This is a genomic window from Mesorhizobium sp. HAY1-8B, from assembly GCF_056868045.1.
This window is the reverse complement of sequence record NZ_CP200321.1, coordinates 7,501-63,520: the sequence shown is the minus strand read 5'-3', so window position 1 is coordinate 63,520 and position 56,020 is coordinate 7,501. Positions and strand designations below refer to the sequence as shown.

The window sequence follows — 56,020 nt, the reverse complement described above, 5'->3', positions numbered from 1 at the left end:
CGGTGACCTTCTTGGAGTTCAGCGTCGCGGCGTCGACCTTCGGTGCCTGCAGATCGGCCAACGGCACCAGTTTCGGATTGGATTCCGCGCCCTTGCCGACCGCGTATTCGAAGGAGGTTCCGTTCTTCAGCACTTCCTGGCCGCCCTTGCCCGTCACCCACTTCAGGAAAGCCTGGGCTTCCTTCGGATGCTTGCTCGAGGCGAGCACGCCGCCACCGGAGACCGAGACGAAAGCGCCCGGATCCTGGTTCTTGAAATAGTGCAGCGCGACGTTCTTGCTGTTCTCGCCGGTCTTGGCCTGATCGCCAAAGTAGTAATAGTGGTAGATCACGCCGCCTTCGATCTCGCCGGCGTTGACCGCCTTCATCACGGTGCTGTTGCCCTTGTAGGCAGTGAAGTTCTCCTTCATCGCCTTCAGCCAGTCCGCCGTCGCGGCCTCACCCTTGAGCTGCAGCAGCGCACTGACGATGGCCTGGAAATCGGCGCCCGAGGGCGAGGCCGCCCAGCGGCCCTTCCAGCTCGGGTCGGCAAGGTCGAGCAGCGACTTGGGCAACTGGTCGGCCTTGAGCTTGGTGGTGTTGTAGGCAAAGACAGTGCTGCGCGCGGCCACGCCCACCCATTTGCCGCTGGCCGCCTGATAGTCCTGCGGCACCTGAGCCAGCGTGTCGGCGTCGACCGGCGCGAACAGGCCGGCATTCTCGACCAGCACCATGGCCGGCGAGTTTTCGGTGAGGAACACATCGGCGGGCGAGGCGGCACCCTCGGCGACGATCTGGTTGGAGAAGTCGCTGTCGCCGCCATTGCGCAGCGTGACCTTGATGCCGGTTTCCTTGGTGAAACCTTCGGCCCATTCCTTGGCCAGACTTTCGTGCTGGGCGTTGTAGACGATGATGCCCGCATCCTCGGCCATCGCCGGACCGGCAGCCAGGCTGATTGCAAATGCGGCGACACCGGCAAGGGCAAGAAGGGGGGATTTCATAAGGTCTCCTCGGGTTGTCCGCGCTGCGGATGCGACCGAGTATCAATTCATGAATGCACTAGTCAAGATTGAATTCCGTTCATTACGGTTTTGCGCTTCGCGGCATTGATGGCGACATGTCACCCGATATGTGGGCCCGGCGGCCGTGGCTCCGGGATACAGCCGTCGATCATGGGATGAATCGTCCAGCGCTGGTCCAGCCCCTGCTGTGTCCGCTTGGTCTCGGGATCGAACGCGTCATTCAGCATGGCGCACCAGGTTCTGCGCAAATTCTCACAGCGTGTCTTGAACGCCGCGCTGCCGAGTCCGTCGCGCATATCCTGAGCGGTGAGGTCGGTGGCTTCGCCCGGAGGTTTGGGCGGGACCGTGCCCGTATCGGGAAAGTCCGGATTCCATTGAAGATAGTGCTTTGCGTCGACACCGGGCGCGGCATCGAATTTGACCACCGCCATCAGGGGATGAAACTCATGCCACCCCTTGTGGTAGCCGTCATAGACATGTTCGCCAAGGACGGCGACATGATCGCCCATCCTTATGGGCCCGAGCGCCTTGTCGCCGACATTGGCGTCCTCGACATTGCCGGGGTTCCAGTTGAACAGCCCATCCAGGACCGGTTTGACTGCACCGAAGTAGGATGCCGCTCCGCCGATGGCGCCACCAATGGCCCCTCCGAGCAATCCCCCAAGGAACGAGCCGATGGCGCACCCCACCGCACCCAGGAAGAACGATCCTATGGCGCAACCGACAGCCGCGCCGACACTTGCGCCGGCGGCCGCCGCAGCCGCGGTCACGACCAGGGCCGCCGTCAGCAGGATGACGATGGCCGGCGCCCATTGGCGCATCTTGATCCAGAAGTCGCCCTCGGCCTCGCAGTGCAGGCCCCAGCGTGCATGGTCGTCGGCGGGCGCATAGCCCAGATCCGTCTTCAGGTCATCGCGTGGGAGCAGCAATTCATGGCCCTGGAAGCCGTCATTGAGAATGTCGTTTGCCGGATGGGCCGTGACCTTGGCGGCAAATTCCGACACGACAGTGCCATTGGCATCGTAGCGATTGGCGGCGGCAAGAGCCGTCTGGTTCGTTTCGGCGTTGAGGATTTCGGCCGTCGGATGCGGCATGAGGATGACGTCGAAATACTGGTCATTGTCGAAGGCGCCGAGATCGCTGCGGAACGGATTGTAGGACACGATCCCGACGGCGCATTTCGGATTGTCCTTGTCGAGGCAGACCAGGCGATGGTTGAGCCATTCCGCGGCGGCCTTGTCGATCGTTGCCGTGGCCGAAGAGAGGAATGCGATGGCTGCGGCAAGGGCCGCACCGACCGGCCCGAGCAGCAAGCCGAAGGCGGCCGCCAGCCCGGTGATGACGATGATCTGCAGCGCCTGGCCGGCGAGGAAGGCCAGCCGGTCGTCCTCATTGTAGGGCTTGCCTCCGGCGGGATAGAGAAAGCAGCTCGTATAGTGCTTGTAGGCCATCGGAGCGCCTCAGCCTTTCGTCGCCGTCAGCGTCACGCCGCCGGTCATGGTGCGCGATCCGCTCTCGCTGATCGTGAAGACGTGGACGTTGAAGGTCTTCGTGCCGCGGAAGGCGGCGTCCTTCGGTTCGATCTCGACAGCAACCTCGGCCTCCTGGCGCGGCTGCAGGGAAAGCGTGTCCGGAACGATCCTGACCGACCAGTCATCCGGGACGGGAAACCGGCCATAGGCCTGTTCTTCCAAAGCTCTCGCCCAGCGCGCCTTGCTCTCGGCCAGGCGTGGCAACGGCGTGTCGCCCCGACCTTGGCCGTGTGGCGCCTCCGGGACACATGGCCGCAGTTTCGGCAGGCCGTAGCAGTCCGCCTCGATCTGGAAGCGGCGGGCGGCCGAAGCTTCGTTGCGGACGGTGAAGGCGAACTTTGCCGGAGACTGCATCTGGGCGATGTTGACGTTCTTCTGGCCAAGATTGTTGTTGGGATTGGCGTCATCGCCCCAGGAGAGCTGTGCCTGGAGACAGTAATGGCCGCCAATGGCTGGCGTGGTCCAACTGAACTCCGCATAGGCAGGGCAATCGATCGTGCCCTTGGCGCCGAGATTGACGGCAGTGCTGGCGATCGGATGAGAAACCGTCTGTGCGCCGAAGGAGAGATAGGACAGCGCCACCCCCACTCCGACCGCCGGGGCGTCATAGGACCCGTTCCAGACGCGGACGCGGACGCGATATCGACGGGCGGGCTGAAGCGGCCCGGTGACCAGTGCGGCGCCGTCGAAAATGTCGATATCGGGATTGTCCCAGGTAACGGCGAGCCCCTGCGCCATAAGGTAGTATTGGGCATAAAGAAGCGGATCGGCGCGCTTGTAGATATCGGGCGGCAGCTGGATACAGCAATCGTTCTGTGCCGGCTTCGGCAGCGGCTGGCCCTTGACCAGCCGGCAAAGCAGCATGCGTATCGTGGCAAACAGCACCTTCAGTCCGGCCGCGAGACGCTTCCAGAAATCGGCGGCGAACAACAAAAGGACGGCAATTCGAATGTGGTTGACCAGAGATCCTGCCATATCGTGTTTCCCACGCTGAGAGGACGCAAAGGCGATGCTTTTCTGGCGGAGGTATCGCCGCCAGCTGTCTAGAATGCTACTTTTTCGGTGATCTCTGTCTTCTATAGAAGTAGATCGCGGCGATAAGGACTATGACCGCAATGACAATGCTGCCTTCGAAAGTTCCCGAGCCATTGTCGGGAGAAAATCCAAAAATGCGTTCTATGAAATCCATCTTGGCCTCCCTCCGATCCTTTCACGCTATAGTAGGGCTTACGTTGCGTCAACGAAGGGTTTGACCGCGCTGTTTCTCACCCAGGGCGGCCGGGAGCCTGGGAATCCCGCATGGAGTTTCGTGGGTTGCCTCGCAAACTTTCGTGACTTGCCCATAGTTTGGCTTGGACATTATTTCGCCGGCCACGTAACAAATCTGCGCCGAGGCGCGAAAACCGGGGAGTGAACTCTTGTGAGCGGCAAGGACGAGGCCGAGCTTTCCCGGCTGTTGCGGGCCGCGATCGCGGGAGATGAAAAGGCCTATGCCGACTTTCTCCACCGGATTGCCGCGCTGGTCCGCGGTTTTGTGAGGCGAAAGATCGTGCAGGGCGGGGTCGATCCCGAGGATGTCGTGCAGGAAACCTTGCTGGCCATTCATGTGAAACGGCATACCTGGCGCCAGGACGCATCGGTCCTGCCCTGGGTCTATGCGATCGCCCGCTTCAAGCTGATCGACGCGTTCCGGCGGCGCGGTCGGCGCATCGAGATCGATGTCGACGATATCGCCGAGACCTTCGCCGAGCCGGAAACCGAAACCGTCAGTGAGCGCGACATCAACCGGGCCCTGGACGGGTTGCCTCCGGCACAGCGTTCCGTGGTCGCGGCCGTATCCGTGGAAGGCCGCTCGATCGGCGAGACGGCTGCGAAATTCGGCATCAGCGAGACGGCGGTGCGTGTGTCGCTGCATCGCGGGCTTGCCGCCATAGCCAGGCGATTTGGGCAGGGGCGATTCGGGCGGGAATGACATGAGGACCGAAGATCTCATCAAGGCGCTCGACGCCGATGCAAGCAGCAAGGCGATGCCGTTGCGTTCGGCCTGGTGGCTGGCTGCCGGTGCGGCCATTGTCATCGCGGCAGTCGTTTTCCTGCTGACGATCGGCCCACGCCCCGACTTCATGGTGGCCGCGCATACGATGCGCTTCCTGTCGAAATTCGTTTTCACCATCGTGCTGGCGGTCAGTGCCTTCGCCCTGATCCGCGCTTTGTCGACGCCAGGTGCCCCGACAGGTCTGGCGATGGCGGGGATGGTTGCCGCGCCGCTGTTGGTGGCCGTGGCGGTGGTTCTGGAGCTCTTCATGGTGCCGGAAGCGTTGTGGGGCACGCGCATGATCGGTTCCAACATGATGATCTGCATGAGCTTCATTCCGCTGATCGGCATTGGCCCGCTGGCGATCTTCCTGTGGATGCTGCGCTACGGCGCGCCGACGCGGCCGGTGCTTGCCGGCGCCGTCGCGGGGCTACTCGCCGGCGGACTGGCGGCGACCTTCTACGCCGCGCACTGTTTCGACGATTCGCCGCTTTTCGTCGCCACGTGGTACACGATCGCGATCGCTGCGCTCGCCTTGCTTGGCGCGCTTGGCGGGCGGTTCTTCGTGCGCTGGTAACAGGATACCTGCGACCACCCTCGCGCATACCGATCCTTAATCATGCCGGCAATTGTTTGCCGGTTGGCATGTCGCCAGTGCCCCGGGGCAACCTTTCCTTAAAATCGATCCTTCAGGGTTTAACGGAAAAAAGCGATTGCCCACGGGGGTGGTACAGATCGTGACTTTGCGAGGAATGATCGGGCCGGGACCCTACAAGCATGCAGCGCTGGCGCTGCTTGTGGCCGGTTTTGGCGTGGTGTCGGCCTCGTTTGTGCTGTCCAGGCTGGATCTTGGCGCGGAAACGCTCAGACTTTGTCTCCAGGTATCGGTAGCTGTGACAGTCTGCGCGCTTTTCTTCGCCTACCTTTCCATCGGCCGCATCTCGGAAGATCGACGACAGATGGCGGAGACAGAGCAGCGCTTTCGCCGGGCCATGCAGGATTCGGCGATCGGCATCGCCATTGTCGGGCTGGATGGGCGCATTCTCGAAGCCAATCCGGCCTTCGCCACCATGCTTGGCTACAGCCGCGACGAGATCGAGGCGCTGACCTTTTTCCAGATCACGCATCCCGACGATCTGCAGATCGGACGCGAAACGATGGACCGTCTGAAAGCAGGGACCGCCCATGCGTTTCACTTCGAGAAGCGCTATCTGCGCAAGGACGGCACGCCGGTCTGGGCGCATCTTGCCGGCTCCGTCATTCGTGACGAGAAAAGCGGTCGCCCGCTCTATCTCGTCTCGCAGATCGAGGACATCGACGCGCGCAAGCAGGCCGAGGCGCGCATCGCCGAGGCTGAGACGCGCTGGAATTTCGCGCTCGCCGGCGCCGGTCAGGGCGTGTGGGACCTCGACATGCGCAAGGGCGGCACAACCTATTCCTCGACCTGGGTCAAGATGCTGGGTTTCGACGAGGGCGAGCTTGATGGCGATCCTGACCACTGGCTGACCATGATCCATCCCGACGACCGCGAGACCGTCGCCGAAGCGGATCGTGCCCACGTTGACGGCAAGACCCCATTCTTCGAAGCCGAATTCAGGATGCGCCACAAGGACGGCCGCTGGATCTGGATACTCGACCGCGGCAAGGCCATCGAGCGCGACGAGGATGGGCGTCTGATCAGGGCCATCGGCAGCTTGACCGACATCACCCGGCGCAAGGAGATCGAGGAGCGTCTGACCGTATCGGCGGCAATGCTGGCCGATGAGAAGGAGCGGCTGCGGGTGACGCTGCAGTCGATCGGCGATGCCGTCATCTGCACCGATGCGGCGAACCGCGTCACCTTCATGAACCCGGTTGCCGAGAAGCTGACCGGCGTTTCCGGCGAGGCGGCTCTCGGCAAGACGCTCGGCCATGTCTATTGGGCGGTCGACGAGGAGACGGGTCACAGGATCGGCGTGACGCGGCCGGCAATCAGCGGGGAGGTTCCCTCCGACCAGAACAGCCGCGCCGTGTTGATCCGCCGCGACAACACACGCTGCAGCATCCGCCAGGTCGTGTCGCCAATCATGAACGAGCGCAACGAATTCTGCGGGCTGGTCATCGTCTTCCAGGACTTCACCGATGCGCGCGCGCTGCAGCGTCAGCTTGCCCACGCCGCGGCGCATGACGCATTGACCGGCCTTGCCAACCGCTCGAAGCTTCATCCGAACGATGGAGGAACTGGTCGAGCAGGCGCGCAAGGACGGCACGACGGCTGGGAGCGGCCATCAGTTCATGTTCATCGACCTCGACCATTTCAAGCTGGTCAACGACACGGGCGGTCACGCCGCCGGAGACGCCTTGCTGAAGCAGGTCGCCGAGGCCGTACGCGGCGTGCTTGGTCCCGAGGACATCGTCGCACGCCTGGGGGGCGACGAATTCGCCGTCATCCTGAAATCTGGTTCGACCGCCGGTGCCAGGATCGCGGCGCGCTCCATCATCGATGCGATAGCCGGCCTGAACTTCACCTGGGATGGCCGGCCACACGCGATCGGCGCCAGTATCGGGCTGGCGGCGATCAATGCCGACTGCGGCGAAGCCGATGAGATCATCGCAAGGGCCGACGCCGCCTGCTATGCGGCCAAGGCCGCCGGCCGCGGATGCGTCTGCGTGGCGCCGGACGGCAGTATCATCGACCACGGGTCGGAAGCGCCCAAGCCTCTCGCCGCGGCGTCGTGAGCGGCGGCCGGCGGATACTCTAGCGCGTCGGAACGGGATGCTCGCCGCGATAATCGTAGAAGCCACGCCCGGTCTTACGGCCGAGCCAGCCGGCCTCGACATATTTGACCAGCAGCGGGCAGGGCCGGTACTTCGAATCCGACAGGCCATCATGCAGTACCTGCATGATCGACAGGCAGGTGTCGAGGCCGATGAAATCGGCCAGCTGCAGCGGCCCCATCGGATGGTTGGCGCCGAGCCGCATTGCGGTGTCGATGGCGTCGACCGAGCCGACACCCTCATAGAGCGTGTAGATCGCCTCGTTGATCATCGGCAGCAGGATGCGGTTGACGATGAAGGCCGGGAAGTCCTCCGAGACCGTGATCGTCTTGTCGAGCTGCTTCACATAGGCCTTCGCGGCCTCGAAGGTCTGGTCCTCGGTGGCGATGCCGCGCACCAGCTCGACCAGCTTCATCAGCGGCACCGGATTCATGAAATGTATGCCGATGAAACGCTCCGGCCGGTCGGTCTGCGCGGCAAGCCGGGTGATCGAGATCGACGAGGTGTTGGTCGCCAGAATGGCTTCGGGATTGAGCTGCGGACAGAGCTGCGTATAGATCTTGCGCTTGACGGTTTCGTCCTCGGTTGCCGCCTCGATCACCAGATCGACGCCTGCGAGATCGGCCATCGCCGGTGCCGAGGCAATGCGCGCCATTGCCTGGTTGCGCAGCTTCTCGTCGAGCTTGCCGGAGCCCACCTGGCGGGCCATGTTGCCGCTGATGGTGGCTATGCCCTTCTCGATGCGTTCGGGCGATATATCGTAGATCAGCACCTTGTAGCCCGAAAGCGCGGAGACATGGGCGATACCCCCACCCATCTGGCCCGCGCCGATGATGCCGATCGTCTCGATCTTGCTCATTACACCGATCCCGTCAAAAGGCCTTTGCAGCCTGCTTTTTGTGCGGTGCAAACTAAAAGGGCGGGGCGACTTCGTCTACCCCACCCCAAGCATTTAATACGCTTTGCCAGAGAGCGTCAAAGCGCCTTCTGCAACTCCGGCAGAATGACAAAGAGGTCGCCGACGAGGCCATAGTCGGCAACCTGGAAGATCGGGGCCTCCTCGTCCTTGTTGATGGCGACGATGACCTTGGAGTCCTTCATGCCGGCGAGGTGCTGGATGGCGCCGGAGATGCCGACCGCGATGTAGAGATCGGGAGCGACGACCTTGCCGGTCTGGCCAACCTGCCAGTCGTTCGGCGCATAGCCGGCATCGACGGCGGCGCGGGACGCGCCGACCGCGGCCCCGAGCTTGTCGGCGACCGGCAGGATTACCTCCTGGAACTTCTCCGACGAGCCGAGAGCACGGCCGCCCGAAATGATGATCTTGGCAGAGGTCAGTTCCGGACGATCGGTCTCCGACAGCTTGTTCTCGACGAAGGAGGACAGGCCCGGATTGGCGGCCGCCTTGACGGTCTCGACAGCAGCAGAGCCGCCCTCGGGCGCCGCCTGGAAGGAGGCGGTGCGCACGGTGATGACCTTCTTGGCGTCGGTCGACTGTACCGTCTGGATGGCGTTGCCGGCGTAGATCGGACGCTTGAAGGTATCAGGCGAGACCACTTCGATGATCTCGGAGACCTGCGCGACATCGAGCAGCGCCGCGACGCGCGGCGCGACATTCTTGCCCGACGAAGTCGCCGGCGCGATGATGGTGTCGTAGCCGCCAGCCAGTGACACGACGAGGGCTGCCGTCGGTTCGGCGAGGCGCTCGGCGAGTTCGTCGGCTTCGGCGAGCAGCACCTTGCTCACGCCCTTCAATTTGGCGGCCGCGTCGGCAGCGCCCTTGGCGCCCTTGCCGGCCACCAGCACATGCACGTCCGAACCGATCTGCAGGGCTGCCGACAGCGCCTTGGCGGTCTGGTCGGAAAGAGTGGCGTTGTCGTGTTCCGCGATGAGGAGAATTGCCATTTTATCTGTTCCTTCCGATCTCAGAGCACGCCGGCTTCATTCTTGAGCTTGTCGACCAGTTCGGCGACGCTCTTGACCTTGACGCCCGCCTTGCGGCCACCCGGCTCCTCGGTCTTGATGACCTTGAGGCGCGGCTTGACGTCGGCGCCGTAGTCGGCCGGCGATTTCTCGTCGAGCTGCTTCTTCTTGGCCTTCATGATGTTGGGCAGCGAGGCATAGCGCGGCTGGTTGAGGCGAAGGTCGGCGGTGATGATCGCCGGCATCTTCAGTTCCACCGTCTGCAGGCCGCCGTCGACTTCACGTGTCACCTTGGCCTTGTCCCCGTCGAGCACGACCTTGGAAGCGAAGGTGCCTTGCGCCCAGCCGAGCAGGGCCGCCAGCATCTGGCCGGTCTGGTTGGAATCGTCGTCGATCGCCTGCTTGCCGAGGATGACGAGGCCGGGCTGTTCGGCGTCGACGACGCCCTTCAGCACCTTGGCGACGCCGAGCGGCTCCGTCTGCTCGTCGGTCTTGACCAGGATGGCACGGTCGGCGCCCATGGCGAGCGCGGTGCGGAGCGTTTCCTGCGCCTGCTGCGGGCCGATCGAAACGACGATGATCTCCTCGGCCTTGCCGGCTTCCTTCAGCCGGATCGCCTCTTCCACCGCGATCTCGTCGAACGGGTTCATCGCCATCTTGACGTTGGCGAGTTCAACCGCCGAACCATCAGCCTTCACGCGAACCTTGACGTTCGCATCCACAACCCGCTTCACGGGCACAAGGATCTTCATTTGCCTGTCACCTCTTCACGCTAGTTGGGCGCGCTATAACAGCCTGCGCCCGTTCTGAGTTGTCGAAAGCCGACATTCCTGACTGAATTCCGGCCAGACGGAATTCTGGCCGGATGGAAATTCTGGTCTTTGCCCGCCTTTGACTGCTCCTTAACAGCCTTGGGCTCGGACGGAGACGTTTCCGTAGTTGGGGCAACCCTTGACGTCAATACGCTGAAAGCGGCTCAAATCGGTTCAGTTTGGGCCAGCAGGGTTTCCCCGGCCCCAACGCGCCGTGGTGGTGGGTGGTTCGGGCGCCGCTGGCTGAGCCGCGACCGGTGGCTGGTCGGGAGCGGGAACCACGGTATCCTCGTCGGCGCCGGCAAAAAGCGGCACGCCGCGGCTGCGCAGGACAAGCACCAGCACCGCGCCTGCAATGATGCCGCCGATGTGGCAGGCCCAGGAAATCTGATCCTCGCCACCAGCAGCGAACATGAAGACCTGGAACAGCACCCACAGGATAAGCGGGATGAAGGCCGGAATGCGCAGTGGTATGCGGGCAAAGGCAAGCACCCAGACCTTCACCCTGGGATAGAGGATCAGGTAGGCGACGACCACGCCGGCGATGGCGCCGGAGGCGCCGATCAGCGGCACCTGCGAGTCCCAGGCGACGAAGCTTTGGAAGGCGGCCCCGGCGACGGCGCACAGGAGGTAGAAGATGAGGTAGCGGATGTGGCCGAGGGCATCCTCGACATTGTCGCCGAACACCCACAGGAACAGCATGTTGCCGCCAAGGTGGAAGATGTCGGCATGCAGGAAGGAATAGGTGAGGTAGCTCAGGCTTTCGGGGATGACGACAAAGCGAGGGTCGAGTTCGGCCGTGTCATGGACGACGGACGGGATGAAGCCGAGGCCAAGCACGGCGGCGTTGGTGAAGTTCTCGCCGCCGAGCGCGGTGACGCAATAGACCAAAGCGTTGACCACAATCAGGCCGATCGTCACATATTGCAGGCGGATGTGGCGCAGCCTGTTGGTGTCGTAAAGCGGGATGAACATGCGTGTCTGGCCCCTCCCGCTTTCGGTCCGTTCAGCGGTTCTTGCCGGGAACCCATAGCACGTCGGCATTTCCATTGTCATTGACCGCCCGGGCGGCGACAAACAGGAAGTCCGAGACGCGGTTGATGTATTTCAGCCCGTCGCGATTGACATGCTCGCCCGGATCTTGAGCGAGCGCCACCATCAGCCGTTCGGCCCGCCGTGCCACGGTGCGGGCAAGATGCAGGGCAGCGGCAGCGGGCGTGCCGCCGTTGAGCACGAAGGATTTGAGCGGCTGCAGATTCTTGTTGAGGAGGTCGATATCCTTTTCGACACGGTCGGTCTGCACGGGCGTGATCCGCAAAGGCTCATAGCCAAGCGGCTTGCCGTCGTCGGGTACGGCAAGGTCAGCCCCGAGGTCGAACAGATCGTTCTGGATGCGCGAAAGCATGGCATCGATCGCCAGGTGGTTCGCTGCCGTGTGGACACGGGCAACGCCAATGCAGGCATTGGCCTCGTCGACCGTGCCGTAGGCATCCACCCGCAGGTCGGATTTCAGCCGCCGCTCGCCAGTACCGAGTCCTGTTGTGCCGTCATCGCCGGTGCGGGTGTAGATCTTGTTGAGCTTGACCACATCGCCTCCCGAACGGTGCTCATTTGCGGGTGAAATACACCGCCAGCAGGATCAGCACCAGCGCCACGGCCTGCAGCATGACGCGTGCCTGCATCAGCTTGTTCGAGGTGACGCCGGAACCGCCGCGCATCATGTTGATGAGGCCCCGGATCAGCACGATCACCACGGCGGCCATGACCAGAATGGCGAGGATATTGAAGACGGTTGCCATTGTTGCGTTTCCAGTTGTTTTCGCGTTCAGGCGCGTTTGGCCATCAGGCGGTAGAGCATCGATGCCGGCAGGATGCGTTTGAATGCAGCGCCGATCCTGGCCGGCACCGTTACCACATAGTGCGGGCGCGGGCGCCGCGACAGAAGTGCATGGCGCAGAACCTTGTGGACCACTTCCGGCCCAGGCTTCAGCGCCGATTGGCTGCCGCCGGCCCGCAGCCGTTCCAGCTGCGCGGCATAGTCCGCACCGTGCACGGAATTCTCGATATCGATGTTTTTCAGGAACCAGGGCAGGCCGTTGCTGGCGATCTTCGATTTCACCGGTCCCGGTTCGATGAGCGAAACATGAATGCCGCTGCCTTCCAGTTCCTGGCGCTGGCAGAGCATCAGGGCCTCGAGCGCATGTTTCGACGCCGAATAGGCGCCGCGAAAGCGCACAGGCACGAGGCCGAGTATCGATGAGCAATGGACAATGCGGCCATGACCCTGGCGGCGCATCACCGGGACCAGACGGCGGGTCAGATCGTGCCAGCCGAAGAAATTGACCTCGAACTGCTCCTTGAGCGCGGCCACCGACAGGTCCTCGACCGCACCGGCCTGCGCGTAGGCGCCATTGTTGAACAAGGCGTCGAGCCGGCCGCCGGTGCGTTCGAGCACTGAAGTCACCAGGGCGGCGATAGAATCCGGTTCGCCGTAGTCGAGGTAAAAAGCCTCGATGCCGTCCGCTTCGAGGGCTGCGATGTCTTGCGGCTTGCGTGCCGTCGCGAACACCCGCCAGCCCTCGGCCTTCAACGCTCGGGCGCAATAGGCACCTATCCCCGAAGACGCGCCGGTGACGATGACGGTGCGCAACTCCGCCGCTGGAGAATTCGTGGTTTGACGAAGGGTTGCCATTTGCCGCATTCACTTCCCATATTCGCGGCGTCTAGACAATCGAAGGGGAGCGCGCGTTTTGCTGCGGAATATTGTCGCCCTGCGCCGCGTGCTCTACGACGCGCTCGGTCATTTCAACACCGATGACGGCTGGGCGATGGCCAGCCATCTGGCGATCACTTCGCTGATGGCGCTGTTTCCGTTCCTGATTTTCGCCACGACGCTGGGCAGCTTCCTTGGCGCCGAGGCCTTTGCCGACACGGCCGTGCACCTGGTCTTCGACACCTGGCCCGATCAGATCGCCAAGCCGATTGCGCATGAGGTGCTGAATGTGCTGACCGTCCGGCGCACCGACCTGTTGACCTATGGCGTGCTGCTCGCCGCCTACTTTGCCTCGAACGGCATCGAGGCGCTGCGCACGTCGCTCAACCGGGCCTATCGCGTCACGGAGACGCGCGGCATCATCTACCGTCGTGTGCAGAGCATCTTCTTCGTGCTGATCGCCACCGCCGGGTTCCTGGCGATCAGCGTGCTCCTGGTGTTCGCGCCGTTGCTGGCGCGGCTGGCGGAAGCCCATTTCGAGTGGATCAAGCCCTATACCGGCACGATCACACTGTGGCGCTACGTCATTGCCTCAACCGTCATCATTGGTGGGCTGTTTGCCGTGCACTACTGGCTGCCGGCCGGCAAGCGCCGCTTCGTCTCGCTGGTGCCGGGCATCGTCTTCACGCTGGCGGCGTGGCTTATCGGCTCGACGATGTTCGCCACTTATCTCGACCATTTCTCGTCCTATGTGACGACCTATGCCGGACTGGCCTCGATCATGATCGCGGTGGTCTTCCTCTACATCGTCTCGGCGATCTTCATCCTTGGCGGCGAGCTCAATGCCGCGATCAGCCGCTATCTGGAGGCGCGTGCAAGGGTCGGCTGAGCCGATACCGGCCGGATTGAGGAGCCGAGAATTGAGGAATTGAACAAGAAGCACACAGCGCCAGATTTGGCCGCTTTCCTCAGTTCCTCAGTTCCTCGATTCTTCCCCTGGTCTGCCGCGCCGTTGCCAGGCCAACGCCGAAAGTCGTGATGGCCATGCCAACGATCTGCAGCGCGTTGAGTTGCTCGTCGAACAACGCCCAGGCGATGATCGCCGTTACCGCCGGGACAAGGTAGAACAGCGAGGCGACCTTTGACATCTCGCCGTCGCGGATCATCACCATCAACAGGAAGATGGCGCCGAGCGACAGCACCAGTACGAGCCAGGCCATGGCGAAGATCAGTTCGCCGTTGATGATGACGGTGTGTGTCTCGAAGGCAAGCGCGGCAAGGATCATCAGCGAGGCGCCGCCGACATATTGCCACATGGTGGCGGCCACGAGGTCGCCGCCGGAAGCGAAACGCTTCTGCCAGATGGTGCCGGCGCTCATGCCGAGCACCGAAACCAGCGAGGCGGTCAGGGTCGCGACGGTCACGCCGCCGCCCAGCGCCCCGAGTTTTGGCCACAGCACGATGACGATGCCGATCAGGCCAATGCCAAGGCCAAGCCAGTGGCGCGGCAGGATTGCCTCGCCGAGGAACTTGCCGGCAAGCACCGCCGTGATCAGCGGTTGCAGGCCAACGATCAGGGCTGAAAACCCGGCCGGCATGCCCCTGTGGATGGCCCAGAAGACGGCGCCGAGATAGACGCCATGCATGAGCACACCGGCGCCGGTGGCGTGCAGCGCCTCCTTGCGGGTGGCTCGCTTCGAGCCCAGCACCGGCATCAGGACAGCCAGCAGGATGGCGGCGATGACGAAACGCGCGGCGAGGAAGGTGAAAGGCTCCGCCCATGGCATGGCGTAGCGCGCACCGATGAATCCGGTCGCCCACAGGACGACGAAGGTTGCGGGGATGAACCGCTTGATGCCGTGCATTTTCCGGAGACCGCCGCGTTGGGGAGAGTTGACCGTGGCGATGCTCTAGTCCCGTTCAACGCAGCGTGCAAAATGAAACGATTGATCCATGCATCACGGGAATTCAACGGAGCGGTGGGTTCGACAGGGCTTTCCAGAGCCTCGCTGGGCTCACAGACCAACCATCCGCCTGATGTCGGCAGGTGTCGCGCCGGCCCCGCGCAGCTTGGCAAGGCCAGTGTCGCCAAGGCTCTTCGACAGTTTTCGCCCGTCCGGCCCGAGGATGAGCCGATGGTGGAAGTAGGCGGGTTGCGGCAGCCGGAGCAATTCCTGCAGCAGGCGCTGCACGCCGGTGGCTGAAAACAGGTCCTGTCCGCGCACGACATGGCTGACGCCTTGCAGGGCGTCGTCGACAATGACGGCGAGGTGGTAGCTGGTCGGGATGTCGCGCCGTGCCACGATCACGTCGCCCCAATCCTGTGGACGGGCCTCGACCGGGCGCGTCGCGGATAGCGTCTCATCGGTGAATTCGGTCCAGGCGAGGACCTTGCCGACACGCGCCCTGGCGGCGCCGACATCCAGCCGCCAGGCAAAAGGCTCGTTGCCGGCGATGCGCCGTTTGCGTTCTTTCACCGGCAGCGCCTTGTCGGCGGGGGGATAGAGCGGCACGCCGTCGGGATCGCGCGGCCAGTCACGCCCGCGCTTTTCGCTGTCGGCGATGAAGGCCCTGATGTCGCCTCGGCTCATGAAGGCGGGATAGACGAGTTCTTCGTGGATCAGCCGGTCAAGCACCGCCTGATACTCCGCGAAATGCTCGGACTGGCGGCGCACTGGCTCTTCCCAGCCAAGCCCCAGCCATTTCAGATCCGCAAGCACGCCCGCCTCGAATTGCGGCGTGCAGCGCGTGGTGTCGATATCCTCGATGCGCAGCAGCAGGCGGCCGCCAGTGACCTTGGCGAGCTTCTGGTTGAGCAGCGCCGAATAGGCGTGGCCGAGATGCAGTTCGCCGTTGGGGCTGGGCGCGAAGCGGAATGTCAGGAGCGTCATGTCTCGGGCGGCAATCGGGTTGTGCTGCTGTTTCGGCGGTTGCTACCTTGCGGCACATTCCAGGACAAGGAAACCCATGCAACGCATCGCGACACTGGACGACATTGCCCGCGGGCTCGATGCGCTTTGCATCATCGATCCGCGCCTGGAAAAGGTGCGCGGCATGGCCGGCGAAGTGCCGCTCAGGCTGTCCGAGCCGGGCTTCAGGAGCCTGGCCTCGATCATCGTCTCGCAGCAGGTCTCCCGGGCGAGCGCCGATGCGATCTTCGGCCGGCTGACGAAGCTGGTCGACCCGCTGACGCCGCAGGCGATCCTTGCCGCCGGTGAGGACATGTTTCGCGAGGCCGGCCTGTCGCGGCCCAAGCAGCGCGGACTCATCGCGGTTGCCCAGGCCGTGGCCGACGGGCTCGACCTCAATCACCTCTGTTCGCTCGACGCGACCGATGCGATCACGGCGATGACCGCGGTGCCCGGCATCGGCCCCTGGACGGCGGAAGTGTACCTTCTGTTTGCCGCCGGGCACCCTGACATCTTTCCCGCGCGCGATGTCGCGTTGCAAACGGCGGTCGGCCATGCGCTCGGCATCGACCCGCGTCCGCCGGAGAAAACACTGATCGCATTGGCCGAATCATGGAGCCCGTGGCGAGGTGTCGCATCGCGGCTTTTCTGGTCCTATTATCGCGAAACCAGGGGCAGGGACGCCGCGCCGCCGTCCTGAATCCGCAAAAAAGCATAAAAATCGGGGGGTTTTGACGCTTTGGGCAAGCGACAATCCGCTTCACATCCCTGTCATGTCGGGCTTACAGTATCCGCGCCGTTCGGGTCTAGAACCAAGGAGGTAAACACGTGACGGTTGCCGTATCTCCGGATGGGCTTCCAGCACTGGTGCTGAATGCGGATTACCGTCCGCTCAGCTATTACCCCTTGTCGCTCTGGTCCTGGCAGGATGCCATCAAGGCGGTGTTCCTCGACCGGGTGAACATCGTCGCAGAATACGAGCATGCGGTGTCCTCGCCGACCTTCTCCATGAAGCTGCCGAGCGTGGTCAGCCTGAAGGCCTATGTGAAGCCGTCCAGGCATCCGGCCTTCACCCGCTTCAACGTCTTCCTGCGCGATCGCTTCCAATGCCAGTATTGCGGCACGCCCGAGGATCTGACCTTCGACCATGTCATCCCGCGTCATCGCGGCGGCGCGACGACTTGGGAGAATGTCGTCGCCGCCTGTTCGCCCTGCAACCTCAGGAAGGGCGGCATGATGCCGGCGCACGCCAAGATGTTTCCGCTGCAGAAGCCTTATCAGCCGACGGTGCATGATCTGCACAACAACGGCCGCCTGTTCCCGCCGAACCATCTGCATGAAAGCTGGATGGATTATCTCTATTGGGATGTCGAGCTGGAGCCATAATGTCGGTGCCGGGAGCCGATTGGCCGACGCATGTACAAGATCACGATCGAGTGCCTTGACGTTGCGCCGTCGCTAGGCCCGCAAGCCGCCGTCGACATAGAGCAAGAGTTTCACGCCGAACGAACTTGGCACCAGCAGCCCAGCTGTACCTACGCGGACGGCAAGCTTCTGCTGGTCGCAAGAAATGACTTTGACGCCGACGCAAAGGCCCTGCTCGATGATTTCTGGGACTGTCTCGCTGCGTATCTTGGGGAACACGGAGCCATGAACATCCTCAGCGTCGAGCAGGTCTGAAGTTGTCCTGATCCGTATCAGTCGCGGGCTAGCGCACCCCGGAACGCGACGGCGGCCAGGATGAGGCTGGCGATGGCGTTCCAACCGGCCAGCGACAGGCCGAGGATGCGAAGGGCCGCCTTGTCGCAGGAGGGCGGCACGAATTTGTCGAGCGCGTCGAGCACGCCCTTGCCGCCGGTGTCCACCGGGCCGGCGCCCGCCGTGCAGTCGGTCGGGCCGGCCCACCACTGCCATTCGACGCCGGAATGGTAGACGCCGAGATAGAGGCCGTAGAGCATCAAGAGACCGCCAATGCCCAGCAGGCCGCGCGTCAGCCATGCGGGCGCGCGCAGCATCGATGCGATCACCGCAAGCACCATCAGCGGCACGCCGATATAGTAGGGGGTGCGCTGTTCCAGGCAGAGATGGCAGGGGATGTAGCCGCCAATGTACTGGAAGCCGAGCGCCGAGCCGACGGTCGCGGCCATGGCGACGGCGAGAAACAGGGCAGTCCGCGTCCGCTGGCGTCCGGTATCGACATTCATGGTCGCTGTCATGGGTCTTTCGTCCGTTGTGTTCGCCACCCGCCGGGTCCGCTTGCCCTCAAAACCGTCACCCGGTTTTGAGGGCGGGGCCTCAGAGGGCGTATTTGATCAGGATATAGAGCAAAATCAGGGCAGCCGCGGCAGCGCCGACGATCAGGCCAAGGCGCCTTTCGATGAACTCGCGGATCGACTCGCCATAGCGGCGCAACAGCCAGGCCAGTAGCAGGAAACGGGCGCCGCGCGCCACGATGGCCAGCACGATGAACAGCGCCAGATTGACGCCGATGACGCCGGACAGGATCGTCACCACCTTGATCGGCGGCAGGTGCGCCGCACCCGAGGTGATCAGCATCAGGATGATGAAGCCGACGCCCGACGAGGTGCGCAGTTGCTCGAACTCATCATACTTGCCGTAGAATTCGAGGATCGGCCGTGCCAGCGCCTCATAAGCGTAGTGGCCGATGAACCAGCCGGCAATGCCGCCCAGCACCGAGGCGACGGTGGCGATCAGCGCATAGCGATAGGCACGATCCGGCCGCGACAGCGCCATCGGCAGATAGAGCACATCGGCCGGCACCAGGAACACAGAGCTCTCGACGAAAGCGATGAAGGCCAGCCACCATTCGGCGGATTTGCGGGCCGCCAGCGACAAGGTCCAGTCGTACAGTCCGCGAAGCATCGGCTCTCCTACTGCATGTGGTCCAAAATGCGCAGCCGCCCGGGGACAACGGCAGGGATGAAAACAGAGGCACAGGCTTGCGCGTCGGTCCCCTCAGACGCGCCACGCTTCATGCGCCGCCTGTCTAGAAAGATTTTCCGCGCCGCACAATGGCAGCGCCGCCACGAAATCGAAAGGCGCAGTTGGTCGCATCCGGGGATAGCTGAGAATTGGCCAGTTGACGAACAGGCCTCCGACCGTATAGTCCGCGCCCATCCAGGCTGTCCGGCCTGAGCCCCTATGGCGGAATTGGTAGACGCGCTCGACTCAAAATCGAGTTCCGCAAGGAGTGCTGGTTCGATCCCGGCTAGGGGCACCATTCCATGTTCAGGAACTGATCCGTATTGCTCGCCTGCCCATGATGCAGGGCAAACCCCGCCGACAGGATTGAGGGCGAAGACCGGCTACAACGCCAGCCTGCGCCCTCTCCAATCCGTTCAGAGCGAGTGCTTATAGCCGATCGCGATATTCCATTTGTCGCCCGCGAGATCGTTGTAGGGGGCTGAAGTGGTATCGGTCTTCTTCCAGGAATAGCCAACACTGGCATAGACCGCGTTGGTGGAGTCGATGCTGTAGGTCAAGCCGGTGGCCAGCTTGGGTGTTTCCCAGGTGGTGTTGAAGGCATTGCGGTAGCGGAAGTTGAAGACGTTCCAGGTCCATTGCTTGGAGACCTTCCAATCGCCCGCGATATAGAGGGCGTAGTAAGGAACATTCGCATTGGCATCCGCATCCTTGATGATGCCCGTATCGTGCCAGGTGTAGCCGAGCCCCAGGCTGGGGGTCAGGGTGAAGGCATCCGTGACCTTGATTTTGTAGCCGAGGCTGGCCTCGGCGTAGTACTGGGATTTTCCACCGGTCTTGAAGGTGGGCTGGATAAAGATGCCACCGACGAAATTGTTGTCGAAATTGTGCGAAACGCTGAGCTTGAAATAGGTGTCGGCAAGCGACCGGGCGGTGTTGCTGCCATTGTCGATGGCGTAGAATTCCGGGCTCCCCTCTATTGCAATCGTCCAGGTCGGCGCTGCCGGTGGCGGGGCTTCGACCAGATCGGCGGCAAAGGCTGATGTGGCCATGGACAAGCAGACGCCCAATGGGGCGACGATGGTGCGCAAAAGCATGGTCTTTCCTCGAGATGTAGCGGCCGCATCGGGATGGAGCGGCGCGTTGGATGTGGCGGTGATTTTGCTAGGCGCGCGCCATTACAGTTATGTGACGGTGTGCCATTCGTGTGGACGACTTTGCCCATACGGCTCGCGACAGGGTCTCTGCGGTGCAGATTGGCCACACCGACAGCACGCTCACACCAGCCGGTTGCGCGGCGGCCGGGCAGCCATCTAGCCGGTGGCTAGAAGGGGGATCCAGTCCCCGAATACATGTCTAAACAGGATCAAGAAGGCCGATCAACAAGGCCACCCAAAGGCCGGGTAGTCGCAGACTGGGGTCCGGCATTCAGCGTCGTCTCAGCAGGCTCTTCATCCGATTGCGCAGCAGGCGCGCCATGTTGCGGGTCTCGCGGTAGAGATGCAGTTGCGAGGCGGCCTGGCGGGCGAGGCGGTCGGCGTCCGTGGTCAGCCCGATCACCAGCGTGCCGATCGGCTTGCGCTCGCTCCACAACCTGCTCATCACCGGATGGTCGGGCACCGCGCAGGAATCGGTCATCATGATGTTGGGATCGTCGAGATGCTGCCGGGTGACCTCGATCATCAGCAGCGTACCCGGCGAATAGGCGGCCAGCGTCTCGTCATAGGCCGTCTTCCAGGTATAGGCGACGCCGGCTTCGACGAAGACGATCAGGCAGGCGATGGTGCGGCCGTCGAGCGTCAGCGAATGGATGCGGCACATGTCCTGTTCGGCGAGCCGGTGCACGGCCTCGCGGGCGAAGGCGGCGCGGAAGCGGTCGATCGCCATGGCGGTGCGCTCGCGGCCCTTCCAGCCGGACGCTTCCAGCGTCAGGAAGCTCTCTATGGCGTGGCGGATTTCCTCGGGGCCGCGCGCCACCACATGCTCCAGCCTGCCGAGGTCGGCAAGGCGCCGCTTCAGGCGGCGGAACTCGCGATAATGGTGCGAGCGCAGCGATGCCTTCAGATAGTCGTCGCCGTCGAGTTCGCTCTCTAGCACCGGGCGCAGGGTCTGGCCGGTGGTGACCAGCGTCAGGCCGCGCGTTTCGGCCACGGTGCCGAGCAGGCTCGCCACCGGGCCGTCGAGCCTGATGTCGGGGAGCACGAAGACTTTCGGCAGTTTGAGATGCGGGCGCGACAGCATCGAGAAGAAGTCCTCGACGACGCCGACCGGATCGTCGCGGTCGATCAGCGGCGTGCCGAGCGGACCGAAGGGGCTCGACCAGGTACGCATCACCGGAACGCCGAGCGGGACCACCGGGCGCTCCACCGAGATCGGCACCAGGAGGCGCAGCCGGTTGCGGTATTCGTCGCCGTCGCGGATCACGGCCAGCCGCACTTCACGATCCTCCAGCCGGGGCATGGCGGGTGCCAGGAAGCGCGGGTTGAAGAAGACGTTCGGCTCGATCGTGCGGGCGCAGAGATAGTCCAGCTCCTCGACCAGGTCGAAACCGGCCGATGCCGGATAGATGGCAAGCTTGCGCTCGGGCCGGTTGTTGGCGAAGATTTCGATATGGGCGGGGTCGGGGTCGCGCGCCAGCCCGGCAAGACCAGAGACCATGGCGCCGGCGGTGCCGCCGCTTGTTTCCTCGAGCAACGGGATGGCGGCCATCAGGCGGCTCCTTTGGCTGGTACGAAGATCGCCATGACGATGCCGAGCTTGCGCCACACCGTGAAGGACAGCGCGCTGGCCTCGAAGATCATGGCAAAGGCGGTGGCCATGGCCGCGCCCCACAGGCCGAACATCGGGATCAGCACCACGTTGAGGCTGATGTTGAAGGCCAGTGTCATGGCATAGACGGCGGCGCAGATGTTCTGGTTGCCGCTCATGGTGAGGAGGCTCTCGCAAGGGCCGACGGCGGCGCGGGCCACGACGCCGAAGACGAGCAGGAACAGAAGCGGATAGCCCGCAGTGAATTCGGGGCCGAAGAGCACCAGCATGGGTTTGCCCAGCGCCAGCACCAGCAGCGCCATCAGCAGCGAGGGCCAGAAGGTCCACGACACCGTTTCGCGGGCGAAGGCGGCAAGCTTAGCCGGCTCGCCATGGGTGAACTGCGCATAGCGCTGGGCAACACCGGCCTTGACGGCGAAGTAGACGAAATGCACCAGAGCCAGCGTCTTGACCGTGGCGAAATAGACGGCGACGTCGTTGGGGTCCATATAGGCGCCGACCATCAGCACGTCGGCATTGGTGAGCAGGAAGAAGAAGCCTTCCACCAGGAAGATCGGCAGCGAGACGATGAACCATTGCGCGAAATGCACCTTCATCGGTCCGGCCGGGATCTGCTTTTCCATACGGTGGGTGACGCCGATCAGCTGGGCAAGCGTGGTGACATAGGTGGCGGCGATCGAGGCGAAGATCGCCGTCCTGGCATCGGCGGCGTAGCCGGCGTAGAGCATCAGCGCCATGAACAGCAGGATCAGCACCGGCCGTATCAGATAGGTTGGCGACAGGGCGAAAAGCGCCCAGCTGTTCGCCCTGGCCTGGCCCTGCAACAGATCCGACACCGCGATCATCGGCAGGCAGATGACCCCGAGGATGAACGGTATCACGTAGTAGTTTTCGATCCAGGGCGCCGCCAGCCAGACGCCGAGCGCGCCGAGCCCGGCGATGATGGTCGAGGCGATCAGCACGAACAGGCGGCTGGCCACGACGATGCCGCGCAGTTCGTCCATCATGCCGCGCTCGCGGTATTCGGGGATGAAACGGATGACCGAGGTGTGGAAGCCGAGGCAGGCGAGGTTGCCGACGATGACCATCGTCACCCAGACAAGTACGAAGATGCCGTATTCGAACGAGCCCATCCAGCGCGCCATCAGCACCTGGCTGATGAATGCGATGACGGCGCTGACGATGCGGATGGAGAAGGCGATGACCGACATGCGGCCGGCCTCGCCGCGTTCATCGGCGGTGAACAGCACGGCGTCGATGCGGCCAAGCAATGGCCCCATGCGCAGCGCCAAGCGCTGCGGCAAGAACCGCCCGGCAGTCGTGGCCGCGGAAAAGCGCACCCCGAATATTCTCCATTTTCCGCCTCTTTTTCAGGCTTTGGTGTAGCGGAGACACATTAAGAAACGGTTGGGTGACAGTGGGGATGCGTGGCGGATGAAAGCCAACGATTTGGCTTTTCGAGCAACGAACGGTGAAGACCCGGTCCGCCTTCGGGCGGATCAAAAGGTCCAGTGGACCTTTTGAAGGGGCTGAACGCCCGACGGGCAGGGAGCCATAGCGGAGGGCCGGCGACCGCCTAAGTGGGTGAAGCCCAGAATCCGCTTTTCGAGATCCGCCGTGTTGCGGAACACCAACGACGATACGGCTAGAGGACACAGGCCAAATCTTGGAACTCAGCGCCGCCCTCATCCGCCCTTCGGGCACCTTCTCCCTGTATCGTGACGGGGAGAAGGAAGAGCGCTTCCCTTACGCGAACGCGCCGTGGCAGTGCTTGTATTTCTTGCCGGAGCCGCAGGGGCAGGCTTCGTTGCGGCCGACCTTGCCCCAGGTCGCCTGGTTGTTCGGGTCGCGGTCTTCGGGGGCGACGACGGCGTTGCTGTCCTGGCGCACCAGAAGCGCGGTCTCACCGTCGCCAAAATCGTTCTCGCCGGTGGTGCCGTCGATATGCGAGCCGAACATGTCGGGCGCTTCCGGCGGCGGGGCTTCGGCGGCCTGGCGGACCAGTTCGACGCGCATCAGCTGCGCGGTGACGGCCTGGCGCAAATTGCCGAGCATTGCCTGGAACAGCTCGAATGCCTCGCCCTTGTATTCCTGCAGCGGATCGCGCTGGGCGTAGCCGCGGAAGCCGACCACCGAGCGCAGATGGTCGAGATTGACGATGTGCTCCCGCCACAGGTGGTCAAGCGTCTGCAGCACCACCGAGCGCTCGACATAATTCATCACTTCAGGCCCGAAACGCTCGGCGCGCTCCCTGGCGGCGGCGTCGGCGGCCTGCGTGATGCGCTCGCGGATGTCGTCCTCCGCAATGCCCTCTTCCTTGGCCCACTCGTCGACCGGCAGGTCGAGGTTGAGGAATTCGGCGACCTCGGCCTTCAGCCCGGCGACATCCCACTGCTCGGCATAGGCGTTTTCGGGAATGGCCTTGGCGACGATCTCGTCGATGACGCCCTCACGCATCTCGGCAATGGTTTCCGACAGGCCCTCGCCGTCCATCAGTTCGATGCGCTGCTCGAACACCACCTTGCGCTGGTCGTTCGAGACGTCGTCATACTTCAACAGGTTCTTGCGGATGTCGAAGTTGCGCGCTTCGACCTTCTTCTGCGCCTTTTCCAGCGCCTTGTTGATCCAGGGATGGATGATCGCCTCGTCTTCCTTGAGGCCGAGCTTCTGCAGCATGCCGTCCATGCGCTCGGAGCCGAAGATGCGCATCAGGTCGTCCTGCAGCGACAGGAAGAATTTCGAACGGCCGGGGTCGCCCTGGCGGCCGGAGCGGCCGCGCAACTGGTTGTCGATGCGGCGCGATTCATGGCGCTCGGTGGCCAGCACATAGAGGCCGCCGGCGGCCAGCGCCTTTTCCTTCAGGCGCTCGACATCGGCGTGGATTTCCTTTTCCCGCGCCTCGCGCTCGGGACCTGCAGGCATGTCGCCCAGTTCTTCCTCGATGCGCATCTCGGCGTTGCCGCCGAGCTTGATGTCGGTGCCGCGGCCGGCCATGTTGGTGGCTATGGTGATGGCGCCGGGCTTGCCGGCCTGGGCGACGATCGCCGCCTCGCGCTCGTGGTGGCGGGCGTTCAGTACCTCGAAATCCTTGAAGCCTTCCTTGCGCAGGCGCTCGGCCAGTTGCTCGGACTTCTCGATCGAGGTCGTGCCGACCAGCGTCGGCTGGCCCTTGGCACTGGCCTCGCGGATCTCCTTGACGATCGCCTTGTACTTCTCCTCGACCGTCCGGTAGACCTCGTCGTCCTCGTCCTTGCGGATGACCGGCAAATTGGTCGGGATTTCGGTGACTTCGAGGCCGTAGATGTTGCCGAATTCCTCGGCCTCGGTCAGCGCCGTGCCGGTCATGCCGGACAGCTTCTTGTAGAGGCGGAAGTAGTTCTGGAAGGTGACGGAGGCGAGCGTCTGATTCTCCGGCTGGATGGCCACATGCTCCTTGGCTTCCAGCGCCTGGTGCAGGCCTTCCGAATAGCGGCGGCCGGGCATCATGCGGCCGGTGAATTCGTCGATGATGACGATCTCGCCGTTACGCACGATATAGTCCTTGTCCTTCTGGAACAGCCGATGCGCTTTCAGCGCGTTGTTGACGTGGTGAACGATGGCGACGTTCTCGACGTCATAGAGCGACTCGCCTTTCAACAGGCCGGCGTCGCGCAGCAGGTTCTCCAGCTTCTCGGTGCCTTCCTCGGTGAAGATCGAGGTCTTCTGCTTTTCGTCGATCTCATAATCCTGCGGCTGCAGCTGGATGATGAAGGTATCGATCGTGTTGTACATTTCCGAACGGTCCTCGAGCGGACCGGAAATGATCAGCGGCGTGCGCGCCTCGTCGACCAGGATGGAATCGACTTCGTCGACGATCGCGTAATTGTGGCCGCGCTGCACCATCTGGGCGCGCTCATACTTCATGTTGTCGCGCAGATAGTCGAAGCCGAGTTCGTTGTTGGTGGCGTAGGTGACGTCGGCAGCGTAGGCGGTGCTGCGTTCCTCGTCGGACAGGCCATGGACGATGACGCCGACCGAGAGGCCTAGGAATTTGTAGACGCGGCCCATCCATTCGGAGTCGCGCGTGGCGAGATAGTCGTTGACGGTGACAACGTGGACGCCCTTGCCGGCGAGCGCGTTGAGATAGACCGGCAGCGTCGCGACCAGGGTCTTGCCTTCGCCGGTGCGCATCTCGGCGATGCCGCCATTGTGCAGCACCATGCCGCCGATCAGCTGGACGTCGAAGGGGCGCATGCCGAGCACGCGGCGCGCGGCCTCGCGTGCCGTTGCGAAGGCCGGGACCAGCAGGTCGTCAAGGCTGGCGCCATTGGCGATATCCTGGCGGAATTTTTCCGTGCGGCCGGCAAGCTCGGCATCGGAGAGCGCCCGCATCTCGTTTTCCATGGCGTTGATCGCCTCGACGCGGGGCCGGGTTGATTTGACCCGACGGTCGTTGGAGGAACCGAAAACCTTACGGGCGAGACCGCCGAGACTGACCATCCAATGGTCCTTTCGATAGAATTCTCAATCTTGAGACAGGCGCCGGCCGGCCCCATCAAATCCGCGTGAACGCACCGCCTGAATGCGGGCAAACACAAAAAGCGCCCGGAAAACGGTTCTGGACGCCAAGTCGTTGGACAGATAAGAGGGGGCTCAACTGATGTCAACGCCGCGCTGGCCATGCCGGTCGCGCCAAATTCCGCCACAATCTGGCTGATCTGGAAGCCATCCCTCCTTACAATCCTTCACCGGAGTCATCCTTATGTCCTTGTTGTTCCGCCGTGCGTCGCTCGCCAGCCTTGGCTTGGCCTTCGGCCTGTCGGCTCTTTGCCTGTCGCCGCTGATGGCGCAGGAGACCGCTCCTGCTGCTCCGGCCGATGCGGCGGCACCCGCGGCGGCGCCGGTCGATCCGAACGCCGTGGTCGCCACGGTCAACGGCCAGCCCCTGACTGAAGCCGATCTGGTGCTTGCCGAAGGCGAGCTGTCGCAGCAATTCGCGCAGCTGCCGCCCGAGCAGCGCCGCGCCGCGGCCCTTTCGGCGGCCATCGAGATCCGCGTCATGGCTGCCAAGGCCGTTACCGACGGTCTCGACAAGGATCCCGACTTCCAGCGCCGCATGGCCTTCCTGCAGCAGCGCGCGCTGCATGGCGAGATGGTCGAGAAGGGCGTCGTCGACAAGGTCACCGACGCCGAGGTCCGCGCCCGCTACGACCAGGAGATCGCCAACACGCCGCCGGTCAACGAGGTGCATGCCCGTCACATCCTCGTGAAGACGAAGGAAGAGGCAGAGGCGATCATCAAGCAGCTCGACGGCGGCGCCGACTTCCAGAAGCTCGCCAACGAGCACACCAGCGATCCCTCGGGCAAGTCCAATGGCGGCGACCTCGGCTGGTTCGGGCCTGGCCAGATGGTGCCGGAATTCGACAAGGCGGCCTTCGCGCTTGAGGTCGGCAAATACACCGAGCAGCCGGTGCAGTCGCAGTTCGGCTGGCATGTCATCAAGCTCGAGGACAAGCGCGCCAAGCAGCCGCCGGCCTTCGACGAGGTGAAGGACCAGGCCAAGCAGGCGGTCATCCGCGACAAGTATTTCGCGCTGGTCAAGTCGCTGCGCGCCGATGCCAAGGTCGAGATTCCCGACGCCAAGCTGAAGCAGGCCGTCGATACGATGGAAGCCGGCAAGTAAGCCTGGACGTTTTTTCAAAAAGGGCGCGGCAGCCAAGGGTTGCCGCGCCCTTTTTTTGGTGTCGCCGATGCCGTTATCCACCGGGCGCCGCTATGCCTTGCAGGAGATAGCGGACCATCTTGCGTATCGTCGCCTCAGGCTCGTCGAGCCGGTTGGTCAAGAGATGCCGCCAGGCATAGGAAGCGACGAGGTCGGCGACGACGCCAGGGTCGATATCGCTGGGGATCTCGCCCCTTGCCTTGGCGCGCTCGATGATCAGGCCGGTGTGGGTGCGGCGTCCTCCGGCATAACCGGCAAGGGCCGCGGCCGCGGTTTCATCCGACTGCGCCTCGGCGATCAGCGACCTGAACACGTTGCCCGACGATGTCTCGCGCCAGTGCGCGAACAGATTGACCAGGAAGCCGACGAGATCCTCTTCCAGGCTTCCCGTATCGGGGACGTCGACGCGCTTCTGGCGCTGGTAGACTTCGAGCAGCAGGGCCGCCTTGCTCGGCCACCAGCGATAGATGGTCGGCTTGCCGGCGCGGGCGCGCCGCGCCACCGCCTCGATCGAGAAGCCGGCATAACCGGCCTCGATCAGCACGGCCTCGGCGGCCTCCAGAATCGCTTCGGCGCTGTCGGGGTTGCGCCTGGCGCCAATCGATCTGCGTGCCGGATCGGCGATTTCGCTCATTGGCCGTTCCTCCTGAAGCGGGTCTCGTCTCGGCTGGAACAACAACCCGCCAGCAACTCTTTTGCCTCACCACATTCTTGCTCGGACAGGAACCCTCCGAAGCACAAGCGCTCGTTTTCCTGTCAGCATTCGTGCGGACGTCAAATGAAGCCATTTGGCCGCAAAAGCGCTGATGCCAACATATGCTCACATTGAGATGTTCATACATCATCGCTTGACGAAACGGAACGGTTCGTTCTACCCATCGGAACGTTCCGTTCCGATGGGTATCGCCATGACGACCATTATCGCATCCGGCTCCGCGCCCGCCGAGACGACGATTTCGAGTTGGATGACCTTTCTGCTGGCAGCCGCCTGCGGGCTGATTGTTGCCAATATCTATTATGCACAACCACTGATCGGCCCGATCGGCGCCGAACTTGGCCTGCCGCCACATGCGGCGGGCCTGATCGTTACGATGGCCCAGATCGGCTACGGGGTGGGCCTGCTGTTCATCGTGCCGCTAGGCGACCTCATGGAGAACCGCAGGCTCGTGCTTGGCATACTCGCCGTGGCAACGCTCGCCTTGCTTGGCGCGGCAATTTCGACGCAGCCAATGGCTTTTCTGGCCGCGATGCTGTTTGTCGGCCTTGGCTCGGTCGCGGTACAGATGCTCATCCCCTATGCGGCGCACCTTGCGCCGGAAGCAAGGCGTGGCCGCGTGGTCGGCAATGTCTCGGTGGGATTGCTGCTGGGCATCATGCTGTCACGCCCGTTTTCCAGCTTCATCACCGCGCTGTCGTCCTGGCATGTGGTCTACTTCGCCTCTTGCACCGTCATGATCCTGCTGGCCGTGGTGCTGCGGTTCGCGCTGCCCAGGCGCGTGCCGACGGCGCGTCTGAGCTACGGCGCGCTGCTGGCGTCCATGGTGCATATTGCGCGCACGACGCCGGTCCTGCGCCGGCGGGCTCTCTACCAGGCATTCCTTTTCGCGGCTTTCAGCCTGTTCTGGACGACGACGCCACTGCTGCTGGCCGGTCCAGATTTCAGCTTGACGCAGCGCGGCATCGGCTTGTTTGCTTTGGCCGGCGTCGCCGGCGCAATCGCCGCGCCGCTCGCCGGCAGAGCCGCCGACCGCGGATGGAGCCGGCCGGCAACCGCCTTTGCCATGTTGTGCGTCGCCGTCGCGTTTCTCGTAACCCACATCGCCCGCAGCGGTTCGCCGCTTTCGCTGGCGCTGCTCGTCGCCGCCGCCATCGTCCTCGACTTCGGCGTGCAGACCAACCTTGTCCTGGGCTATCGGGACCTGTTCGCGCTCGGCGCCGAACATCGCAGCCGTCTCAACGGGCTCTACATGGCGACATTCTTCATCGCCGGCGCAATCGGCTCGGGCGTTGGCGGCTGGGCGTATGCTCAAGGCGGCTGGCCACTGGTGTCCTGGATCGGCCTGGCACTGCCGGTTGCAGGACTGCTCTGTTTCGCCACCGAATTCATGTCGCGCGAAAGCGCGTGAATTCGCGCCGCAGCTTGTCGGCGATGTCGAGCGCGTCGTTGACCGGATTGGCCAGCGTCACGGCCTCGGCATAGGTGCCGTTGCCGATGACAGGCGCCACGCGCCGCGCCGGCTCAGCGTCGGCGCTCAGCAGCAAAAACCCCAGAAATGCCCATGCGAGGATCGCAAGCCTGCCCATGGGGCGCAATCATGGCGCCACAGGCGCCGGCGACGCCAACAGATTTGAAATGAAGGCTTAATCCGGCGTGGTTGGCCGCCCCGGCAGGCGCGGCGAAAACGCCCTTGCGCCCGCGCGCCGTATCGGGCAAACCGGCCTTCCCTTGCGATTTTCCCGCCCGAGGTCTCCATGTCCACGACGATTTCACCGCTCGCGCCGAAGAAATACCCCAAGATGCCGGTCATCGAAGGGGTGCGGATCGCCACCGCCGAAGCGGGGATAAAGTACAAGAACCGCACCGATCTCCTGGCCATGGTGTTCGACGCCGGCACTACGGTCGCCGGCGTGTTCACCAAGTCGAAATGCCCCTCGGCGCCGGTCGATTTCTGCCGCCAGAACCTTGGCGCCGGCAAGGCGCGGGTGCTGGTCGTCAATTCCGGCAACGCCAACGCCTTCACCGGCAAGAAGGGCCGCGACTCCACCGCGCTGACCGGCGAGGCCGCGGCCAAGGCCGCCGGCTGCACGGTAAGTGAGGTTTTCCTGGCATCGACCGGTGTCATAGGCGAGCCGCTCGACACAACCAAGTTCAGCCATCTGCTCGCCGGGCTGGTCAGTGATGGCAAGCCCGACCTGTGGACCGAGGCGGCAAAGGCCATCATGACCACGGACACCTATCCGAAGGTGGCGACGCAGACGATCAAGCTCGGCGACACCGAAGTCACCATCAACGGTATCTCCAAGGGCGCCGGCATGATCGCTCCCGACATGGCGACGATGCTCTCCTTCATCGCCACCGACGCGCCGATCGCGGCCCCAGTGCTGCAGGACCTGTTGTCGCGCGGCACGGCCAAGACCTTCAACGCCGTGACCGTCGACAGCGACACCTCGACCAGCGACACGCTGCTGATCTTCGCCACCGGCAAGGCCGCGAAGCGCGGCGCGCCTGAGATCACCGACCCGAAAGATGCACGACTGGGCCAGTTCCGCCGGGCGCTCGGCAAGGTGCTGAAGTCGCTGGCGCTGCAGGTGGTGCGCGACGGCGAGGGCGCCCGCAAGCAGGTCGAAGTGACCGTCACCGGTGCGAAATCGGCCCGCTCGGCCAAGCGCATCGCGCTGTCGATCGCCAATTCGCCGCTGGTCAAGACGGCGGTCGCCGGCGAGGATGCCAATTGGGGCCGTGTCGTCATGGCCGTCGGCAAGGCAGGCGAGCCCGCTGACCGCGACAGGCTGTCGATCTGGTTCGGCGACAACCGGCTGGCGCATGAGGGCGAGCGTGATCCGGCCTATTCGGAAGAAAAGACCTCCGCCTACATGAAGCGCGACGATATTCGTATCCGCGCCGATATCGGCATCGGCCGCGGCAAGGCAACGGTGTGGACTTGCGATCTCACCAAGGAATACGTTGTCATCAATGGCGATTATCGGAGCTGACGGTTTTGGCTTCCAGGCATCCGGCAAGCATGCTCGCGATCGTGCGTCGCTACGAAGCGGCCGGCTTTCGCGCCTGGCCGGCGGCGGCCGTCCATTATGACGGCACCTGGGTGGTGCGGCTGACAGCCGGCCATCCGGCCAAGCGGCTGAATTCGGTCAACCCGCTCGATCCCGGCGACATCCAGCACATCGCCGACCGTATCGGCCGGGCCAGCCGCCGTTTCGATGCCTATGGAAGGCCGCTGACGTTCCGCATGTCGCCGCTCTCGGGCCCAGATCTGGCCAATCATCTCGACAAGGAGGGCTGGAGCCGGTTCGACGAATCGCTGGTCATGCGGCTGCCGCTGGCCGATGCCCAGCTCGACGCCGCCATGGACCAGATTCCGCTCAAGGACATCAGCCGCTTCATCGGCGCGTCGCTCAAGGTCAGCGGCTCGGACGTTTCGCTGCGGCCCGGCCTGTCGGAGATCATAGGCGCCATCCAGCCCGAGGCCGGGCTGTTCGCGCTCGAGGATGGCGCAGAGGCGCTGGCGACGCTGATCTGCGTGCATGACGGCGATCTTGCCGGCCTGTTCGAGGTCGCCACCGACAAGTCGGCGCGCAACAAGGGCCACGGCCGCAACCTGATCCTGTCGGCGCTCAAGTGGGCCAGGCTGCGCGGCGCGCGCGAAGCCTGGCTGCAGGTCGAGGCCGGCAATGCGCCGGCGCTTGCGCTCTACCATTCACTCGGCTTCGAGGAAGTCTACCGATACCACTACCGCCGGCCGCCCGGTCATGAATGAAGTTGGGCATGAATGATCTGGTGAATACCGGCAAGCGCCTGCTCCTGGTCGCGGCCTGCGCGCTGGTCGACACCGACGGCCGCGTGCTGCTGGCGCAGCGACCGCCAGGCAAGCAGCTTGCCGGCCTGTGGGAATTTCCCGGCGGCAAGGTGGAGCTCGGCGAGACGCCGGAACAATGCATCGTCCGTGAACTGCATGAGGAGATCGGCATCGAGACCGAGATCCCGTGCCTGGCGCCGCTCACCTTCGCCAGCCATTCCTATGACGACTTCCATCTCCTAATGCCGCTGTTTGTGTGCCGCCGCTTCCGGGGCATTGCGCGGCCCAGGGAAGGGCAAGCGCTGAAATGGGTGCGGCCAAAGCAGATGCGCGACTATCCGATGCCGCCGGCCGACGCGCCGCTGATTCCGTTCCTCATCGATCTGCTCTGAGGATTTGTTTTGACGCAATTCCGGACGGAAAACCGCTTCACACTTTTCCTGGAATTGCTCTGACGATCGGGACCACGGTCCATATCAGCCAGCGTTAATGGAAGATTTATCTCATCATGAAAAATTGATGCATGGCCGTGTCCTTGCGGCCGCGTCGCCAATTCGCTGGGGAGCGATCGTATGAGCCTGGACAGGGATTGGGATTCGATCCGGCCCGACCGCAGCTTTCGTGCCGCCGATGCGGGCATGGGCATCCTGCGCATCACGCTGCTGTTCGGGTCGGCCGCGGTGGCGCTGGCGCTGATCGCGACCCCTTTCCTCGACCGCCAGACGCACTCGCAATCGGCGCGCGATGATTATTCCGGCGGTCTCGACATGACGGCGACCGGCTCGATCAGTCATCGCGGCACCTACACGGTGCGCCGCAGCGTGCTGCAGCCGCAGCCCGATTCAGTCTGCATCATCGGTTCCGACGGCAGGACCAGCGGCGACTGCTGACATGGTTAAGATATTTTGGAGACGGGGGCGGTTTCACCGCCTGTTAAGGCTTTGCCATTAACCTTTCTTAACAGATCGGCGGTAAAGTCCAGGCAAGGGGGATCGAGGTTATGAAAACAATGCTTCTGCGTTTTCTGGCAGATGAGACCGGCGCCACAGTCGTCGAGTACGCCCTGATCGTCGCGGTGCTGTCGCTGACGATCATCGGCGGTATCGGCCAGGTCTTCAACTCGATCACCTGGCTGTTCAGCGACAACACCAGCAGGCTTTCGAACGCCTTCGCTTCGCCTTGACCGCAATCGCGACGAGCGCATCAGGATTCGCCGGAACCCTCCAGTATAGCCTTCAGCGAGACCTTGGCTGAACCCGGCTTCAGTGGTTTCTGCTGCGACGCATCGGGGGCCCAGCCAGACATCCACACCATCGAGAAACTTGCCCGGATTCTACCGTCGGGGTCGGAAAACCGCTCGGCGTAGATTTCCGCGGCACGGGCAAACAGTCTACGCGTGCCCGGCCGCCGGCTGCGATCGGCAAGGGCGCTGGTTTCGCCCATGGCGCGAAGGTCGGCCATCAGGGCAAACAAATTGGCATAGCGCACCGTCACGGTCTCGACGTCGGCGACCGGCAGAGCAAGACCGGCGCGCTGCAGCAGCGCACCGGCATCGCGCACGTCGGTGAAGGGTATGATGCGCGGGCTGACGCCGCCATAGAGTTCGGTCTCGGCCGCAAGCAGGCACTCGCGCAACTCACTGAGTGTGCCGGCGCCAGCGAAGGCGCCGAGGAAAAGCCCGTCCGGCCGCAGCGCGCGGCGGATCTGAATCAGCATGCCGGGAATGTCGTTCATCGCCTGCAGCGACAGAAGCGACACCGCCAGATCGAGGTTTTGCGGCTCGAACGGCACGGTTTCCAGCGGTGCGACCAAGCCGGCGGCACCATCGAGGAAAACCGCGTCCGTCTCGACGCGGACGATCTCCGTCACCTTGCCGCTCGCGGCGAGCATATTGGCCGCGGCCGGCGTCTGGCAAAACAGCACCGCGGCCTTGCCGAACCTGCGCTCGACGGCACCCAGCCGGTCGGCAAGGTCCTCGGCGGCGCGGTTCATGAGGAAATCGGCACCGTCGACCGGATGGGTGAGCGCACGCCACTTGTGCGCCAGCCACAGTGAGGTATCGATAATAGGCTGCAACGGGCGGATCCTTGTTTGTCCACGCCCTGATATAGTTGGTATGATGGCACGGAGAACCAACCACGTGGCCGATCCGATGCCAGAGATCAAGTCCATCGGGATCAGGAACCTCACCCGATCGGCCCTCGGCTGGCCGGCGCGTATCCTGTTTCCGCCGGTCTGCGCCGGCTGCCGCCGTCATGTCTCGCAACCCGGGGTGCTGTGCGGCGCCTGCTGGCCGAAGCTGCGGCTCCTGGAACGGCCGTGGTGCCCGGTGATGGGCACGCCGTTCACCCACCATATGGGCGAGGGCTTTCTGTCGGCCGAGGCGATCGCCGATCCGCCGCCCTTCGAACGGGCGCGGGCAGCCGTCGCCTATTCCGGCGTTGCCCGCCAGATGGTGCAAGGCCTGAAATATCAGGATCGCACCGATCTTGCGCCCTGGATGGCGCGCTGGATGGTGCGGGCGGGCGCCGATCTCATCGCCGAAGCCGATGTGGTTGTGCCGGTGCCGCTGCACTGGCGGCGTTTTTTCCGGCGACGGTTCAATCAGTCGGCGGAATTGGCGCGTGCGGTCTGCGAACTCAGCGGGCTGTCTTTCGCGCCCGCCGCCATGCGGCGCGTGAAACTCACCCGCCAGCAGGTCGGGCTGGAGCGGCAGGAGCGCGAGGAGAATGTGCGGGCCGCCTTTCGGGTGCCGGTCGAGGCGGAAATCGAGATCGCCGGCCGCAGGGTGCTCCTGATCGATGACGTCTACACGACCGGCGCCACCGTGCGCGCCGCCACCAAGGCGCTGAAAAAGGGGGCGCCGGAGCCGTCGACGTGCTGACCTTTGCCCGCGTGTTGCCGGGGGACTTCCGGGCGGACGAGTCCGCGACTATATAAGTCGGCAACGAAAGTGGAAATTCGTCATGGTGGATGTCACGATCTATACGCGCATGATGTGCGGCTACTGCACGGCAGCCAAACGGCTGCTGGAGCGCAAGGGCGTTGCCTATACCGAGCACGACGCTTCATTTTCGCCGGAGCTGCGCCAGGAGATGATCTCGCGCGCTCACGGCCGCACGACCTTTCCGCAGATTTTCATCGGCGAGACGCATGTCGGCGGCAGCGACGACCTCCACGAGCTGGAGGCCGAAGGCCGGCTCGACAAACTGCTCGCCAACGGCGCGACTATTTGAGGATTGATGATGGGTGTTTTCAAGGCTGCCGCCGTCCAGATGCGTTCAGGCGAAAGTCCCGAGCGCAATGCGGTCGATCTAGAACGGCTGGTGCGTGAAGCGGCAGGCCAGGGCGCTACCTACATCCAGACGCCGGAAATGACCGGGGCGCTGATCCGCGACAAGCAAGCGCGCGCAGCCTCCTTCACCTCCGAAGACAAGGACATCATCGTGGCGACCGCGCGCAGGTTGGCGCGCGAACTCGAGGTCTTCCTGCATATAGGCTCGACAGCCATCCTGCGCGCGGACGGCAAGCTCGCCAACCGGGCGCTGCTGTTTGGCCCGGATGGCGCCACGCTCGCCACATATGACAAGATACACATGTTCGATGTCGACCTCGACAATGGCGAGAGCTGGCGCGAATCCTCAGCCTATGAACCAGGCACCAAGGCCGTCGTGACCGGGGTTGCCGGCGCCAGGCTGGGCTTTGCGGTCTGCTACGACCTGCGGTTTCCCCAACTGTTCCGCGCCGAGGCGCTGGCCGGCGCCGATATTCTGACCGTGCCCGCCGCCTTCACCCGCCAGACCGGCGAGGCGCACTGGCATGTGCTGCTGAGGGCGCGCGCCATCGAGAACGGTGCCTTTGTGGTCGCCGCCGCGCAAGGCGGCCTGCATGAGGATGGCCGCGAGACCTATGGCCATTCGCTGATCGTCGATCCCTGGGGCCGCGTCATCGCCGAAGCCGCGCATGACGAGCCGGCGGTGATCGTCGCCGAGATCGACCCGGCGCAGTCGCTTGCGGCGCGCAAGAAGATCCCGAATTTGAAGAATGCGCGGGAGTTCGACATCAATGCCGGCGAGGTCGACGCGCCGCGCCTCAGGGGTGCTGCCTCTTGATCCGCTTTTCCCTGATCTGCGAAAACGAGCACGAGTTCGAGGGCTGGTTTCGCAGCAATGACGATTTCGATACCCAGAAGAAGCGCGGCTTTGTCGATTGCCCCAGCTGCGGCTCGCACAAGGTAGAGAAGGCCCTGATGGCGCCGGCGGTTTCGACGGCCCGCAAGCAGGAGACCATCGCGCTCGCCATGGGCGAGGCGCAGAAACGGGCCCTGGCGCAACTCAAGGCCATGGCCGAGAAGGTGCGCGAGAATGCCGACTATGTCGGCGACAAGTTCGCCGAGGAAGCGCGGAAAATCCATTTCGGCGAAACAGATCCGCGCGGCATCTATGGCGAGGCGACGCTCGAAGAGGCCAAGAGCCTTGCCGAGGACGGCGTCGAGTTCATGCCGATCCCGGTGTTTCCGGACGACCGCAACTGAGCGGTTAGCTCACGTTTGCGATCAATTTGCCAAGCAGCCGGGCCAGCATCTCCCGTTCGGCGTCGCTTAGACCGGCGAGAATTTCATGCTCGTTGGCGACGTGGGCGGTCAAGGCCTCGTCGATCAAGGCCAGACCTTTCCCGGTAAGCCGCACGACAATACCGCGCCGGTCATTGGGGTGCGGGCCGCGCAAGATCAATCCGGCCTTCTCCAGCCGGTCGAGCCGATTGGTCATGGCGCCCGATGTCACCATCGTCGCTTCATAGAGAGCGGTCGGCGTCAGCGCGTACGGGGCTCCGGAGCGGCGCAGCGTCGCCAGCACGTCGAATTCGCCGGCCTGCAGTCCGAAACGGGCAAACAGCGGGGCGAGGCGATCACGCGCGATCAGCGACGAGGCTTCGTTCAATCGCCCGAGCACCGCCATCGGCGAGACGTCCAGATCCGGCCGCTCCCGTTTCCACTGCTCGACCGCCTTTGTCGCGCGATCCATTTGTCTCACCATTAAATATCTTGACGTTAAGAATCTTTGCGTTATCTTACCTCAAGATACAGAGCCGGCCAAGCGCCGCAAGTGCCGAATGAGTGACGGGACCATCCGATGAAGTTTCTCTGGGATTCGGCGCTCGGCCTGCTGGTCGTCACGGGCGGCCTGCTCGGGCTGACGCTGCCCTTCGGCAAGCTCGCCACGGCAGCTGGCGTGCCGGCCATGGTCTGGGCTTTCGTCATCTCGCTCGGTGCCGGCGGCGTGCTTTTGTGCGTACTTTTGTTGCGCGGGGAGCGTGTCCAGCTCACCGCGCACAAATTGCGCTATTTCTTGGTCACGGCCGCCGTGTCCTATGCCGTTCCCAATCTCCTGATGTTCTCGGCCATTCCGCACCTTGGCGCCGGCTACACCGGCATCATGTTCACGCTCTCGCCTGTCATCACGCTGGTGTTCTCGATCCTGCTGCGTGTGCGGCGCCCGAACATGCTGGGCATAGCGGGCATTGCCGTCGGCTTCGTCGGTGCCGTCATGGTGGCGGTGACGCGCGGAGAGGCCGGCCAGCCGGCCGACCTTTTCTGGGTGGTCATGGGCCTGCTCATTCCGGTCAGCCTTGCCGCCGGCAACATCTACCGCACGGTGGATTGGCCTGAAGGCACCGGCCCGATCGAGCTCGCCGTCGGCAGTCATCTGGCGTCGGCGGCGCTGCTGATCGCCGGTATTCTCACCCTGTTCGGCATCAGGGCCTTCGCGCCGCTCGGCGGCGTGCCGCTGGTCGTCGTCGCGCAAGTCGCATCCGCGTCGGCGATGTTCGCCTTCTTCTTCCGGCTGCAGGCGGTCGGTGGCCCGGTCTATCTCAGCCAGATCGGTTATGTTGCCGCCGCGGTCGGCCTATTTGCCGGCACGATCTTCCTTGGCGAACACTACCAACTGCTGACCTGGATCGGCGCCGTCATCATCACCGCCGGCGTGTTCATCACCACCAGGGCGCAAAACCAGAAAGCCTGAAGGTCTCAGTTTGTGCCGTCGTCGGCATCGCCACTGGGCTGCGGCCGAGGATGCCGGCTGCCCGCGCCGCCTGCGGCACGAATTCCGGAACGCTTGGTCGGTCAGACCGATCCTTTCTCCGCCAGCACCATGTAGTTGACATCCATGTCCTTCGATCGCGTCCAGCGATCGGCGAGCGGATTGTAGGTGACGCCGGTGCGGTCGATGATCGTCAGGCCGGCGCCGCCAAGCGCCTTTTCCAGCTCTTCGGGGCGGACCAGCTTGCCGAACTGGTGGGTGCCGCGCGGCAGCCAGCGCAGCACGTATTCGGCGCCGATGATGGCCAGGCCCAGCGCCTTCAGCGTGCGGTTGATGGTTGCCACGAACATGATGCCGCCGGGCCGGACCATCTGCCCGCATTTGGCGACGAACAGCTCGATGTCGGCGACATGCTCGACCACTTCCATGTTGAGGATGACGTCGAATGTCTCGCCGGCGTCGGCAAGGTCCTCGGCCGTCGTGGCGCGGTAGTCGACGCTCACATTGCCTTCGGCGGCATGCAGTTTCGCAACTTCGATGTTTGTTTCGGAGGCATCCGCTCCCACGACTTCGGCGCCAAGCCGTGCCATCGGCTCGCACAAAAGACCGCCACCGCAGCCGATGTCGAGGATCCGCAGGCCCTCGAACGGCCGCGCGGCGCGTGGGTCACGGCCGAAGCGCGACGCTATCTGGTCGCGGATATAGGAAAGCCGGACCGGATTGAATTTATGCAGCGGACGAAACTTGCCGTTCGGGTTCCACCATTCGGCGGCAAGGGCGGAAAAGCGTTCCACTTCTCCGGCATCGATCGTCGATCGTCGGGGCTCTGGCATCGATTGTCTCCTAGAGCTCTTTGTTGGTCGCAATTCCGGACGGAAAACCGCTTCACACTTTTCCTGGAACGGCTTCAGAGCGCTAGGAAGTCGGGCGTGGGGGAGCGAATGTCAAGGCAGCTTTTTTCAATGCTGCCAAACAGGGTCCGTCAGACCTCAGCTGGTCTTGTCCAGCACGTCGCGCAGTTTCGCGGCCAGTTGCTCGATGGTGAACGGCTTGGCCAGGAAGTGCACGTCATGGTCGAGCACGCCGTTATGGACGACCGCGTTCCTGGTGAAGCCGGTGGTGAAGATGACTTTCAGTCCGGGCTGGCGCCCGACCGCCTCCTCGGCGAGCTTGCGGCCGTTCATCACCGGCATGACGATATCGGTGAACAGCAGGGCGATGCCTGAGGTCGCGGCGAGCTTCTCGAGGGCCTCCGGGCCGCTTGCGGCATGGATGACGGTGTAGCCGAGTTCGCGCATGGCGTCCGTCGTGGCGGCCCGCACGCGGGCATCGTCCTCGACGACGAGGATTGTCTCGGTGACCTTGACGGAGCTCTTGCCACGCCCGGCGGGTGCTGCTGGCTCCTCCGGCCCGAAAAACCGCGGCAGATAGATCTTGATCGTCGTTCCTTCACCCGGTTCGGAGTAGATCTTGACGTGGCCGCCCGACTGTTTGACGAAGCCGAACACCTGGCTCAACCCAAGTCCCGTGCCCTTGTTGACCGGCTTGGTCGTGAAGAAGGGTTCGAAGGCCTTGGCGATGATCTCCGGTGGCATGCCGGCGCCGGTGTCGGTCACCGCCACCATCACATATTGGCCAGGCGTGACTTCGGCATGAGTCGAGGCGTAGGCTTCGTCGAGATGGCTGTTGGCGGTCTCGATGGTCAATTTTCCGTCATTGTCCATGGCATCACGGGCATTGACCGCCAGGTTGAGGATCGCGTTCTCGATCTGGCTCGGATCGGCGTGGGTTTTCCACAGGCCGCCCGCCAAAACCGTTTCGATACGGATGCCTTCGCCGAGCGCTCGGTGCAGAAGGTCGGACATGCCGGTCACCAGCCGGTTGGTGTCGACGACCTGCGGCGCCAGCGGTTGCAGACGGGAGAAGGCAAGCAATCGGGAGGTCAGATTGGCGGCACGGCTGGCTGCATCCGTCGCGGCCTCGATGAATTTCTCGATGTCGTTCTCGCCGCGCTTCAGCTTGCGCTGGGCAAGGTTCATGGCGCTGAGGATCACCGCCAGCATGTTGTTGAAATCGTGGGCGATGCCGCCGGTCAATTGGCCGACGGCTTCCATCTTCTGCATCTGGCGGATCTGGGATTCGGCCTTCTCGCGGGTCTCGATCTCGTTGCCGAGCTCGATGTTCTTGCCCATCAGCTCTGCCTGGGCGGTGGCGACCTCGCGGAAGCGGCGGCGGGATTCGCGGATCGTGTAGGCGGCGAGCAGGAAGATGGCGAAGAGGGCCGCCAGCGAGCCGATGCGCAGCCAGGTCTCGACCTGGTCGGTGCGCTCGTCGCGCTCGGCAACCGCGGCGCCTCCCATGCGCCGGATCGTGTCCATGCTGGCGCGGACCTCGTCCATGGCGGCTTTGCCCTGGCCGCTGCGGACCAGTCGCAAGGCCCCGGCCACGTCGCCCTTGTCGTAAAGGGCGATCGTCACGGCCAGTTCAGCCTGTTTCTGCGCCAGCGCGTCCTTGATGTGATTGATCTGCTGGGCCAACTGGTCGTCGGAAGCCGTCATGGCATCGATGCGGGAGAGCTGTCCGGGGATTGCCTCGACGGCCTTCCGATACGGTTCGAGATAGGATTTTTCCCCGGTCAGCAGGTAGCCGCGCTGACCACTCTCGGCATCCTGCGCCATTGAGAGGAGCCCGGAAAGCAGATCCTGGTACTCGATCGTCTCGCGAGCGGCGGCACGATTGGCCCTCTGGCCCTCGACGAGCAGGGCACGGGTGCCGACGATCAATGCCAGCACGGCGAAGCCGGCGACAAGCGGGAGCGATTGCAATCGCGTGGCGCGTCGAAGACGAGCAATCATCTGTTATGCCGAACCAAAAGGAATTCCCCGCGGGCAGCATCTGGTAAGCGGCACGGGCCTGGAAGGCAATATGCCGTCTTGTTGACGCCGGCATTCCGCCGCCAGCCTTGCGAAACCTTCATCATTTGGCTAAGGAGGCCGCGCATTCAGCGACCGGCGCCAGCCGGGCGCTTTCCTCCGCTTTCGGCTCCCAGTTTTTTGGCAAGGGGCCGGCTTCAGTCAAAGGCATTTCGCTTCCATGGCGCGTATCGTGATGAAATTCGGCGGAACCTCCGTCGCCGACATCGCCCGCATCCGCAATGTGGCGCGTCACGTCAAACGCGAGGTCGACGCCGGCCATGAGGTCGCGGTGGTGGTTTCGGCCATGGCCGGCAAGACCAACGAACTGGTTGCCTGGACGCGCGAGGCCTCGCCTATGCATGACGCACGCGAATATGACGCGGTCGTCGCTTCCGGCGAACAGGTCACCGCAGGCCTGCTGGCGATCACCTTGCAGAACATGGGCGTGCACGCCCGCTCCTGGCAGGGCTGGCAGATCCCGATCAAGACCGACAACGCGCATGGCGCGGCGCGCATCCTCGACATTGACGGTGCGTTCCTGATCAAGCGCTTCGGCGAGGGCCAGGTGGCCGTCATCGCCGGCTTCCAGGGCATCGGGCCCGACAATCGCATCGCAACGCTTGGCCGTGGCGGTTCCGACACAAGCGCGGTCGCCATCGCGGCGGCGGTCAAGGCGGACCGTTGCGACATCTATACCGACGTCGACGGGGTCTACACCACCGATCCGCGCATCGAGCCCAAGGCGCGGCGGCTGGCCAAGATCTCCTTCGAGGAAATGCTTGAAATGGCCTCGCTCGGCGCCAAGGTTCTGCAGGTGCGTTCGGTCGAGCTTGCCATGGTGCACAGGGTGCGCACCTTCGTGCGGTCGTCCTTCGACGATCCCGACGCGCCCGGAATGGGGGATTTGCTCAATCCTCCGGGAACGCTCATTTGCGACGAGGAAGAGATCGTGGAACAGCAGGTCGTCACCGGAATTGCCTACGCCAAGGACGAGGCCCAGATTTCGCTGCGCCGCGTCGGCGACCGCCCAGGCGTCGCCGCCGGCATTTTCGGGCCGCTGGCCGAGGCCAACATCAATGTCGACATGATCGTCCAGAACATCTCCGAGGACGGCAAGTTCACCGACATGACCTTCACAGTGCCATCGGGAGACGTCGACAAGGCGCTGGCCGTGCTTGATCGGCTGAAAGCCGAGGTCGGCTACGATGTCGTGCAGTCCGAAGCCGGCATGTCGAAGGTCTCGGTCATCGGCATCGGCATGAGGAGCCATGCCGGTGTCGCCGCCACCGCCTTCAAGGCACTGGCGGACAAGGCGATCAACATTCGCGCCATCACCACCTCCGAGATCAAGATTTCGATACTGATCGACGGTCCGTACACCGAACTTGCGGTTCGCACTTTGCATTCCGTCTACGGTCTGGATAAGCAGTAGCAAGACTGAATCAGTTGTTGCGCGCGTGCCGGCAGCGGCGGAAACTGCGCCGGCAAGTGTTTCATTGGAGAAGAAGCCGCGATGCGTGACCAGGCCAGTGGCCCGCGCGTTTTGCTGAAACGGCTCCGCGAGCTCATGCAGGAGCCGCTGGAGCCGCAGGAGCGGCTTGACCGGATCGTGCGCGACATCGCCTCCAACATGGTCGCGGAAGTTTGCTCGCTCTATGTGCTGCGCGCCGATTCGGTGCTCGAGCTCTACGCCACCGAGGGTCTGAACCCGAACGCCGTCCACCTGGCGCAACTGCGGCTGGGACAAGGCCTGGTCGGCACCATCGCCGCCAGCGCGCGGCCGCTCAACCTTTCCAATGCTCAGGAACACCCAGCCTTTGCCTACCTGCCGGAGACCGGGGAAGAAATCTACAATTCCTTCCTTGGCGTTCCGGTGCTCAGGGCAGGGCGCACGCTGGGCGTCCTCGTCGTCCAGAACAAGACCATGCGTCATTACCGCGACGACGAGGTCGAGGCGCTGGAAACCACGGCGATGGTCATCGCCGAGATGATCGCCACCGGCGACCTGGCGCGGCTGACCCGACCCGGCCTCGAACTCGACTTGCGCCGCCCCGTCAGCTTCACCGGCCTGTCCTTCAACGATGGCGTCGGGCTTGGCCATGTCGTGCTGCACGAGCCCCGCATCGTCGTCACCAATCTGTTCAACGAGGACAGCGAGGAAGAGGTCCGGCGGCTGGAAAGCTCGCTCGGGTCGCTGCGGCTCTCCATCGACGACATGCTGGAGCGCCGCGACGTCGCCTTCGAGGGCGAGCACCGCCAGGTGCTGGAAGCCTATCGCATGTTCGCCAATGACCGCGGCTGGGTGCGGCGCCTGGAAGAGGCCATCCGCAACGGCCTGACGGCAGAGGCCGCGGTGGAGAAGGTGCAGAGCGACATGCGCGCCCGCATGCTGCACATGACCGATCCTTATCTGCGCGAGCGGATGAGCGATTTCGACGACCTCGCCAACCGGCTCCTGCGCCAACTGATGGGACGCGGGCCGGAAGATGTCGCGGCTTCGCTGCCGAAGGACGCCATTATCGTCGCCCGCTCGATGGGCGCCGCCGAACTGCTCGACTACCCTCGCGACAAGCTGCGCGGGCTGGTGCTGGAGGATGGCGCGGCCACAAGCCATGTCGTCATCGTCGCCCGCGCCATGGGCATTCCGGTCGCCGGCCAGATGAAGGGCGCCGTTTCGATGGCGGAAAACGGCGATGCCATCATCGTCGACGGCGAGGAAGGCACGATCCATCTGCGGCCGCAGTCCGATCTCGAAGCCGCCTATGCCGAAAAAGTGCGTTTCAGGGCGCGCCGGCAAGAGGTCTACCGCGAACTGCGCAAGAAGCCGTCGATGACCAGGGACGGCGTCCAGGTCGACCTTCTGATGAATGCCGGGCTTGCCGTCGACCTGCCGCAACTGGCCGAGGCGGGCGCTGCCGGCATCGGTCTGTTCCGCACCGAGTTGCAGTTCATGGTCGCCTCGACCTTTCCGCGTGCCGAGGCACAGGAGAAACTCTATCGCGACGTGCTGGAGGCCGCACGCGGCAAGCCGGTCACCTTCCGCACCATCGACATTGGCGGCGACAAGGTGCTGCCCTACTTCAAAGGCGCGATCCAGGAAGAGAACCCGGCGCTCGGCTGGCGGGCGATCCGCCTGACGCTGGACCGGCCGGGGTTGTTGCGCACTCAGATCCGCGCCCTGCTGAAGGCCAGCGGCGGGCGTGAGCTCAAGCTCATGCTGCCCATGGTGACCGAGCTCGGCGAAATTGCACAAGCGCGAGAAATCATCGACCGCGAAGTGCGGCATCTGTCGCGCTTCGCTCATCACCTGCCGACCAGCCTCAAGCTGGGCGCGATGCTGGAAGTGCCGTCGCTTCTGTTCCAGCTCGACGAATTGATGAAGGCGGTCGACTTCGTCTCGGTTGGGTCGAACGATCTGTTCCAGTTCGTCATGGCGGTCGATCGCGGCAACACGCAACTGGCCAACCGCTTCGACACGCTGTCGGCGCCGTTCCTGCGCGTCTTGAAGCAAATCGCCGATGCCGGCATCCGCAACCACACGCCGGTGACGCTGTGCGGTGAGCTCGCCGGCAAGCCGATCTCGGCGATGGCACTGATCGGCCTCGGCTTCCGCTCGATCTCGATGTCACCGGCCTCGATCGGCCCAGTCAAGGCCATGCTGACGGAATTGCCGCTGGATGAGCTAACGGCGTTCTTCGACGACAATCTGATGGCGCCGGCGCAGGGGCTGCCGATGCGGGCGCTGCTGCAGGCCTTTGCCGACGACCGCTCGATCCCGTTGTAGCATCACATCATGGTCAATTTGCCCCGCGATCGCATGGATCAAGTCGTCAAGCGTTTCGAGATGCTCGAAGCGCAGATGTCGGCCGGACCGGCGCCGGATGCCTATGTGAAGATGGCATCCGAGTATGCCGAACTGCAGGACATGGTGGCCAAGGTCAGGGAATTGCGAGCGGCCGAACACGAGCAGGCCGACCTCGAAGCAATGCTCGCCGACAAGGGCACCGATGCCGAAATGCGGGCGCTTGCCGAGGCGGATCTCCCGGGGGTGGAGGAGCGCATCGAGGCGCTGCAGAAGGACATCCAGATCCTGCTCCTGCCCAAGGATGCCGCCGACGACAAGAACGCCATCCTCGAAATCCGCGCCGGAACCGGCGGCGACGAGGCAGCGCTCTTCGCCGGTGACCTGTTTCGCATGTATGAGCGCTATGCCGCCGAGCGTGGTTGGCGGTTCGAGACGGTGTCGGCCAGTGACGGCGATGCCGGCGGGTTCAAGGAAATCATCGCCACGGTCTCCGGCAAGGGCGTTTTCGCCCATCTGAAATTCGAGTCCGGCGTGCATCGCGTGCAGCGGGTGCCGGCAACAGAGGCCAGCGGGCGCATTCATACCTCGGCGGCGACGGTGGCGGTGCTGCCGGAAGCCGAAGAGGTCGACATCGAGATCCGTGCCGAAGACATCCGCATCGATACGATGCGCGCCTCGGGTTCGGGCGGCCAGCACGTGAACACCACCGATTCGGCTGTCCGCATCACCCACCTGCCGACCGGCATCATGGTGGTGCAGGCGGAGAAGTCGCAGCACCAGAACCGGGCGAAGGCCATGCAGATCCTGCGCGCCCGGCTGTATGACCTGGAGCGCGGCAAGGCCGACGAGGAGCGTTCCGAATCGCGCAAATCGCAGGTCGGCTCCGGCGATCGCTCGGAACGCATCCGAACCTATAATTTCCCGCAAGGCCGCGTCACCGACCACCGCATCAACCTGACGCTCTACAAGCTCGATCGGGTGATGATGGGCGAACTCGACGAAATCATCGACGCGCTGATCGCCGACCACCAGTCGAAGCTGCTGGCCGATATCGGCCTCGATGGCTGACCCTCTGCCCAAGGCGCTGGGGCCGCTGCTGCGGGAAGCGCGGGCCAGGCTTGTGGCGGCCGGGGTCGATGATCCCGCGCTCGACGCACGGCTGATTGTCGAACATTTTTCCGGCAAGACCCGTACGAAGGCCATCGCCGACCCTGACCATGAGATCGACAGGAACGCCATCGCCGTGATCGACGCCGCCCTGGGGCGTCGAGCCGCCGGCGAACCCGTGCATCGCATCCTGGGCTACCGTGAATTCTACGGTTTGCGCCTGGCGCTGTCGCCGGAAACGCTGGAGCCGCGGCCGGATACCGAAACGCTGGTCGAGGCGGTGCTGCCTTTCGTCAAGACAATTGCCGCGCGGGAGGGTTCGTGCCGCATCCTCGATCTCGGCACCGGGACGGGCGCCATCGCCCTGGCGCTGCTGAGTGCGGTGCCGGCCGCGACCGCCACCGGCGTCGACATCGCAGCCGGAGCGCTGGCGACGGCGGCCCGCAATGCCGTGCAAATCGGGCTTGGTGACCGGTTCGCGACGGTGCGGTCGGACTGGTTCGAAAAAGTTTCCGGCCGGTACCATGTAATTGCCGCAAACCCTCCCTATATACCTTCAAGAGATGTTGGAAATCTGCAGGACGAGGTCCGCGATTTCGACCCACGCTTGGCCTTGGATGGCGGCGTGGATGGGCTGACCCCCTACAGGATCATCGCCGCCGAAGCGGCACCATTTCTGGAAGCAGAAAGCAGGATTGCGGTCGAAATCGGCCACACGCAACGCAACGAGGTCAACGACATATTCCGCGCAGCCGGCTACGCTGCGGGCGAGTTGTTTCGCGATCTCGGCGGAAACGACAGGGTTCTTGTCTTTCAATGGGGATAAGCCTTGACGCACTGCGAAAAAACCGCTTGGCAATACCGGGGAATGCGGCTAGGGTCGCCTCAACCGGATGAGACGAAGCAGGCAGTGCTCTTAGCGATTCGGTCCTCCTTGGAAATAGCTGCCTTCTTGCGCAAACGACGCCCAAGCTTCGTGCGGGAATCGTCCGGCAAGTGATGTAACCGGAACAGGATGGCACGTGGCGCCAACGCAATTGATGCGGGCGAACGCCGGTGAAGAAACGAAACGGCTGGCTGCATGAGCGCCTCCGTTCGTGACGAGTTTTCGAAAATTTCAAGATGAAGAGAGTCGAATGAGGCCACAACAGCAGAACAGGCGCATGCGCGGTCGCAATAACAATGGCGGCGGCGGTGGCAACAACAATAACAACAACAACCGCAAGGGCCCGAATCCCCTGACGCGCAACTACGAGAGCAACGGCCCGGACGTGAAGATCCGTGGATCGGCTCAGCAGATCGCCGAGAAATACGCCACCCTGGCCCGTGACGCGCAAAGCTCCGGCGACAGGGTCATGGCGGAGAACTATCTGCAGCACGCCGAACACTATAATCGCATCATTGCCGCCGCGCAGGCGCAGATGCCGATCCAGAACGTCCAGCAGAACCGCGACGATTTCGACGATGACGGTGATGAGGATCGCGACGAGTTCGACAATGCCGGGAACAATGGGGCCGGCAACAGCGGCAACACCGTTTCCGAACCACAAGTACCCGTGATCAACCATGGCGCCGGTCCGCAGCCGGTGATCGAAGGCATGCCGGCGGAGGTCGCGCTGAACCGGGACGGCCGCGACAATCGTGACAATGCCGGGCGTGACAATGCCGGGCGCGACAATAACGGACGAAACAATAACCGCGACAACAATGGCGGGCGCCACCGCGATCGCCGTCCCAATGGCGGCTATGGCCAGAATGGCCAGCGCGATTATGCTTCGTCCGCCGAGCAGGGCGCTCAGCAGCGCAACGAGTTCCCGGGGCAGGCAGAAGTACAGGCAGAGCCCGGTTCGCCGGCCGAGACCGCCGCGGCAGTCGAGCCGGCTCCGCTGTTCGAGAGTTTTTCGCCAGCGGCTCTTGCCGCCCAGGCCGAGCTCAACGAGGCGGCCACCGAGAGCGGTGCCGCTCGCCGTCCGCGTCGTCCGCGCCGTCCACGCGCCAGTGCCGACCAAGTCGACGCCGGCAGCAGCAATGCGGACGCCGGCGAGGTGGCCTCGGTTCCGGCAGACAACGGCAGTTCCGAGCCGGTGATTGCCGACATCGACAACTGATCGGACACCATTTCAAGACGTGGAACGGCGGGGAGAAATCTCCGCCGTTTCCGTTTGGGCTGACGTGGAATATTATGCATTGACCGATATCAATGCGCCTTGAGACGGCATGGTCCATTCACCATATCTCGGCTGAACAGGATCCGGCTCGAATGGGCGGGTCCGTCACCGCAATCTGATCCGGTGCCGCGAAGCGGGCCGGTGATGGAAGGAGACAGATATGAACCTTGAGAAATACTCCGAGCGCGTGCGCGGCTTTATCCAGTCCGCGCAGACCATGGCGCTCTCCCGCAATCACCAGCAATTCACTCCCGAACACATTTTGAAGGTCCTCGTCGACGATGAGGAGGGCTTGGCCGCGTCGCTGATCGAACGCGCCGGCGGCAATGTCCGCGACGTCAAGCTCGGCGTCGAGACGGCGCTCGAGGCAATGCCGAAAGTCGAAGGCGGCAATGGCCAGCTCTATCTGGCGCAGCCGCTGGCCAAGGTGTTCTCGACCGCGGAGGAACTGGCCAAGAAGGCCGGCGACAGCTTCGTCACGGTCGAGCGGCTGCTGCAGGCGCTTACCATGGAGAAGTCGGCAAAAACCGCCGACATCCTGGCCAAGGCCGGTGTCACCGCGCAGGCGCTGAACCAAGTAATCAATGATGTCCGCAAGGGCCGCACCGCCGATTCGGCGAGTGCCGAACAGGGCTATGACGCGCTGAAGAAATACGCGCGCGACCTGACCGCCGATGCCCGCGCCGGCAAGCTGGACCCTGTGATTGGCCGCGACGACGAGATCCGCCGCACCATTCAGGTGCTGTCGCGGCGCACCAAGAACAATCCGGTGCTCATCGGCGAGCCGGGCGTCGGCAAGACGGCGATCGCCGAGGGCTTGGCGCTGCGCATCGTCAATGGCGACGTGCCAGAATCGCTGAAGGACAAGCAGTTGATGGCGCTCGACATGGGCGCGCTGATCGCCGGTGCCAAGTATCGCGGCGAGTTCGAGGAGCGGCTGAAGGCCGTGCTCTCGGAAGTCACCTCGGCCAATGGCAACATCATCCTGTTCATCGACGAGATGCACACGCTGGTCGGCGCCGGCAAGGCGGACGGCGCGATGGATGCGTCGAACCTGTTGAAGCCGGCCCTCGCGCGCGGCGAATTGCACTGCGTCGGCGCCACCACGCTCGATGAATACCGCAAGCATGTCGAGAAGGATCCGGCACTTGCCCGCCGCTTCCAACCGGTCTTCGTCGATGAGCCGACGGTGGAGGATACGGTCTCGATCCTGCGCGGCCTGAAGGAGAAATACGAGCAGCACCACAAGGTGCGCATCTCCGACTCGGCGCTGGTGGCGGCGGCGACGCTGTCCAATCGCTACATCGCCGACCGCTTCCTGCCGGACAAGGCGATCGACCTGGTCGACGAGGCCGCCTCGCGGCTTCGCATGCAAGTCGATTCCAAGCCCGAGGCGCTGGACGAGATCGACCGCCGCATCATGCAGCTCAAGATCGAGCGCGAGGCGCTGAAGGTCGAGACGGATGACGCCTCGAAAGACCGGCTCGCCCGCCTGGAAAAGGAACTTGTCGGGCTCGAGGAGGAATCGACCGAGATCACTACCAAGTGGCAGGCCGAGAAGCAGAAGCTCGGGCTCGCCGCCGACTTGAAGAAGCAGCTCGACGAGGCACGCAACGATCTGGCCATTGCCCAACGCAAGGGTGAATTCCAGCGCGCCGGCGAACTTGCCTATGGCAAGATTCCGGAACTGGAAAAGAAGCTGAAGGAGGCAGAAGCCCAGGACGGCAAGGTCGGCATGGTCGAGGAAGTGGTAACCCCCGACCACGTCGCCCATATCGTCTCGCGCTGGACCGGCATTCCGGTCGACAAGATGCTGCAGGGCGAGCGCGACAAGCTGCTGCGCATGGAAGACGAGATCGGCAAGCGTGTCGTCGGCCAGGGCGAGGCCGTGCAGGCCGTTTCCAAGGCGGTACGGCGTGCCCGCGCCGGCCTACAGGATCCGAGCCGGCCGATTGGCTCGTTCATCTTCCTCGGACCGACGGGCGTCGGCAAGACCGAACTGACCAAGGCGCTGGCAAGCTTCCTGTTCGACGACGACAGCGCCATGGTGCGCATCGACATGTCGGAGTTCATGGAGAAGCACTCGGTCGCCCGGCTGATCGGTGCACCTCCCGGCTATGTCGGCTATGAGGAGGGCGGCGCGCTGACCGAAGCGGTGCGGCGCCGGCCCTATCAGGTCGTGCTGTTCGACGAGATCGAGAAGGCGCATCCCGATGTCTTCAACGTGCTCTTGCAGGTGCTCGATGACGGGCGTCTGACCGACGGCCAGGGCCGAACGGTCGATTTTCGCAACACGCTGATCATCATGACGTCGAACCTCGGCGCCGAATATCTGGTCAATCTCGGCGAGGACCAGGATGTCGATGCCGTGCGCGACGAGGTGATGAATGTGGTCAAGGCGTCGTTCCGGCCGGAGTTCCTCAACCGCGTCGACGAAGTGATACTGTTCCACCGGCTGCGCCGCAAGGACATGGACCGCATCGTCGAGATCCAGCTCAAGCGGCTGGAAAGCCTGCTTGTCGATCGCAAGATCACGCTGTCGCTCGATCATGAATCGATCGAGTGGCTGGCGGCCAAGGGTTATGACCCGGCCTATGGCGCGCGGCCGCTGAAGCGGGTGATGCAGAAGGAGTTGCAAGACCCGCTGGCGGAGAAGATCCTGCTCGGCGAGATCCTCGACGGCTCGACCGTCAAGGTGACGGCCGGCTCGGACCGGCTGAACTTCCGCTCGAAGCCGACGGTCGTGGCGACCGAAGCGGCGGCTTGATCCTGCGCCGCGCGTCCACTTCGGACGCGCGGCGTTTTCATACTGATGACGGGGCGTGGATGACGCTGGACGACTACAACAGCTTCTGCGCCTCGCTGCCCGCAACAAACCATGTCGTCCAGTGGGGCGGCGCCCATGTCTGGAAGGTCGGGACCAAGGTGTTTGCGATCGGCGGCTGGGATCAGGGCGAGCAGCTCTTCGTCACCTTCAAATGTTCCGACATCGCCTATGACGTGCTTAAGGAACAGCCGGGGCTGCGGCCCGCGCCCTACCTTGCCTCACGCGGCATGAAATGGATCCAGCGTCGGACAAGCCAGAGCATGGATGATGGTGCGCTGAAGGACTATTTGCGCGAGAGCCATCGCCTTGTCGCCCTGAAGCTGACCAAGCAGGCGCGCAAGGAACTGGGCCTTGCCGCAAGCTAGTTGATATTCGTCTGTACGCCGGAAACCCGCCATCTTCATGCCCGGTTCATGTTGGAACCATATGGTGGGGTAACTGGTTTGCTGGCGAAGGGGTTCGCCGAAGAACAACGCCGGGCGGCGGCAATTACGGACCGGAGAGTTTGGCCACGATGTTCCGCACGATCTTTGCCCTTTCGGCGCTTGCCGCCGGGCTTGTGTCTTTTGGTGCGCTCGCGGCGCCGACACAGGACAATGCACCACGGGTTGTCCGCGCTGCCAATGACGGCGACATTCTCGTCGCCCAGGACGGAAATCTGGACATCTACTATGACGCCCGCGGCAACCGCGTCATCGTCGATGCCGATACCGGCAAGGTCATCGCCATCCAGCCGCCGCAGACACGGCTTGATCGGCGCGCGCTGCGCCGCGAGACAAGGCTGCGCGAGTTGGGCCGGGCTCCCGCCGATGACGATCGCTACTATCTCGACGATCCGGAAGACATGGCGCGGTTCCGCCGCAAGCAGTTGGAAGAGGAAGGCCGGGTCATCCCGCCGCCGGCCGACGAATATGACCCCTATGGTGACAATTCGGTGGAAGCCTATCCGCCGGCGCCGCAGGACGATGGCAATTATGACAACAACTATCCCGATGCGCCGCAGCCGACAAAGCCGGGCGCCATCAAGCGCCAGCCGCTGAACGAGGCCTCGATAGACCCTATGCAGCCCGCGACCCCGACGGAACAGGCCCCGCCGGCCGACCAAGGGGCACTGCCGCCGAAGATTGGCGGCAAGACCACGGTTGACCCATCGCTGTCGCTGGGCGCCCGTCAGGATGTGGCGGCGCTGCAGGTGCTGCTCGACCGGGGCGGCGCTTCGCCCGGCGTCATCGACGGGCGCTTCGGCTCGAATGTCGACAAGGCGATTGCCGCCTATAATGAGATCACCGGCAGCAATCTCAAGTCGACCGATGCTGTCGGCATCCAGACGGCCCTTGCGCAATCCGGTGGGGACGCGTTTGCCAACTATACGATCACCGCGGAGGATGCGGCCGGCCCCTATGTCGCCTCGGTCCCGGAAGACTACAGCCAGAAGGCGCAGCTCAACTGCATGTGCTACACCTCTGTCACCGAGGCGCTGGCGGAGCGCTTCCACATGGACGAGAACTATCTGAAGTCGATCAACAAGGGCCTCGACTTCAACCGACCCGGCACGATCATCAAGGTCGCCAATTTCGGCAAGCTGGTGTCAACGCCAGTCGCGCGCATCGTTGCCGACAAGACCAAGAAAGAAGTGTACGCCTACGATGCGGGTGGCAAGCTGGTCGCCGCCTATCCCGCCACCATCGGCTCGGCCGATACGCCGTCGCCCACCGGCATCCACGCCGTGTCGCGCATCGCGCTCGATCCGAACTACACCTACAACCCGAACATCAATTTCAAGCAGGGCCAGAACGACAAGATCCTGACCATTCCGCCAGGCCCCAACGGACCTGTCGGGTCGGTCTGGATTGCCCTGGACAAGCCGACCTATGGCATCCACGGAACGCCCGAACCTTCGAAGATCGGCAAGACCGAAAGCCATGGCTGCGTGCGCCTGACCAACTGGGACGCGCGTGAACTCGCCAAGCTGGTGTCGCCGGGTGTTACCGTGGAGTTTGTCGGCGGACCTTCAGCCGATGACGTTGCGCAGCAATGAGCCGCGCAACGTGGCGGCATAGATCAGCTGCACGAGCAGAATGAAGCCGACGCTGAGCAACGGGTTGACCAGGCAGAGTGCGGCGCCGATCGCCGACAGGATTTGCGCCTTGACGATGCGCATGTAGACCATGCGCCTTGTGTCGGCGTCGACATCTTCCGCGACAAAGCCGTTCTTCTCCACATAGTGCCAGCTGGCGAACAGGGTCACGCCGAGCATCAGCAGGTTGAGCCAGTAGACCAGTGCCGCGGTCCTGAATTCGAGGAAGTCCGCCAGCAGGTCGGTCGAGAACGGCAAGAGCGCGATGAAGGCGAGAAAGCAAAGGTTCAGCGTGGCGAGCCGTCTGTCGGATTTGGCGATCAGCCCATGCCGCGCCTGCTGACCGAACCAGAATATGATCAGCGTCAGGAAACTCAACGCATAGGTCAGGAAGCGCGGCGCCAGCGCCGCGATGGCGGCAAGCAGGTCGCCCTGGGAATGAACAGTGTCCTTCCGCCGACGCTTCGAGTGGACGCTTCATCGTTTCCTCCGCCCGCGGTTCCCAGAAAAATCCAGCACGACTGACGCCATTTGCATCCGGACGGGATGTTTCCCGGCAATATGGCTGATTTCAAGGACTACAAGCTGCTGGCCGGTTGTTGCCAGCCCATCGGCGGTCTAAGCAGAGTGCCATGCATTCGCCAGATGAAGCCGCCGCAGTTCCGCTGACCAGGCCGGTCACGAACGGGACGTTCTGCCCGCAATCGCAGCGCCGATACGTGTTGATCGCGGCGATCCTGGCGTCGGCGCTCGGCTTCATCGACGGTTCGATCCTGGCAATCGCCATGCCGGCGATCCGCGTCGATCTTGGCGCCAATCTCGCCGAGGCGCAGTGGATCTCCAATGGCTATGCGTTGACGCTGTCGGCGCTGATCCTTGCCGGCGGAGCCGCCGGCGACCGGTTCGGGCTGCGCCGCGCCTTCGTGGCCGGCATTGTGTTGTTTGTCGCAGCCTCGCTTGCCTGTGCGCTGGCACCGAATGCCGTCGTGCTGATCGCGTTTCGCGCCCTTCAGGGCATTGGCGCGGCGATCATGGTGCCGGGCAGCCTCGCCATCATCGCCAAGGCCTACCCGAAGAAGGAACGCGGCCGTGCGATCGGTATCTGGGCGGCGGCCTCGGCACTGACCACCGCACTCGGTCCCGTGCTCGGCGGCCTTGTTCTGTCGGCTTTCGGCGACGGCATCTGGCGGGCGATCTTCGCCGTCAACCTACCTCTCGGCCTGATTTCGATCTATCTCCTGCTTGCCAAGATTCCAGCCGACGCGCCGACGGAGAAACGCAGCCTGGATCTCGGCGGTGGGGCGCTGGCGACATTGGCCTTCGGCGCGCTTGCGTATGGGCTGACGTCAATGAGTTCCAGCGGCGAGGGCCACATGGCGGGGCCGAGCATTGCCGCCGGCGCGGTGCTGCTTGTGGTCTTCATCCTGTTCGAGCAGCGACAGCGCGAGCCGATGATCGATCTCAGCCTGTTTCGCATAGGCGCTTTCGCCGGCGCCAATGTAGCGACCTTCTTTCTCTATTTCGCGCTGTCGGCCAATCTCTTCTATCTGCCGATGCTGCTGATCGCCGGCTGGGGGCTGAGCACGGCCGAGGTCGGCTTCATCTTCCTGCCGTTGTCTGCATTGATCGCACTTCTATCGGGACCGGTCGGCCAGTTGTCTGACCGGATCGGGCCGCGTTTCCCTATTGCCTGCGGCAGCCTGATCGTGGCTTTCGCCTTTGCCGGACTTGCCTTGCTCACCCATGCCGGCATCCATAATTTCTGGACGGGGACGTTCCCGCTGATGGCGCTGATGGGACTCGGGATGGCGCTGGTCGTCTCACCACTGTCGACCGCGATCATGACAGCGGTGGAAGACAAGGATACGGGAGCTGCTTCCGGCATCAACAATGCCGTCTCGCGCATTGGCGGCCTGATCGCGGTGGCGGCAATGGGATCGCTGGCGGCCTGGGTCTATGCCCATGCGCTGGACGGGAATGCGATTTCAGCCGTGCCAGGCTTCGGCGAACCGGCACCGGCTGGACTTGCGCCCGCGCTCGATGCGGCACGGCTGGCCGCCAGTGACGCAGCCTTCTCCGTGGTGTCTTGGGTGACGGCGCTGCTTTGCCTGTTTTCAGCTGTCATCGCGTGGACGACAATTTCCGGAGAGCCGCTGCCGTGGTCGCGGCGTGCGGAAACCAGGCAAGACTGAAACGCGCAGGTTCAGCCTTCGATCTTGGCGCTGGCGACTTTCAGTGAATTGCCATCTTCCTGCTTCAGCAGATCGTCGATGCGCTCGCGCTCGCGCTTGAAGGCAACGAGATCGTCGCCTTTCAGGACCTTGCCGACCGGCAGGCGGACCCGCATCGGATCGACCTTGGTGCCGTTGACGATCAGCTCATAGTGGAGATGCGGGCCTGTGGCGAGGCCGGTCTGGCCGAGATAGCCGATGGTCTGGCCCTGGCGTACCCGCATACCCGGCTCGATGCCTTTGGCAAAGGCGCTCTGGTGATTGTATGAGGTTTCGTAGCCATTGGCATGGCGGATGATGATCTGCTTGCCGTAGCCGCCGGCCCAGCCGACCTTCTCGATGACCCCGTTGCCGGCGGCGATGATCGGCGTGCCGATCGGGGCCGCCCAGTCGACGCCGGTGTGCATGCGGACATAGCCGAGGATCGGATGTTTGCGGGCTCCGAAACCGGAGCGGAATTTTCCGGCGGGCAGCGGATTGCGCAGCAGGAACTGCTTGGCGCTCGATCCGTCCTCGTCGAAATAGTCGGTGCTGCCGTCCTGCATCTGGAAACGGTAGAAGTTGCGCGTGGTGCCGCCAAACGTCGCCGAGACATAGAGAAGTTCGGAATTGTCCGATGTCTGGTCGTCACCATCGGGCTGCGAGAACAGCACTTCGAGGCGGTCGGAGGGATTGAGGCGGGACTGGAAGTCGACATCGGACGCCAGGAGCTTGATCAGCCGCTGGGTCATCGCCTTGGACATGCCGTAGGAATAGGCGGCACGGTAGATGCCGTCATAGACATTGGGCAGGTTGCCGCGCACCACAACGGGCGCCGACGAATCATCGAATGCCGTCAAGAGTTCAGGATTCGGCTCCGGTTCCTGCGCCGGCACGTACTGGCCGCGGTCGTCGAGCGCGATGGTGACGATATGCGTGGTCTTGTCGTATACGCTGGTGCGCACGACCTTGGCGGCATCGCCGTGAACCTCGAGGCCGACGCGCAGCACGGTTCCGGCCTTCAGCGTCGGCGCGTTCAACAGCTTGGCGATTGCTTCGGCCATGCCGGTCGCGTCGTCACCCGTATAGCCCGAATCGGCAAAGGCCTCGGTGAGGTCGGTGTCCTTGGTGAAGGGAATGATTTCCTCGGCAAAAGCCGGTGCCTGGTCGTCAATGGCGGCGCGCGGAGACACCGAGACGTTTTCCGGCACGATCTTGACGTCGTAGGAGCCGGCCATCGA

At 63.7% G+C, this 56,020-nt stretch carries 53 protein-coding genes, 1 tRNA gene and 2 pseudogenes (2 of these 56 running past the window's edge); 29 read left to right on the top strand and 27 right to left on the bottom strand.

What is annotated here, in order from left to right; translation table 11 throughout:
* From AC1VON_RS00310 to AC1VON_RS00300, 3 genes are all read right to left on the bottom strand, one after another.
* Nucleotides 1-979: the 5' portion of an iron ABC transporter substrate-binding protein gene (locus AC1VON_RS00310; protein ID WP_483119930.1), read on the bottom strand. Its footprint begins 29 nt before the window's first position; the window shows 979 of its 1,008 coding nt (coding positions 1-979); its start codon is at nucleotides 977-979; its stop codon lies beyond the left edge, outside the window.
* 119 nt (nucleotides 980-1,098) lie between these two features.
* On the bottom strand, nucleotides 1,099-2,451 hold the full coding sequence (locus tag AC1VON_RS00305) for a hypothetical protein (RefSeq protein ID WP_483119928.1): 1,353 nt from the start codon (nucleotides 2,449-2,451) through the stop codon (nucleotides 1,099-1,101).
* A 9-nt stretch (nucleotides 2,452-2,460) separates the two neighbouring features.
* On the bottom strand, nucleotides 2,461-3,507 hold the full coding sequence (locus tag AC1VON_RS00300; RefSeq protein WP_483119926.1) for a hypothetical protein: 1,047 nt from the start codon (nucleotides 3,505-3,507) through the stop codon (nucleotides 2,461-2,463).
* A 445-nt stretch (nucleotides 3,508-3,952) separates the two neighbouring features.
* Between AC1VON_RS00300 and AC1VON_RS00295 the strand changes: the two genes are divergently transcribed.
* The 3 genes and pseudogenes from AC1VON_RS00295 (at nucleotide 3,953) to AC1VON_RS00285 (ending at nucleotide 7,285) form a co-directional block, all read left to right on the top strand.
* Nucleotides 3,953-4,504: a sigma-70 family RNA polymerase sigma factor gene (locus AC1VON_RS00295; protein WP_172348419.1), complete on the top strand. Its 552-nt coding sequence runs from the start codon at nucleotides 3,953-3,955 to the stop codon at nucleotides 4,502-4,504.
* A 1-nt stretch (nucleotide 4,505) separates the two neighbouring features.
* Nucleotides 4,506-5,144 (top strand): NrsF family protein, encoded by a 639-nt coding sequence (locus AC1VON_RS00290; protein WP_172348420.1) that lies wholly within the window; start codon nucleotides 4,506-4,508, stop codon nucleotides 5,142-5,144.
* Nucleotides 5,145-5,319: 175 nt separating this feature from the next.
* A pseudogene (locus AC1VON_RS00285) lies at nucleotides 5,320-7,285 on the top strand (PAS domain S-box protein).
* A gap of 19 nt (nucleotides 7,286-7,304) precedes the next feature.
* Here the strand turns inward: AC1VON_RS00285 and AC1VON_RS00280 are convergent.
* From AC1VON_RS00280 to AC1VON_RS00250, 7 genes are all read right to left on the bottom strand, one after another.
* Nucleotides 7,305-8,183, bottom strand: a complete 879-nt coding sequence (locus AC1VON_RS00280) for a 3-hydroxybutyryl-CoA dehydrogenase (protein ID WP_483119923.1) — start codon at nucleotides 8,181-8,183, stop codon at nucleotides 7,305-7,307.
* Nucleotides 8,184-8,299: 116 nt separating this feature from the next.
* Nucleotides 8,300-9,229, bottom strand: a complete 930-nt coding sequence (locus tag AC1VON_RS00275) for an electron transfer flavoprotein subunit alpha/FixB family protein (protein ID WP_140772305.1) — start codon at nucleotides 9,227-9,229, stop codon at nucleotides 8,300-8,302.
* A gap of 20 nt (nucleotides 9,230-9,249) precedes the next feature.
* Nucleotides 9,250-9,999, bottom strand: coding sequence for an electron transfer flavoprotein subunit beta/FixA family protein (locus tag AC1VON_RS00270; RefSeq protein WP_096450679.1), 750 nt, complete (start codon nucleotides 9,997-9,999; stop codon nucleotides 9,250-9,252).
* Nucleotides 10,000-10,233: 234 nt separating this feature from the next.
* Nucleotides 10,234-11,034 (bottom strand): rhomboid family intramembrane serine protease, encoded by an 801-nt coding sequence (locus tag AC1VON_RS00265; protein ID WP_483119920.1) that lies wholly within the window; start codon nucleotides 11,032-11,034, stop codon nucleotides 10,234-10,236.
* Nucleotides 11,035-11,065: 31 nt separating this feature from the next.
* On the bottom strand, nucleotides 11,066-11,647 hold the full coding sequence (locus tag AC1VON_RS00260) for a cob(I)yrinic acid a,c-diamide adenosyltransferase (protein ID WP_483119919.1): 582 nt from the start codon (nucleotides 11,645-11,647) through the stop codon (nucleotides 11,066-11,068).
* 19 nt (nucleotides 11,648-11,666) lie between these two features.
* Nucleotides 11,667-11,858: a twin transmembrane helix small protein gene (locus tag AC1VON_RS00255; RefSeq protein WP_027031242.1), complete on the bottom strand. Its 192-nt coding sequence runs from the start codon at nucleotides 11,856-11,858 to the stop codon at nucleotides 11,667-11,669.
* A 26-nt stretch (nucleotides 11,859-11,884) separates the two neighbouring features.
* Nucleotides 11,885-12,751: an SDR family oxidoreductase gene (locus tag AC1VON_RS00250; RefSeq protein WP_483119917.1), complete on the bottom strand. Its 867-nt coding sequence runs from the start codon at nucleotides 12,749-12,751 to the stop codon at nucleotides 11,885-11,887.
* Nucleotides 12,752-12,809: 58 nt separating this feature from the next.
* Between AC1VON_RS00250 and AC1VON_RS00245 the strand changes: the two genes are divergently transcribed.
* On the top strand, nucleotides 12,810-13,661 hold the full coding sequence (locus tag AC1VON_RS00245) for a YihY/virulence factor BrkB family protein (protein WP_056576173.1): 852 nt from the start codon (nucleotides 12,810-12,812) through the stop codon (nucleotides 13,659-13,661).
* Between the two features lie 79 nt (nucleotides 13,662-13,740).
* Here AC1VON_RS00245 and AC1VON_RS00240 read toward each other — a convergent pair whose 3' ends face one another.
* Together AC1VON_RS00240 and gluQRS are read right to left on the bottom strand one after the other, a co-directional pair.
* Entirely contained in the window at nucleotides 13,741-14,637 is an 897-nt protein-coding gene (locus AC1VON_RS00240; RefSeq protein ID WP_172348426.1) for a DMT family transporter, read from the bottom strand.
* Nucleotides 14,638-14,787: 150 nt separating this feature from the next.
* Nucleotides 14,788-15,663: a tRNA glutamyl-Q(34) synthetase GluQRS gene (gluQRS, locus tag AC1VON_RS00235; protein ID WP_483119914.1), complete on the bottom strand. Its 876-nt coding sequence runs from the start codon at nucleotides 15,661-15,663 to the stop codon at nucleotides 14,788-14,790.
* A gap of 76 nt (nucleotides 15,664-15,739) precedes the next feature.
* Here gluQRS and AC1VON_RS00230 point away from each other — a divergent pair, with 76 nt between their 5' ends.
* From AC1VON_RS00230 to AC1VON_RS00220, 3 genes are all read left to right on the top strand, one after another.
* Complete coding sequence (locus tag AC1VON_RS00230; RefSeq protein ID WP_172348428.1) at nucleotides 15,740-16,381, top strand: DNA-3-methyladenine glycosylase family protein; 642 nt, start codon at nucleotides 15,740-15,742, stop codon at nucleotides 16,379-16,381.
* A gap of 128 nt (nucleotides 16,382-16,509) precedes the next feature.
* A complete protein-coding gene (locus AC1VON_RS00225) occupies nucleotides 16,510-17,067 on the top strand; it encodes an HNH endonuclease (RefSeq protein WP_027031236.1) in 558 nt (185 codons plus the stop codon).
* Nucleotides 17,068-17,097: 30 nt separating this feature from the next.
* Nucleotides 17,098-17,361: a hypothetical protein gene (locus AC1VON_RS00220; protein ID WP_483119911.1), complete on the top strand. Its 264-nt coding sequence runs from the start codon at nucleotides 17,098-17,100 to the stop codon at nucleotides 17,359-17,361.
* A gap of 17 nt (nucleotides 17,362-17,378) precedes the next feature.
* On the opposite strand, the gene AC1VON_RS00215 is transcribed toward AC1VON_RS00220, so the two are convergent.
* The 3 genes from AC1VON_RS00215 to AC1VON_RS00205 all read right to left on the bottom strand — a co-directional run bounded on the left by AC1VON_RS00215 (nucleotide 17,379) and on the right by AC1VON_RS00205 (nucleotide 18,819).
* Nucleotides 17,379-17,897 carry a disulfide bond formation protein B gene (locus tag AC1VON_RS00215; protein ID WP_172348429.1) on the bottom strand — a complete coding sequence of 173 codons (519 nt, stop codon included), beginning with the start codon at nucleotides 17,895-17,897 and terminating at the stop codon, nucleotides 17,379-17,381.
* 79 nt (nucleotides 17,898-17,976) lie between these two features.
* A complete protein-coding gene (locus tag AC1VON_RS00210; RefSeq protein WP_172348430.1) occupies nucleotides 17,977-18,564 on the bottom strand; it encodes a YqaA family protein in 588 nt (195 codons plus the stop codon).
* A 93-nt stretch (nucleotides 18,565-18,657) separates the two neighbouring features.
* Nucleotides 18,658-18,819, bottom strand: coding sequence for a hypothetical protein (locus tag AC1VON_RS00205; protein ID WP_483119909.1), 162 nt, complete (start codon nucleotides 18,817-18,819; stop codon nucleotides 18,658-18,660).
* An 18-nt stretch (nucleotides 18,820-18,837) separates the two neighbouring features.
* On the opposite strand from AC1VON_RS00205, the gene AC1VON_RS00200 reads away from it, so the two are divergent.
* Nucleotides 18,838-18,922 (top strand) — tRNA-Leu (locus AC1VON_RS00200).
* A gap of 118 nt (nucleotides 18,923-19,040) precedes the next feature.
* Here AC1VON_RS00200 and AC1VON_RS00195 read toward each other — a convergent pair.
* The 4 genes from AC1VON_RS00195 to secA form a co-directional block, all read right to left on the bottom strand.
* Entirely contained in the window at nucleotides 19,041-19,721 is a 681-nt protein-coding gene (locus tag AC1VON_RS00195; protein WP_172348431.1) for a TonB-dependent receptor, read from the bottom strand.
* A 331-nt stretch (nucleotides 19,722-20,052) separates the two neighbouring features.
* Complete coding sequence (locus tag AC1VON_RS00190; RefSeq protein WP_140772286.1) at nucleotides 20,053-21,333, bottom strand: GNAT family N-acetyltransferase; 1,281 nt, start codon at nucleotides 21,331-21,333, stop codon at nucleotides 20,053-20,055.
* The gene (locus AC1VON_RS00185) at nucleotides 21,333-22,733 is read right to left on the bottom strand and encodes a lipopolysaccharide biosynthesis protein (protein WP_483119906.1); all 1,401 of its coding nucleotides are present in this window, start codon (nucleotides 22,731-22,733) and stop codon (nucleotides 21,333-21,335) included. The genes AC1VON_RS00190 and AC1VON_RS00185 overlap by 1 nt, the downstream gene beginning before the upstream one ends.
* Nucleotides 22,734-23,139: 406 nt before the next feature.
* Nucleotides 23,140-25,872: a preprotein translocase subunit SecA gene (gene secA / locus AC1VON_RS00180; protein WP_483119904.1), complete on the bottom strand. Its 2,733-nt coding sequence runs from the start codon at nucleotides 25,870-25,872 to the stop codon at nucleotides 23,140-23,142.
* 262 nt (nucleotides 25,873-26,134) lie between these two features.
* On the opposite strand from secA, the gene AC1VON_RS00175 reads away from it, so the two are divergent.
* Nucleotides 26,135-27,055 (top strand): peptidylprolyl isomerase, encoded by a 921-nt coding sequence (locus AC1VON_RS00175; RefSeq protein ID WP_483119903.1) that lies wholly within the window; start codon nucleotides 26,135-26,137, stop codon nucleotides 27,053-27,055.
* 73 nt (nucleotides 27,056-27,128) lie between these two features.
* Here the strand turns inward: AC1VON_RS00175 and AC1VON_RS00170 are convergent, their stop codons facing one another.
* Nucleotides 27,129-27,728, bottom strand: a complete 600-nt coding sequence (locus AC1VON_RS00170) for a TetR/AcrR family transcriptional regulator (RefSeq protein WP_483119901.1) — start codon at nucleotides 27,726-27,728, stop codon at nucleotides 27,129-27,131.
* 274 nt (nucleotides 27,729-28,002) lie between these two features.
* Here AC1VON_RS00170 and AC1VON_RS00165 point away from each other — a divergent pair, with 274 nt between their 5' ends.
* Entirely contained in the window at nucleotides 28,003-29,220 is a 1,218-nt protein-coding gene (locus AC1VON_RS00165) for an MFS transporter (RefSeq protein WP_483119899.1), read from the top strand.
* Here AC1VON_RS00165 and AC1VON_RS00160 read toward each other — a convergent pair.
* Nucleotides 29,198-29,398 carry a hypothetical protein gene (locus AC1VON_RS00160; protein ID WP_483119897.1) on the bottom strand — a complete coding sequence of 67 codons (201 nt, stop codon included), beginning with the start codon at nucleotides 29,396-29,398 and terminating at the stop codon, nucleotides 29,198-29,200. The genes AC1VON_RS00165 and AC1VON_RS00160 overlap by 23 nt on opposite strands.
* Before the next feature lie 168 nt (nucleotides 29,399-29,566).
* On the opposite strand from AC1VON_RS00160, the gene argJ reads away from it, so the two are divergent.
* The 5 genes from argJ (at nucleotide 29,567) to AC1VON_RS00135 (ending at nucleotide 32,812) form a co-directional block, all read left to right on the top strand.
* Nucleotides 29,567-30,808, top strand: a complete 1,242-nt coding sequence (gene argJ, locus AC1VON_RS00155) for a bifunctional glutamate N-acetyltransferase/amino-acid acetyltransferase ArgJ (RefSeq protein WP_172348437.1) — start codon at nucleotides 29,567-29,569, stop codon at nucleotides 30,806-30,808.
* Nucleotides 30,809-30,837: 29 nt separating this feature from the next.
* A complete protein-coding gene (locus AC1VON_RS00150; protein WP_172348438.1) occupies nucleotides 30,838-31,590 on the top strand; it encodes a GNAT family N-acetyltransferase in 753 nt (250 codons plus the stop codon).
* Nucleotides 31,591-31,598: 8 nt separating this feature from the next.
* Nucleotides 31,599-32,021 carry a (deoxy)nucleoside triphosphate pyrophosphohydrolase gene (locus tag AC1VON_RS00145; protein WP_483119894.1) on the top strand — a complete coding sequence of 141 codons (423 nt, stop codon included), beginning with the start codon at nucleotides 31,599-31,601 and terminating at the stop codon, nucleotides 32,019-32,021.
* 180 nt (nucleotides 32,022-32,201) lie between these two features.
* Nucleotides 32,202-32,519 carry a hypothetical protein gene (locus AC1VON_RS00140; RefSeq protein ID WP_483119892.1) on the top strand — a complete coding sequence of 106 codons (318 nt, stop codon included), beginning with the start codon at nucleotides 32,202-32,204 and terminating at the stop codon, nucleotides 32,517-32,519.
* 110 nt (nucleotides 32,520-32,629) lie between these two features.
* A complete protein-coding gene (locus AC1VON_RS00135; RefSeq protein ID WP_172348441.1) occupies nucleotides 32,630-32,812 on the top strand; it encodes a Flp family type IVb pilin in 183 nt (60 codons plus the stop codon).
* Nucleotides 32,813-32,832: 20 nt separating this feature from the next.
* On the opposite strand, the gene AC1VON_RS00130 is transcribed toward AC1VON_RS00135, so the two are convergent.
* Nucleotides 32,833-33,705 (bottom strand): methyltransferase domain-containing protein, encoded by an 873-nt coding sequence (locus AC1VON_RS00130; protein WP_483119890.1) that lies wholly within the window; start codon nucleotides 33,703-33,705, stop codon nucleotides 32,833-32,835.
* Between the two features lie 64 nt (nucleotides 33,706-33,769).
* Here AC1VON_RS00130 and AC1VON_RS00125 point away from each other — a divergent pair.
* From AC1VON_RS00125 to AC1VON_RS00110, 4 genes and pseudogenes are all read left to right on the top strand, one after another.
* Nucleotides 33,770-34,569, top strand: a pseudogene (locus AC1VON_RS00125) (ComF family protein).
* 26 nt (nucleotides 34,570-34,595) lie between these two features.
* Nucleotides 34,596-34,865: a glutaredoxin 3 gene (gene grxC / locus AC1VON_RS00120; RefSeq protein WP_056576221.1), complete on the top strand. Its 270-nt coding sequence runs from the start codon at nucleotides 34,596-34,598 to the stop codon at nucleotides 34,863-34,865.
* A 9-nt stretch (nucleotides 34,866-34,874) separates the two neighbouring features.
* A complete protein-coding gene (locus AC1VON_RS00115; RefSeq protein ID WP_483119887.1) occupies nucleotides 34,875-35,741 on the top strand; it encodes a carbon-nitrogen hydrolase family protein in 867 nt (288 codons plus the stop codon).
* Entirely contained in the window at nucleotides 35,738-36,163 is a 426-nt protein-coding gene (locus tag AC1VON_RS00110) for a DUF1178 family protein (RefSeq protein ID WP_172348445.1), read from the top strand. Before AC1VON_RS00115 ends, AC1VON_RS00110 begins: the two co-directional genes overlap by 4 nt.
* Nucleotides 36,164-36,167: 4 nt before the next feature.
* On the opposite strand, the gene AC1VON_RS00105 is transcribed toward AC1VON_RS00110, so the two are convergent.
* Nucleotides 36,168-36,653, bottom strand: a complete 486-nt coding sequence (locus AC1VON_RS00105; RefSeq protein ID WP_483119885.1) for a MarR family winged helix-turn-helix transcriptional regulator — start codon at nucleotides 36,651-36,653, stop codon at nucleotides 36,168-36,170.
* Between the two features lie 108 nt (nucleotides 36,654-36,761).
* Here AC1VON_RS00105 and AC1VON_RS00100 point away from each other — a divergent pair, with 108 nt between their 5' ends.
* Nucleotides 36,762-37,652, top strand: a complete 891-nt coding sequence (locus tag AC1VON_RS00100) for a DMT family transporter (RefSeq protein WP_483119883.1) — start codon at nucleotides 36,762-36,764, stop codon at nucleotides 37,650-37,652.
* Between the two features lie 101 nt (nucleotides 37,653-37,753).
* Here AC1VON_RS00100 and ubiG read toward each other — a convergent pair whose 3' ends face one another.
* The gene (gene ubiG / locus AC1VON_RS00095; protein ID WP_483119881.1) at nucleotides 37,754-38,503 is read right to left on the bottom strand and encodes a bifunctional 2-polyprenyl-6-hydroxyphenol methylase/3-demethylubiquinol 3-O-methyltransferase UbiG; all 750 of its coding nucleotides are present in this window, start codon (nucleotides 38,501-38,503) and stop codon (nucleotides 37,754-37,756) included.
* Between the two features lie 156 nt (nucleotides 38,504-38,659).
* Nucleotides 38,660-40,525 (bottom strand): CHASE3 domain-containing protein, encoded by a 1,866-nt coding sequence (locus AC1VON_RS00090; RefSeq protein WP_483119879.1) that lies wholly within the window; start codon nucleotides 40,523-40,525, stop codon nucleotides 38,660-38,662.
* Nucleotides 40,526-40,763: 238 nt separating this feature from the next.
* Here AC1VON_RS00090 and AC1VON_RS00085 point away from each other — a divergent pair, with 238 nt between their 5' ends.
* From AC1VON_RS00085 to AC1VON_RS00050, 8 genes are all read left to right on the top strand, one after another.
* A complete protein-coding gene (locus tag AC1VON_RS00085) occupies nucleotides 40,764-42,017 on the top strand; it encodes an aspartate kinase (protein WP_096450605.1) in 1,254 nt (417 codons plus the stop codon).
* Nucleotides 42,018-42,098: 81 nt separating this feature from the next.
* Complete coding sequence (gene ptsP / locus AC1VON_RS00080; protein WP_140772246.1) at nucleotides 42,099-44,369, top strand: phosphoenolpyruvate--protein phosphotransferase; 2,271 nt, start codon at nucleotides 42,099-42,101, stop codon at nucleotides 44,367-44,369.
* Nucleotides 44,370-44,378: 9 nt separating this feature from the next.
* Nucleotides 44,379-45,458 (top strand): peptide chain release factor 1, encoded by a 1,080-nt coding sequence (gene prfA / locus AC1VON_RS00075; protein WP_483119878.1) that lies wholly within the window; start codon nucleotides 44,379-44,381, stop codon nucleotides 45,456-45,458.
* The gene (gene prmC, locus AC1VON_RS00070; protein WP_483119876.1) at nucleotides 45,451-46,323 is read left to right on the top strand and encodes a peptide chain release factor N(5)-glutamine methyltransferase; all 873 of its coding nucleotides are present in this window, start codon (nucleotides 45,451-45,453) and stop codon (nucleotides 46,321-46,323) included. Before prfA ends, prmC begins: the two co-directional genes overlap by 8 nt.
* Before the next feature lie 310 nt (nucleotides 46,324-46,633).
* Nucleotides 46,634-47,605, top strand: coding sequence for a DUF4167 domain-containing protein (locus tag AC1VON_RS00065; RefSeq protein ID WP_172348451.1), 972 nt, complete (start codon nucleotides 46,634-46,636; stop codon nucleotides 47,603-47,605).
* 220 nt (nucleotides 47,606-47,825) lie between these two features.
* A complete protein-coding gene (clpB, locus tag AC1VON_RS00060; RefSeq protein ID WP_483119875.1) occupies nucleotides 47,826-50,432 on the top strand; it encodes an ATP-dependent chaperone ClpB in 2,607 nt (868 codons plus the stop codon).
* Between the two features lie 59 nt (nucleotides 50,433-50,491).
* Nucleotides 50,492-50,857 carry an MmcQ/YjbR family DNA-binding protein gene (locus tag AC1VON_RS00055; protein ID WP_172348453.1) on the top strand — a complete coding sequence of 122 codons (366 nt, stop codon included), beginning with the start codon at nucleotides 50,492-50,494 and terminating at the stop codon, nucleotides 50,855-50,857.
* 149 nt (nucleotides 50,858-51,006) lie between these two features.
* On the top strand, nucleotides 51,007-52,530 hold the full coding sequence (locus AC1VON_RS00050; RefSeq protein ID WP_483119873.1) for a L,D-transpeptidase family protein: 1,524 nt from the start codon (nucleotides 51,007-51,009) through the stop codon (nucleotides 52,528-52,530).
* On the opposite strand, the gene AC1VON_RS00045 is transcribed toward AC1VON_RS00050, so the two are convergent.
* A complete protein-coding gene (locus AC1VON_RS00045; protein ID WP_483126250.1) occupies nucleotides 52,504-52,995 on the bottom strand; it encodes a TMEM175 family protein in 492 nt (163 codons plus the stop codon). The genes AC1VON_RS00050 and AC1VON_RS00045 overlap by 27 nt on opposite strands.
* 206 nt (nucleotides 52,996-53,201) lie before the next feature.
* On the opposite strand from AC1VON_RS00045, the gene AC1VON_RS00040 reads away from it, so the two are divergent.
* Complete coding sequence (locus AC1VON_RS00040) at nucleotides 53,202-54,761, top strand: MFS transporter (protein ID WP_483119871.1); 1,560 nt, start codon at nucleotides 53,202-53,204, stop codon at nucleotides 54,759-54,761.
* Nucleotides 54,762-54,772: 11 nt separating this feature from the next.
* On the opposite strand, the gene AC1VON_RS00035 is transcribed toward AC1VON_RS00040, so the two are convergent.
* Nucleotides 54,773-56,020, bottom strand: partial view of a M23 family metallopeptidase gene (locus tag AC1VON_RS00035; protein WP_172348457.1) — the 3' portion only. Its footprint extends 723 nt past the window's final position; the window shows 1,248 of its 1,971 coding nt (coding positions 724-1,971); its start codon lies beyond the right edge, outside the window; it ends in the stop codon at nucleotides 54,773-54,775.

Coding starts and splice junctions, on each gene's coding strand:
- prmC (WP_483119876.1), top strand. CDS start 45,451: ATGGCTGACCCTCTGCCCAAGGCGCTGGGGCCGCTGCTGCGGGAAGCG.
- AC1VON_RS00140 (WP_483119892.1), top strand. CDS start 32,202: ATGAGCCTGGACAGGGATTGGGATTCGATCCGGCCCGACCGCAGCTTT.
- AC1VON_RS00255 (WP_027031242.1), bottom strand. CDS start 11,858: ATGGCAACCGTCTTCAATATCCTCGCCATTCTGGTCATGGCCGCCGTG.
- AC1VON_RS00270 (WP_096450679.1), bottom strand. CDS start 9,999: ATGAAGATCCTTGTGCCCGTGAAGCGGGTTGTGGATGCGAACGTCAAG.
- AC1VON_RS00305 (WP_483119928.1), bottom strand. CDS start 2,451: ATGGCCTACAAGCACTATACGAGCTGCTTTCTCTATCCCGCCGGAGGC.
- AC1VON_RS00150 (WP_172348438.1), top strand. CDS start 30,838: ATGCTCGCGATCGTGCGTCGCTACGAAGCGGCCGGCTTTCGCGCCTGG.
- AC1VON_RS00090 (WP_483119879.1), bottom strand. CDS start 40,525: ATGATTGCTCGTCTTCGACGCGCCACGCGATTGCAATCGCTCCCGCTT.
- argJ (WP_172348437.1), top strand. CDS start 29,567: ATGTCCACGACGATTTCACCGCTCGCGCCGAAGAAATACCCCAAGATG.
- AC1VON_RS00300 (WP_483119926.1), bottom strand. CDS start 3,507: ATGGCAGGATCTCTGGTCAACCACATTCGAATTGCCGTCCTTTTGTTG.
- ptsP (WP_140772246.1), top strand. CDS start 42,099: ATGCGTGACCAGGCCAGTGGCCCGCGCGTTTTGCTGAAACGGCTCCGC.
- AC1VON_RS00165 (WP_483119899.1), top strand. CDS start 28,003: ATGACGACCATTATCGCATCCGGCTCCGCGCCCGCCGAGACGACGATT.
- AC1VON_RS00145 (WP_483119894.1), top strand. CDS start 31,599: ATGAATGATCTGGTGAATACCGGCAAGCGCCTGCTCCTGGTCGCGGCC.
- AC1VON_RS00135 (WP_172348441.1), top strand. CDS start 32,630: ATGAAAACAATGCTTCTGCGTTTTCTGGCAGATGAGACCGGCGCCACA.
- AC1VON_RS00240 (WP_172348426.1), bottom strand. CDS start 14,637: ATGCACGGCATCAAGCGGTTCATCCCCGCAACCTTCGTCGTCCTGTGG.
- AC1VON_RS00100 (WP_483119883.1), top strand. CDS start 36,762: ATGAAGTTTCTCTGGGATTCGGCGCTCGGCCTGCTGGTCGTCACGGGC.
- AC1VON_RS00160 (WP_483119897.1), bottom strand. CDS start 29,398: ATGGGCAGGCTTGCGATCCTCGCATGGGCATTTCTGGGGTTTTTGCTG.
- AC1VON_RS00210 (WP_172348430.1), bottom strand. CDS start 18,564: ATGCTTCGCGGACTGTACGACTGGACCTTGTCGCTGGCGGCCCGCAAA.
- AC1VON_RS00230 (WP_172348428.1), top strand. CDS start 15,740: ATGCAACGCATCGCGACACTGGACGACATTGCCCGCGGGCTCGATGCG.
- AC1VON_RS00040 (WP_483119871.1), top strand. CDS start 53,202: ATGCATTCGCCAGATGAAGCCGCCGCAGTTCCGCTGACCAGGCCGGTC.
- AC1VON_RS00085 (WP_096450605.1), top strand. CDS start 40,764: ATGGCGCGTATCGTGATGAAATTCGGCGGAACCTCCGTCGCCGACATC.
- AC1VON_RS00065 (WP_172348451.1), top strand. CDS start 46,634: ATGAGGCCACAACAGCAGAACAGGCGCATGCGCGGTCGCAATAACAAT.
- AC1VON_RS00220 (WP_483119911.1), top strand. CDS start 17,098: ATGTACAAGATCACGATCGAGTGCCTTGACGTTGCGCCGTCGCTAGGC.
- AC1VON_RS00250 (WP_483119917.1), bottom strand. CDS start 12,751: ATGGCAACCCTTCGTCAAACCACGAATTCTCCAGCGGCGGAGTTGCGC.
- AC1VON_RS00190 (WP_140772286.1), bottom strand. CDS start 21,333: ATGGCCGCCATCCCGTTGCTCGAGGAAACAAGCGGCGGCACCGCCGGC.
- AC1VON_RS00290 (WP_172348420.1), top strand. CDS start 4,506: ATGAGGACCGAAGATCTCATCAAGGCGCTCGACGCCGATGCAAGCAGC.
- AC1VON_RS00205 (WP_483119909.1), bottom strand. CDS start 18,819: ATGGGCGCGGACTATACGGTCGGAGGCCTGTTCGTCAACTGGCCAATT.
- secA (WP_483119904.1), bottom strand. CDS start 25,872: ATGGTCAGTCTCGGCGGTCTCGCCCGTAAGGTTTTCGGTTCCTCCAAC.
- AC1VON_RS00050 (WP_483119873.1), top strand. CDS start 51,007: ATGTTCCGCACGATCTTTGCCCTTTCGGCGCTTGCCGCCGGGCTTGTG.
- ubiG (WP_483119881.1), bottom strand. CDS start 38,503: ATGCCAGAGCCCCGACGATCGACGATCGATGCCGGAGAAGTGGAACGC.
- clpB (WP_483119875.1), top strand. CDS start 47,826: ATGAACCTTGAGAAATACTCCGAGCGCGTGCGCGGCTTTATCCAGTCC.
- AC1VON_RS00055 (WP_172348453.1), top strand. CDS start 50,492: ATGACGCTGGACGACTACAACAGCTTCTGCGCCTCGCTGCCCGCAACA.
- AC1VON_RS00195 (WP_172348431.1), bottom strand. CDS start 19,721: ATGCTTTTGCGCACCATCGTCGCCCCATTGGGCGTCTGCTTGTCCATG.
- AC1VON_RS00175 (WP_483119903.1), top strand. CDS start 26,135: ATGTCCTTGTTGTTCCGCCGTGCGTCGCTCGCCAGCCTTGGCTTGGCC.
- AC1VON_RS00170 (WP_483119901.1), bottom strand. CDS start 27,728: ATGAGCGAAATCGCCGATCCGGCACGCAGATCGATTGGCGCCAGGCGC.
- AC1VON_RS00275 (WP_140772305.1), bottom strand. CDS start 9,229: ATGGCAATTCTCCTCATCGCGGAACACGACAACGCCACTCTTTCCGAC.
- AC1VON_RS00280 (WP_483119923.1), bottom strand. CDS start 8,183: ATGAGCAAGATCGAGACGATCGGCATCATCGGCGCGGGCCAGATGGGT.
- AC1VON_RS00215 (WP_172348429.1), bottom strand. CDS start 17,897: ATGACAGCGACCATGAATGTCGATACCGGACGCCAGCGGACGCGGACT.
- prfA (WP_483119878.1), top strand. CDS start 44,379: ATGGTCAATTTGCCCCGCGATCGCATGGATCAAGTCGTCAAGCGTTTC.
- AC1VON_RS00105 (WP_483119885.1), bottom strand. CDS start 36,653: ATGGATCGCGCGACAAAGGCGGTCGAGCAGTGGAAACGGGAGCGGCCG.
- grxC (WP_056576221.1), top strand. CDS start 34,596: ATGGTGGATGTCACGATCTATACGCGCATGATGTGCGGCTACTGCACG.
- AC1VON_RS00115 (WP_483119887.1), top strand. CDS start 34,875: ATGGGTGTTTTCAAGGCTGCCGCCGTCCAGATGCGTTCAGGCGAAAGT.
- gluQRS (WP_483119914.1), bottom strand. CDS start 15,663: ATGACGCTCCTGACATTCCGCTTCGCGCCCAGCCCCAACGGCGAACTG.
- AC1VON_RS00265 (WP_483119920.1), bottom strand. CDS start 11,034: ATGTTCATCCCGCTTTACGACACCAACAGGCTGCGCCACATCCGCCTG.